Below are 57671 nucleotides of genomic sequence, written 5' to 3'. Positions count from 1 at the left end.
CACCTGCTTTAGACGCTTCTACATGCTCAAGCGCCAGGGCAGTGATGACACCAAATGCACAGGCAAGAAGCGTCCCTAAAATCCATGCGAAATACCACATATTCAGCTCCTTACTTAATACATAGAGTGGGTGTTGCTTTCGATATGTTCTTTAGTGATGCGACCGAACATTTTCCAGTAACACCAGGCGGTGTAGAGCAGGATAATCGGCACGAACACGCAAGCAACGTACGTCATCAGGTTCAACGTCAACTGGCTGGACGTTGCATCCCACATGGTCAGGCTAGCATTCATCATGGTGCTGGATGGCATCACGAATGGGAACATAGCAATACCTGCCGTCAGGATAATGCACGCAAGCGTCAGGGAAGAGAACACGAACGCCATAGCGCCTTTCTCCAGACGAGACATTAACACTGTCAGCAGTGGCAGCAGCACACCCAGAGCAGGGATAGCCCACAGCGCAGGCATATTGTTGAAGTTCACCAGCCATGCGCCAGCCTGACGCGCCACCTCTTTGGTCAACGGGTTAGACGGTGCGGTATGGTTAATGGCGGAGGTCACCACGTAGCCATCAATACCGTACACGACCCACACGCCTGCCAGCGCGAAGCAGACCAGCGTCACCAGCGCCGCCACCTGAGCGGTCGCACGGGAACGCAGGTGCAGTTCACCTACGGTACGCATCTGGAGATAGGTTGCGCCCTGGGTGATGATCATCGCCACGCTCACCACGCCAGCCAGCAGACCAAACGGATTCAGCAGCTGGAAGAAGTTACCGGTGTAGAACAGACGCATATATTCGTCGACGTGGAACGGTACGCCCTGTAACAGGTTACCGAACGCCACACCAATGACCAGCGGTGGAACGAAGCTACCAATGAAGATGCCCCAGTCCCACATGTTACGCCAGCGGGTGTCTTCAATCTTGGAGCGGTAGTCAAAACCTACCGGACGGAAGAATAAAGAGGCCAGCACCAGAATCATCGCCACATAGAAGCCGGAGAACGCAGCCGCGTAAACCATCGGCCAGGCAGCGAACAGCGCGCCGCCTGCGGTGATCAGCCACACCTGGTTACCGTCCCAGTGCGGGGCGATGGAGTTGATCATGATTCGACGCTCGGTGTCATTACGACCGAGGAAACGGGTGAGCATGCCCACGCCCATATCGAAACCATCGGTGACCGCAAAACCAATCAGCAGAACGCCGATCAACAGCCACCAGATAAAACGCAATACTTCATAATCGATCATTTGATGACTCCTGTCTTAGCGTGCCGGCTGAGTAGTCGTAACAGACTGCTCGTAGTGGTAGCGACCGGTTTTCAGGCTGCTTGGGCCAAGGCGCGCGAACTTGAACATCAGGAACAGTTCAGCCACCAGGAACAGGGTATACAGACCGCAAATCAGCAGCATGGAGAAGATCAGGTCGCCTGCGGTCAGGGAGGAGTTCGCCACCGCTGTTGGCAGCACCTCACCGATCGCCCATGGCTGACGGCCATATTCCGCAACAAACCAGCCGGACTCGATAGCAATCCATGGCAGTGGGATACCGTACAGCGCGGTGCGCAGCAGCCATTTTTTCTCACCGATACGGTTACGAATGACTGACCAGAACGAGGCCGCGATGATCAGCAGCATGATAATGCCGCAACCCACCATGATGCGGAACGCGAAGTACAGCGGCGCAACGCGTGGAATAGAGTCTTTGGTTGCCATCTGAATCTGCGCTTCCGTCGCGTCGGAGACGTTCGGGGTATAGCGTTTCAGCAGCAGACCGTAACCGAGGTCTTTCTTCACGTCGTTAAATTGATCGCGAACGGCCTGGTCGGTAGAACCGGCGCGCAGCTGTTCCAGCAGCGAGTAGGCTTTCATCCCGTTACGGATACGCTCTTCATGCTGCACCATCAGATCTTTCAGGCCAGTCACCTGTTTGTCGACGGAGCGCGTGGCGATAATACCCAGAGCGTAAGGAATTTGAATGGCGAAGCGGTTTTCCTGCGCGTCCTGGTCAGGCACGCCGAACAGGGTAAACGCTGCCGGTGCCGGCTGGGTTTCCCATTCAGCTTCAATTGCGGCGAGTTTGGTTTTCTGCACGTCACCCATTTCGTAACCGGATTCATCACCCAGAACAATAACGGACAGAATCGCGGCCATACCGAAGCTTGCTGCGATAGCGAAAGAACGCTTGGCGAACGCGAAGTCACGGCCGCGCAGCATATAGTAGGAGCTGATGCCCAGCACGAACATCGCGCCGCACACATAGCCAGACGCCACGGTGTGCACGAATTTAACCTGGGCAACCGGGTTCAGGACTAGCTCAGCGAAGCTGACCATCTCCATACGCATGGTTTCGAAGTTGAAATCAGATGCGATTGGGTTTTGCATCCAGCCGTTCGCCACCAGGATCCACAGTGCGGACAAGTTGGAGCCTAATGCCACCAGCCAGGTTACCGCCATATGCTGGACTTTACCCAGACGGTCCCAACCGAAGAAGAACAGACCTACAAAGGTGGATTCGAGGAAGAAGGCCATCAGACCTTCAATGGCCAGCGGCGCACCGAAAATATCCCCTACATAGTGGGAATAGTAAGACCAGTTTGTCCCGAACTGGAACTCCATGGTCAGACCGGTTGCCACGCCCAGCGCAAAGTTGATACCAAACAACTTGCCCCAGAACTTGGTCATATCTTTATAAATCTGTTTGCCGGAGAGGACGTAAACCGTTTCCATGATGGCCAGCAGGAACGCCATACCGAGCGTCAGCGGCACAAAAAGGAAGTGGTACATCGCGGTCAAGGCAAACTGTAAGCGCGACAGTTCGACTACGTCTAACATTATGACTCCTTGCTCATCGCATGAAGACTCCGAGAGTGAACCCCGTTAGATAAGGATCCACACGCATGCCCCAATACAAAGTTATCTGCTTCCCTTCTTCGTTGCTTATTCTCTACAGGAGGAAAAAGCAATGATGAAAGGTTACAAATACGTTAAGAAAAAACCAAATTGATCCCGTAAATATAATACGCTGCAAAACCCTTACAATAAACAGGTTTTTATTCGAACAGATTTACGTTTTTCGACGGCGATCAATTTATAGCAAAATTACCACTTTTCGGCCATTTTGATCGGGAACAATTTAACGCCTTTTGGAGCCTTTTTCCAAGGATTAAACATTGATTTAAATCAAAAACAGCCGGCACTGTTAATGATGTTTCTTTGTGACATGGATAGTAAAAACCTTGTTAATAACATGTATATTTAAAGGCATTAATGGTTATAAAAGCCAGAAGATAATATAAACAGTTGTGATTTTTATTAACGCGTGTGAAAAAAGACCTTTTTGCAGGGAGAGAAACATATAATGTTATCCGCTTCACAGTATTTTTCTTTCGTTTTACTACCCGCCTAAAAGATTACATTTCATTCACCTTCGCTAATCTTAAAATTAACACCCTTTAGTGACTATTTGATGAAATAAAGGCCGCAGGGGATGCGGCCTTGATATTGTTCTTGAGATTACCTTTCAATTTTTATGCTGAAGGTCCGTGACTGGCCTGGCCTGAAAGGCCCCGTAATGGCTGAGCCCTCCTCCCCTTGCGCTTTGCACACCTCATTCATGTCCGTTTCGCAACAGGCCTGGACCTCACGGTTCACAGACAAAGCCACGTCACAGGAGCGGGTCTCCGAAGGGTTGTACAGACGAAGAATCATCTCGTCACGATCCTCCGCTTTTTTCAGCGCACTGAGTACACATCCGTTAGGCGCCAGCGTTAGCAGGCTATAGCTACAGGGTGTGGTGAAAGAGGCACGGTTAAGCTTCATCGCATCCCACGGAATTTTGTTATAACAGTGCACTGGCGTTAACCACGACTTCGCCTGCTGCGCAACGCCAGCACTGACGGGCGTACCATTAAAACTGAACAGGCTAAAGCGACAGGTTAACTGACCCCGCATCTGCGAATCAGGCACCGGCATTTTGATCCCGGACGGTCTGCCAGGGCGCAGAAGTAAGTCTTCCTTCCCAAGCAACCCGACGCCGCGAAGCAACGTCAGGGCAAACGTGTTTTGACGCTCACCTGTTACTTCAAATTCGCGCAACCCTTCGGTAAATAGCGCCATCCCGTTACGCCGTTCCTGGAGCACCGCGTAGTTGAGCAGATTCCACACCGGCAGCGGCGCTTCCTTCCATCCCTCCTCCTGCCAGTCTGCCATCGCTTCATCCTGTACAGGGCGCGTCAGCGAACCAAACTGGGTATCGGCTAAGACCGTCTCTGTGGTGAATGGTGTCGGGATCAGCACCCGCACACGGTGGTCATCCGCGTGATTTCCGAGACGTGCCTCGACGTCGATACGTCGGCTGTTATGGCTGAGCGTGACCGTGAGTTCTGCCTCAAGCGTTCCCGTCTGCTGACGCGCAGAACGTTCAGCGAGATCCGCTGGCACCGCCATTCGATGGCGGATCACCGCCCTGCTCTGCCAGGCCTCGTGGATCACCTCAACCTCATGTTCGCCCTGCGCGGAAGAGAGTCTCCACTCTTCCCGTGAAGGCGAGTAGTCGTACTCATCGCCATCATCCGAGCTCTCTTCAATTTCCAGCGCGCGGTCATAGATAAGCCCGGACGCTTTATCGAGCAGACGCAAAGTACCGTCCTCGTTTAACGTTACTTCCCAGAAAGCATTTTCCAGTAACGCCTCCGGCGATTTATTTGGCGTCTGCAGTTTACCGGCCACGTGCGGCTCGATATAGAGCGTGCGGTAACCCATAGATGGCAGGATCTGGGTGAGCTGGATGTCAAACTCCATGAAGGGATCGTAGTTGCCGTAATGCACTATCTGCCGGTCAATCAGCCCGGGGTCTATCTCACGCGTGCTGCGGAGATAATAAGGGATTTCATTTCCCTTTTCGTCCAACAGGCGGAACTGGCTGGCGCGCAGACGTATCGTGGTGTTGATCACTTCCTCACGCGGCCAGGGCGTGAGGTTAAACATCACCAGTTTGTCTTCCTCGCTCTGCGGCATGTTGTCGACAATCTTGCGCATATAGAAGCACGTCAGGTTATCGGCCATGTCTTCCGCCAGCTCAAAGCGTGACATCACCTCGCGATGCACTTTATCGCTGCAGCAGCAGCCGATACTGTCGTGGGCGTGATTCTTGAGGATCTCTTTCCACATTTTTTCCAGCAAGCCGTGGTGATAGTCAAAGCCCAGCGTCCAGGCAAGCGTAGCCAACGGCTCGAGGACGTTGACGATTTTATTCTCTATCCGGGCGTGGGCGATTTTGATGTCCATCCGCGTGGAGCCGATCGTCCGGTGCACCCGCATATATTTACCGTCAATAAATTCCCCTTTCAGCGTCGCCAGTTCATCGCGGTGCGCATCGATATGGTCAAACACCTCCTCGAAGCGGCTCATCACAAACTGACGCTGCGGATAGATTTTGCGCAGCTTATCCATCACCGCAAATATGTTCTGCTGGAGCGGCATCTGATCATGGCCGTTAGGCAGCAAAATTTCTTTCGTCACGGAGGCTTTTTCGAGCACCTCGAAGTAGTTGTCGAGCCGTTTGCGCAGTCCGGCTTCATCCTCCGGTAAGTACTTACCAATCGCGTAGCCCAGCGGCAGTACCTGTGCCGTCACTTCGCTGCCGTCCTGGCTTTGCCAGAGAAATTCGGTTTTATCGGTACCGTGCCGCTCGGAACAGCCGCGCCAGAACATGGTGCGCGTGATGCCAAAACCGTTGTAAATGTGTGGCAGCTGGGAAGACATGCCGAAGGAGTCCGGCAGATAGCCAATTTTCATCGGCTCACCAAAGGCCAGACAGTCGCGCATGCCGTACATCAGATTGCGCACAATCGACTCGCCGGAGACAAGGGTGGTGTCCGTCTGGGTATACCACGGCCCGATAATCAGCTTCCCGGCCGCCACCAGCGCCTTCACGCGTGGCCTGTTTTCCGGTTTCACGGCAAAATAATCTTCCAGCACCGCCGTCTGGCCGTCGAGAACGTAGTATTTATACTCTGCGTCCTGCTCAAGACGGGTGAGGATCTCTTCCATATTATTGACCAGAAGAATACGTGACGCTTCGGTGGTGAAGTACCACTCCCGGTCCCAGTGCATATGTGGCGTGATATGAACGCGAGATACAGCTTTCATCTTCGTTTCCTGTCAGTGCGTGTTTAGGATGGTATGTCTTCAGTCACGTAGGTACCGCTCTTCACGGCCTGGCGTCGCCAGAGCAGTAAAATGAGCGTAGAGATTGCGGCGCCCACCAGCGCGGCGCCAAACCAGCCGGCAGCGGCTATCACGCCGCCCAGCCCGGCATCATGCAGTAAGAAGAGAGAGAAAATGCCCGCGCCCGGGGTGGAGAGCCCAATACCCATCGCTCCGACAATCGCTCCGGTCGCCATTGACCCCAGAACAAATGAGCCGATGACTCGCAACGGATCCTCGATAGCCATCGGAATTGCCCCTTCGGTGATGCCCGCCAGCCCCAGCAGCCAGGTGGATTTGCCGGTCTCAATTTCGAACTGTTTAAACAGATTCGGAGCCAGCATCGTTGATGCCGTCACGGTAAAGGCCGAAACCATTTTGACGGAGGCGAAGATCGCATAAGGCCCGTATACGCCGTTGGCCATCGCGCCCAGACAGAACGCGTAAGAGGCTTTGTTGACCGGACCGCCCAGATCGAACGAGCACATAAAGCCCAGGATCGCCCCCAGCAGCAACGCGTTCGCACCGGAGAGACCATTAAGCCAGGCGGTCAGGGCGTTATTGATCCAGGCCACCGGTTCGCCGATCACAAACAGCATCAGACTGCCTGCGCCCAGTACGCCAATCACCGGATAGAGATAAAAGGTCAGAAAGCCGTTGTAGCGGCTACTCAGCCGGATGTGGTTTTTCACCCAGCGCATCAGGTAGCCCGCAATCAGCCCGCCGACGATGGCCCCCAGAAAGCCGGAGCCGATCATATTGGCGGCAAGGCCCGCCGCAAATCCCGGCGTAAGCGCAGGTTTATCCGCCAGCGAGTAAGCGGTATAGGCCGCCAGAACAGGAACCATCAAAATGCCGAGCATCCCACCGCCCAGTTTGCGGTACATCCACAGCCACGAGTTTTCCTGATCGAACAGGTGCTGCAAGCCCAGGATTTGCGCCAGGAGTACCGACACGGCCAGCACCGTGCCGCCAGCGACAATCAGCGGCACCGCAAAGGAGATACCGCTGAGCAGCGCTTGCTTGAGTTCGGTTTTAACGGACTTTTTCGCGTCCGTGTCGACGTGCGCAGGACGCGCATCGGATACAGGCTGTAGCGCCAGCGCACGCTCAATGAGCGCTTCCGCATGGCGCAAGGGTTCCGCGACGGGCACGGAAATGGCGGGGATCCCCTGAAAACGCTCACGCTCTTTGATCGCCACTTCCGCCGCGAAGATACACGCTTTTGCCTCCTGCAAATGCTGCGCGGTGATGCGCCCCTCAATACCGTTTGCCCCCTGCTTTTCGACCACTACATTGACGCCGAGCTTACGTCCCGCTTTTTCGAGATATTCCGCTGCCATGTAGGTATGGGCGATCCCGGCCGGACAGGCGGTAACGCAGACGATCGTCGGGGCATTCTCTGCGACGGCGGTTTCTTGCGCCTCAGGCGCCGTTTCCAGCGCAGCAAGCACCGCTTCCGCGCTGGTCGCCGTCATCACGTGCGCCCTGAGATCGTCATCCGCCAGGCGGGACGTCAGTTCCGTCAGCACCTGAATATGCGTTGATCCCGCTTGTGCGGGAGGAATGGCGAGCAAAAAAATCAGCTCGACCTCCTCCGGTCCGTCCACGCCTTCCCAGGCCAGCGGCTCGCGCAGTGTTGCCACGGCAAAAGCCGCTTCCTTTACTGCCGCTGATTTACCATGGGGTACGGCCAGCCCCTCGCCCAGCGCCGTCGGGCCAAGCGATTCGCGATGGAAAACCTCTGCCAGAAACGTATCGGCGTCGGCTATTTTGCCCAACGCTACCAGCCGCGTCGCAAGCTGACGGATTGCCTCATCACGGCTGGTAAACTGCGCCTGCACGCAGACAGCACGGGGGTCGGTCAGAGTCGTCAGGTTCATAAGATCCTCACCTATCCAAAGTTATTGTCTGGGGAGGATTGTGACAGACTGGATAATACATTTATGTGATCATTTTCACTAACAATGATATTTGTATTTAATTTGTATTATTTACAAATCAGTCACTGAAGGCATAATTCCCCTAAAAAGGTATTAAAAAGGCGTAACACAATGGGCAATAAACCGATGTACCGGCAGATCGCCGATGCGTTCCGCGAGAAGATTAACGCCGGGGAATTAAAACCCGGAGACGCGCTGCCGACGGAATCCAGCCTTCAGGAGGCATTTAACGTTAGCCGTGTCACCGTGCGGCAGGCTTTGAAGCTGCTCGCCGACGAGCAGATCATCGAAAGCATTCAGGGCAGCGGCTCGTATGTAAAAGAGGAGCGGGTGAATTACGATATTTATCAGCTTACCGGCTTTTACGAAAAACTGGCGGATCGCAACGTTGATACGCACAGCGACGTCAGCGTCTTCGAAGTGGTGAAAGCCGATGAGCGGCTCGCGGCAAAACTGGCGCTCAATCCGGATGATAAGGTCTGGCACGTCAAGCGCGTACGCTTCATCAGGGAAAAGCCGGTGAATCTGGAAGAGACATGGATGCCGCTGGCGATGTTCCCCGACCTCACCTGGGAAGTGATGGAACAGTCGAAATACCATTACATTGAGCAGGTCAAAAAGCTGGTTATCGATCGCAGCGAGCAGGAGCTGGTGCCAGTCATGCCATCGGACGAGGCGATTGCCGCCCTGGCGCTCGATCCGGCAAAACCAATTCTTGAAAAAGTTTCCCGCGGCTTCCTTAAAGACGGCCGGGTATTTGAATACAGTCGCAACGTGTTTAACACCGACGACTATAAATTCACTCTGGTGGCTAAACGCAGACAATAAAAAAAGGCCGCTTTACAGCGGCCAACCATGTCGAAACGGACATTTTTTTATACTTCAACGCGCCCCATTCGGGGAGCAGAGAGGACTTACTTAATGATGGATTTCAGTGCTTCACCGATATCCGCCAGGCTGCGAACGGTTTTCACGCCTGCGGCTTCCAGTGCTGCGAATTTCTCATCAGCCGTACCTTTACCGCCAGCGATAATCGCACCCGCGTGACCCATACGTTTGCCTTTCGGCGCGGTCACACCCGCGATATAACCCACCACCGGCTTGGTCACATGATCTTTGATGTAAGCAGCCGCTTCTTCTTCCGCGCTACCACCGATCTCACCGATCATCACGATCGCTTCGGTCTGTGGATCTTCCTGGAACAGCTTCAGGATGTCGATAAAGTTAGAGCCTGGGATCGGGTCACCGCCGATGCCCACGCAGGTGGACTGGCCGAAGCCGTAATCGGTGGTCTGCTTAACCGCTTCATAGGTCAGGGTACCGGAACGGGACACGATGCCCACTTTGCCCGGTTTGTGAATGTGGCCCGGCATGATGCCGATTTTGCATTCGCCCGGGGTGATAACGCCTGGGCAGTTCGGGCCGATCATGCGCACGCCTGCTTCGTCCAGCTTCACCTTCACGGTCAGCATATCCAGCGTCGGGATGCCTTCGGTGATGGTGATGATCAGCTTAATGCCTGCGTCGATCGCTTCCAGAATAGAGTCTTTGCAGAACGGCGCTGGAACGTAGATCACGGTCGCGGTTGCGCCCGTCGCTTCTACTGCTTCACGCACGGTGTTGAACACCGGCAGGCCCAGGTGCGTGGTGCCGCCTTTACCTGGCGTTACGCCGCCAACCATCTGCGTACCGTAGGCAATCGCCTGTTCGGAGTGGAAAGTCCCCTGGCTACCGGTGAAGCCCTGGCAGATAACCTTGGTATCTTTATTAATTAAAACGGACATTATTTCCCCTCCACTGCGGCAACAACCTGCTGAGCTGCATCCGTCAGACTTTTCGCTGCAATAATATTCAGGCCGCTGTCAGCCAGTTTTTTCGCGCCGAGTTCAGCGTTATTCCCTTCCAGACGTACAACAACCGGAACGTTTACGCCCACTTCTCCTACCGCGCCGATGATACCGTCGGCGATCAGGTCGCAACGTACGATACCGCCGAAGATGTTCACCAGAACCGCTTTTACGTTGCTGTCAGAGAGAATGATTTTGAACGCTTCGGTTACGCGCTCTTTGGTTGCGCCACCGCCCACGTCGAGGAAGTTCGCTGGCTCACCGCCGTGCAGCTTAACGATGTCCATGGTGCCCATTGCCAGGCCCGCACCGTTAACCATGCAGCCGATGTTGCCATCCAGCGCCACGTAGTTCAGCTCCCACTGGGCAGCCTGCGCTTCACGCGGATCTTCCTGAGACTGGTCGCGCATTTCGCGCAGATCCGCCTGGCGGAACAGCGCGTTGCCGTCAGCGCCCAGCTTGCCGTCGAGGCAGATCAGGTCGCCCTGGGTGGTGATCACCAGCGGGTTGATCTCGATCAGCGCCAGATCGCGCTCCAGGAAGATGGTCGCCAGCCCCATGAAGATCTTGGTGAACTGCTGAACCAGCTTGCCTTCCAGACCCAGTTTGAACGCCAGCTCACGTCCCTGGTAAGGCATTGGGCCCGCCAGCGGATCGATTGCCACTTTGTGGATCAGGTGCGGGGTCTCTTCCGCCACTTTTTCGATTTCCACGCCGCCTTCGGTAGATGCCATGAACACCACGCGACGGGAGCTACGGTCTACGACTGCGCCGAGGTACAATTCTTTCGCGATGTCGGTTGCCGCTTCAACCAGGATCTGGTTGACCGGCTGGCCATTCGCATCTGTCTGGTAGGTTACCAGACGCTTGCCGAGCCAATGTTCAGCAAACGCACGGATCTCTTCTTTGCTCTTAACAACCTTCACACCGCCCGCTTTACCACGGCCACCAGCGTGAACCTGACATTTAACTACCCACGGGCCGGAACCGATTTTAGATGCGGCTTCTTCTGCTTCACGCGGGGTAGTACAGGCATAACCCACCGGAGCCGGTAAGCCTGACCTGGCAAACAGCTGTTTGGCCTGATATTCATGTAAGTTCATGTGTTCTATCCATCCTTCAGGGTAATCGTTATCTTCAAACCTGTAGACCGGCGCTACGCTTATCCGGCCTACAGGGCAGGTGATGCTAAATAGTTACTAAACGTCCAGCAGCAGACGCGTTGGATCTTCCAGCAGCTCTTTAATGGCAACCAGGAAGCCTACGGACTCGCGGCCGTCGATCAGGCGGTGATCGTATGAGAGCGCCAGGTACATCATCGGCAGGATCTCAACTTTACCGTCTACCGCCATTGGACGATCTTTAATGGCGTGCATACCCAGGATCGCGCTCTGCGGCGGGTTGATGATCGGGGTAGACATCAGCGAGCCGAACACGCCACCGTTGGTAATGGTGAAGTTACCGCCGGTCAGGTCTTCAACGGTCAGCTTGCCGTCGCGGCCTTTCACGGCCAGCTCTTTGATTTTCTTCTCAATGTCAGCCATACCCAGGGTGTCCACGTCACGCAGAACCGGGGTGACCAGGCCGCGTGGGGTAGAAACCGCCATGCTGACGTCGAAGTAGTTGTGGTAAACCACGTCATCGCCATCGATAGACGCGTTCACTTCCGGGTAGCGTTTCAGCGCTTCAACTACCGCTTTCACGTAGAAGGACATGAAGCCCAGACGGATACCGTGACGTTTTTCAAACGCGTCACCGTACTGCTTGCGCAGGTCCATGATTGGCTTCATGTTGACTTCGTTGAAGGTGGTCAGCATCGCGGTGGAGTTTTTCGCTTCCAGCAGACGCTCGGCCACGCGCTTGCGCAGGCGGGTCATCGGCACGCGTTTTTCGCTACGTGCGCCCAGAGCTGGCTGTGCCGCTGGTGCTGCCGCAGGGGCTTTCGCTTCCGCTTTCGCCTCTGAAGGCGCTTTTGCCAGATGCTTGTCGATATCTTCGCGAGTCAGACGGCCACCCACGCCGGTACCTTTGATGGCTGCCGGATCGAGGCTGTGCTCAGCCAGCAGGCGACGGATCGCCGGGCTGAGCGCGTCATTGGTTTGCTCTTCCAGAGACGCCTGCTGGCGCTGGGCTGGGGTAGACGCTTTCTCTTCAGATTTCGCGCTGGACTCTTTGCCCGCGCTGTTGCCTTCACGCAGGCGACCCAGGATCTGGCGAGAAGTCACGGTCGTACCTTCGTCTTCCAGGACTGCATCCAGAATGCCATCCGCTGAAGCCGGTACTTCCAGTACCACTTTGTCAGTTTCGATTTCTACCAGCACTTCGTCACGGGTTACCGCGTCGCCTGGTTTTTTGTGCCAGGTGGCGACGGTTGCATCTGCTACGGACTCAGGCAGGTCGGGAACAAGAATATCTACGCTACTCATTATGTATCCTTTAATTAATCGACGTTCAGCGCGTCATTGACCAGATCTTGTTGCTGCTTCTGGTGAACGGACATATACCCTACCGCCGGAGAGGCGGAGGCCGGGCGACCTGCATAACGCAGGGCAGACCCAAATGGAATCACTTCACGGAAATGATGCTGGCTGCAATACCATGCGCCCTGGTTGAGCGGCTCTTCCTGGCACCAGACAAAATCATGAACGTGAGCGTACTGTTTCAGTACTTCCTGCATCGCCTGATGCGGGAACGGATAAAGCTGCTCGATACGCACGATGGCGACATCTTTCTGATCGTTCTTACGGCGCTGTTCCAGCAGGTCGTAATAAACCTTACCAGAACACATTACGACACGCTTAACGGCCTGCGGATCCAGCTCGTCAATTTCACCGATGGCTGGCAGGAAGGTGCCGTTAGCCAGTTCATCCAGGCTCGAAACCGCCAGCGGATGACGCAGCAGGGATTTTGGCGACATGACCACCAGCGGACGACGCATACCGCGCAGCGCCTGACGACGCAGCATGTGGTACACCTGAGCCGGGGTGGACGGCACGCAGACCTGCATGTTCTGCTCGGCGCAGAGTTGCAGATAACGCTCCAGACGCGCGGAGGAGTGCTCCGGCCCTTGTCCTTCATAGCCGTGCGGCAGCAACATCACCAGACCACACATACGGCCCCACTTCTGCTCACCGGAGGAGATGAACTGGTCGATGACGACCTGCGCACCGTTGGCGAAGTCACCGAACTGCGCTTCCCAGATAGTCAGGGTGCGGGGTTCTGCGGTGGCGTAGCCGTATTCGAAGGCCAGAACCGCTTCTTCTGACAGCACGGAGTCCCAGACCTTGAACTGGCCCTGACCGTTATGCACGTGCTGAAGCGGAGTATAGGTTGAACCGTTAGACTGGTTGTGAACAACCGCATGACGGTGGAAGAAGGTGCCACGACCCGCATCTTCACCGGACAGACGAACCGGAATACCTTCGTCAACCAGCGTCGCATAGGCCAGCGTTTCCGCGCCGCCCCAGTCGAACAGCTTCTCACCCGCCGCCATGGCCTGGCGGTCGCCATAGATCTTGGCCACGCGGGATTGCATCTCGATCGCTTCCGGCACGGTGCTGATGCGTTTAGCCAGCTCCTGCAAACGCTTCATCTCAACCTTGTTCGGGTAGCTCTCGTCCCACTCGTGGTTGAGGTACGGCGACCAGGTAAAGGAGTGCATGTTCATTGGGCGCAGCTCTTTGACCACGCATTCACCCGCGTCCAGCGCGTCGCGATAAAGATTGACCATTTCGGTCGCATCTTCCAGCGTCGCCACTTTTTCGCTTTCCAGCTTGTCAGCATAGATTTTACGCGGCGTCGGGTGTTTTTTGATTTTCTGGTACATCAGCGGCTGGGTTGCACTTGGCTCATCCGCTTCGTTGTGGCCGTGACGGCGGTAGCAGAAGAGGTCAATGAACACGTCGCGCTTAAAGGTGTTACGGAAGTCCAGCGCCAGACGGGTAACGAAAGCAACGGCTTCCGGGTCATCCGCGTTTACGTGGAAGATTGGCGCCTGAACCATTTTACCGATGTCGGTGCAGTACGGGGTAGAACGCGCATCCAGCGGGTTAGAGGTGGTGAAGCCCACCTGGTTGTTGATTACGATGCGAACGGTACCGCCCACTTCATAACCACGCGCTTTCGACATGTTCAGGGTTTCCTGAACCACGCCCTGCCCTGTGACTGCCGCATCACCGTGAATGGTGATTGGCAGCACTTTATTGCTGCTCGGCTCGTCCAGACGATCCAGACGCGCACGCACGGAACCGATAACCACCGGGCTGACGATTTCCAGGTGCGACGGGTTAAACGCCAGCGCCAGGTGAACCTGACCGCCCTCGGTTTCGATATCCGACGAGAAGCCCATGTGATACTTCACGTCACCGGTGCCGAGGTGCTCTTTATGTTTACCCGCAAATTCGTCGAACAGATCCTGCGGTTTTTTACCCAGCACGTTAACCAGCACGTTCAGACGGCCACGGTGCGCCATGCCCAGCACCACTTCGCGCGTGCCGCTCTTACCGGCATGACGAATCAGCTCTTTCAGCATCGGGACTAACGCATCGCCGCCCTCCAGTGAGAAGCGTTTTGCGCCCGGGAATTTCGCGCCCAGATAGCGCTCAAGGCCTTCGGCTGCCGTCAGTTCGCTCAGGAAACGTTTTTTCTCGTCTGCTGAGAAATTCGCGTGACCCGCCACGGATTCGATACGCTGCTGGATCCAGCGTTTCTCTTCGGTGGAGGTAATGTGCATATATTCCGCGCCGATGGAGCCGCAGTAGGTTTGCTTGAGCGCATCAATCAGATCGCCCAGCTTCATCGTGTCTTTGCCGATGGCAAAGGAACCTACGTTAAAGCTTTCCTGGAAATCGGCCTCGGTCAGATCGTGATAAGCCGGATCGAGATCCGCTACACGTTCCTGCTGCCACAGTCCCAGCGGATCGAGATTAGCATGCTGGTGACCACGGAAGCGATAAGCGTTGATAAGCTGCAGGACTTTTACCTGCTTCGCATTGGTGTCAGGGTCGGAAATCGCAGAAGAGTAACGTGAGGCATCCTTCGCCAGACGACGGAAATAATCACGTGTTTTTGAATGGAATTGATCCGGTTTGACCCCTGTACCAGGCAACTGCTGGAACATGGAACGCCAGTTTGCGTCCACTGAGTCAGGATCGGTTAAGAAGTCTTCATAGAGCTGTTCTATCCAGCTCTGGTTTGAACCAGAGAGGTAAGAAGAGTCCAGCCAGGCTTTCATTGCGCCGTTCTGCATCGTGATCCCTTAAGCATTTTTATGCTTACTTTCGCCGTAGAAACTACCACGCACACCACGTGTACGTGCCGGGGTTCACCTGCGAGCTCTTTTCATTTGGCCCGCGAAGGAACCTTTAGAAACTGTCTAAACTTCAGGGCAGTTTTTAAAGGTTTCTGCAATTTGCCCGGTGGCGCTACGCTTACCGGGCCTACTGTTACGTAGGCCGGATAAGCGCAGCGCCATCCGGCGTTGTTACTTACGCACTGCGCTGCAACAACATCGACTTAATATGGCCGATGGCGCGCGTCGGGTTCAGCCCCTTAGGACACACACTGACGCAGTTCATGATGCTATGGCAGCGGAATACGCTGAAAGCGTCACTTAACCCTTCCAGACGATTCTCGGTTTCGGTATCGCGGCTGTCGATCAGGAAGCGATAGGCAGCCAGCAGACCCGCAGGGCCGATAAATTTATCCGGGTTCCACCAGAATGACGGGCATGACGTTGAACAGCATGCACAGAGAATACACTCGTACAACCCATCGAGCTTTTCACGCTGCTCAGGCGACTGTAAGTGCTCGCGAGCGGGTGGATTCTGCCCATTATTCAATAAGTAAGGCTTAATCTTCTCATATTGTGCATAGAATTGCCCCATGTCCACCACCAAATCACGCACGACCGGCAGGCCAGGCAGAGGACGGATGACAATTTTCTGGCCTGCACGCTGTAGCGCTGAAATTGGCGTGATACAGGCCAGACCGTTTTTGCCGTTCATGTTTACACCGTCAGAGCCACATACCCCTTCACGGCAGGAGCGGCGGAACGACAGCGTAGGATCTTTTTCTTTCAGCTGGATTAAAGCATCCAGCAGCATCATGTCACGACCTTCTTCCGCTTCGAGGGTGTAATCCTGCATACGCGGAGCATCGTCTACATCCGGGTTATAACGATAAACTGAGAATTCGAGTTTCATTATCCTGTCTCCGCATTAGTAAGTACGAATCTTCGGCGGGAACGCCGGACGCAGTTTCGGTTCCATGTTAACGCTACGACGCGTCATGGTTTCCGACTCTGGCAGATACAGGGAATGGCACAGCCAGTTTTCGTCATCACGATCCGGGAAGTCGAAGCGGCTATGGGCGCCACGGCTTTCGGTACGGAAGTTTGCCGACATCGCAGTGGCGAACGCGGTTTCCATCAGGTTATCCAGCTCCAGGCACTCAACGCGCTGGGTGTTGAACTCGCTCGAGGTATCGTCCAGACGGGCATTCTTCAGACGCTCGCGGATCGTTTTCAGCTGCTCCAGCCCTTTGGCCATCGCGTCACCTTCACGGAATACCGAGAAGTTGTGCTGCATACACTCTTGCAGCGCTTTACGGATTTCCACCGGATCTTCGCCGTTACGGTTGCCGTTCCAGCGGTTGAGGCGCTCAAGAGAGGCATCAATCTCGTCGTCGGTCGCATCACGCAACGCGCCCTGCTCGGCAATAGATTCCTGGAGATGCAGCCCCACCGCACGGCCAAATACCACCAGGTCCAGCAGGGAGTTGCCGCCCAGACGGTTTGCGCCGTGCACGGATACGCAGGCAATTTCGCCTACCGCGAACAGACCAGGGATGACCACGTCTTCACCCTGCTCGTTCACGGTCAGCGCCTGACCGGTCACTTTGGTCGGAATACCGCCCATCATGTAGTGACAGGTTGGGATAACCGGAATCGGCTCTTTTACCGGGTCGACGTGGGCGAAGGTGCGGGACAGTTCCAGAATGCCCGGCAGACGGGATTCCAGCACTTCTTTACCCAGATGGTCGAGTTTCAGCTTCGCGTGCGGGCCCCAAGGGCCGTCGCAGCCGCGGCCTTCACGGATTTCGATCATGATGGAACGCGCCACCACGTCACGGCCCGCCAGGTCTTTCGCATTCGGGGCATAACGCTCCATAAAGCGCTCGCCATGTTTGTTCAGCAGATAGCCACCTTCACCACGGCAGCCTTCTGTCACCAGCACGCCCGCACCGGCGATACCGGTTGGGTGGAACTGCCACATCTCCATGTCCTGCACCGGCACGCCAGCGCGGATAGCCATCCCAACGCCGTCACCGGTGTTGATGTGGGCGTTGGTAGTGGACTGATAGATACGGCCTGCGCCGCCGGTGGCCAGCACGGTTGCGCGCGCTTTGAAATAGACCACTTCACCGGTTTCAATGCACAGTGCGGTACAACCCACCACCGCGCCATCGGCGTTTTTCACCAGATCCAACGCATACCACTCGGAGAAGATGGTGGTGTGGTTTTTCAGGTTTTGCTGATAAAGGGTGTGCAGCAAAGCGTGACCGGTACGGTCAGCCGCTGCTGCGGTACGTGCCGCCTGTTCGCCGCCGAAGTTTTTCGACTGGCCGCCAAACGGACGCTGATAGATGGTGCCATTTTCCAAACGGGAGAACGGCAGACCCATGTGGTCCAGCTCCAGAATCGCTTCCGGGCCGGTTTTACACATATATTCGATGGCATCCTGGTCGCCGATGTAGTCGGAACCTTTTACCGTATCGTACATGTGCCATTCCCAGTTATCTTCATGGGAATTACCCAGCGCAACGGTGATACCGCCCTGCGCAGACACAGTGTGGGAACGGGTCGGGAATACTTTAGAGAGCAGCGCACAGGTCTGGCCGATCTGGGAAATTTGCAGTGCGGCGCGCATACCTGCGCCACCCGCACCAATCACAACAGCATCAAATTCTCTGACTGGCAGTTTCATTACACACCCCACACCACAACAAATCCATAAATGACGTAAACCAGCAGAGCAACAACAATAATCAGTTGCAGCGGAAGGCGAATCGCCAGCGGTTTAACGTAATCGGTCAACACCTGCCACATGCCAATCCAGGCATGAATAAGGATGGAGAACAGGGCCAGCAGGGTGAACACTTTGGTGAAGGCCGATCCGAAGAAACCACTCCAGATTTCCCACGTCAGTGTGCCGCTAGTGGCGAAGAAACCGATCATATAGATGATGTAGAGCGTGAGGACGATGGCGGTAGCGCGGACCAGGATGAAGTCATGTACGCCGTTGCGTCCTAATGCGGAGGCGTTGCTTACCATACGAGAACTCCTGCGAGAAGTGAAAGCACGACAGTGATCACAAATGAAATGTTAGCGGTACGTTTACCGGCCTCGAACGTCTCTTCCAGGTAGCCAAAGTCCATCAGCATATGGCGAACGCCGCCAACCACGTGATAGGCCAGTGCGGTCAGAATGCCCCACATGATAAATTTCACGAAGAAGCTGTTCATGATGGCTGAGGCCTGGAGGAATCCTTCAGGGGATGAGAGGCTGGTTCCCAGTAACCACAGCAAGATACCGACCGCCACAAACGTAATCACACCAGAAACACGGTGCAGAATGGACGCTATTGCTGTTACAGGGAATCGGATCGTTTTGAGATCCAGATTGACAGGTCTTTGTTTTTTCACATTTCTTATCATGAATAACGCCCACATGCTGTTCTTATTGTTTCCTTCCTCCGGACTGCGATGCGGGTCAGACAGCGTTCCTTTTCTATAACTGCGCGTCATGCAAAACATTGCTTCCAAATGCTAAAACGACACGTTACAACGCTGGGTGGCTCGGGATTGCAGGGTGTTCCGGAGACCTGGCGGCAGTATAGGCCGTTCACAAAATCATTACAATTAACCTACATACAGTTTGTTGGGTTTTCTCTGGAACAGTGATCGGGGTCACGATAACAACATCTTTTTAATTTTTAATCATCTGATTTGACAAATGTTAAACAATATTGTTACAAACGTCATCAGAAAAGGCATATAATGCGCAAAAGTTATGAGGTCTCTCTTTCACCTGACAAATAGTTATGTAACAGTGTGATGGTATTGACCGAAGTTATCAGGACAGTTATTAGTGATATACAGGTTTGAATAATTCGGACTGCAAAAACGCTGATTTGCTGTTGTTTCACTGATATTTCATTCGTTTACCTGCAAGGCGCCATAGCTCTGTACCCTGGTTTCTCCTCGTGAGCTGAGCGGTAAGCCAAATAACAATCTGGTAACGATGATTAACAGCTGAAAGCAAATCCGGTAAAGCGCAGTCTTAAGCATAAGGCGCTAAGGAGACCGTAAATGGCTGATACAAAGGCAAAACTCACCCTAAATGGTGATGATGCTATTGAACTGGATGTGCTAAAAGGCACGCTCGGTCAGGATGTTATTGATATCCGTACGCTGGGTTCCAAAGGGGTATTCACCTTTGACCCTGGATTCACCTCCACCGCATCTTGCGAATCCAAAATCACCTACATTGACGGTGACGAAGGTATCCTGCTCCATCGCGGCTTCCCCATCGATCAGTTAGCCACCGAATCCAACTATCTGGAAGTGTGCTACATCCTGCTGAACGGCGAAAAACCGACGCAGGCCCAGTACGATGAATTTAAAACCACCGTGACCCGTCACACCATGATCCATGAGCAGATTACCCGTCTGTTCCATGCGTTCCGTCGTGACTCTCATCCGATGGCGGTCATGTGCGGTATTACCGGTGCGCTGGCGGCGTTCTACCACGATTCTCTGGACGTGAATAACCCACGTCACCGTGATATCGCGGCGTTCCGTCTGCTGTCCAAAATGCCTACCATGGCGGCGATGTGTTACAAATACTCTATCGGTCAGCCGTTTGTGTATCCACGCAACGACCTTTCCTACGCAGGTAACTTCCTGCGCATGATGTTCTCCACGCCGTGTGAAGAGTATGAAGTGAACCCGGTGCTGGAACGCGCGATGGACCGTATTCTGATCCTGCACGCTGACCACGAACAGAACGCCTCGACCTCTACCGTCCGTACCGCGGGTTCTTCCGGCGCGAACCCGTTCGCCTGTATCGCTGCGGGTATCGCCTCCCTGTGGGGACCGGCGCACGGCGGCGCGAACGAAGCAGCACTGAAGATGCTGGAAGAGATCAGCTCCGTTGAGCACATTCCTGAGTTCGTGCGCCGCGCGAAAGACAAGAATGACTCCTTCCGTCTGATGGGCTTCGGTCACCGTGTTTACAAAAACTACGACCCTCGCGCGACTGTTATGCGTGAGACCTGCCACGAAGTGCTGAAAGAGCTGGGCACCAAAGATGATCTGCTGGAAGTGGCGATGGAGCTGGAACACATCGCGCTGAACGACCCGTACTTCATCGAGAAGAAACTCTACCCGAACGTCGATTTCTACTCCGGCATTATTCTGAAAGCGATGGGCATTCCGTCTTCCATGTTCACCGTGATCTTCGCCATGGCGCGTACCGTAGGCTGGATTGCGCACTGGAACGAAATGCACAGCGAAGGCATGAAAATCGCCCGTCCTCGTCAGCTGTATACCGGCTACGAGCAGCGTGACTTTAAGTCTGACATTAAGCGCTAAAAAACACGCCCGGCGGCGCTTCGCTTGCCGGGCCTACAAGTGCGAGATGTAGGCCGGGTAAGGCGTAGCCGCCACCCGGCTTTTTTACATCTGGCACCCAGGACACCAGTAAAACGGTCTGGAAGAGATCGTCGCCTTCTCAATCACCCCGCCGCACCGCTCACACTTTTTACCCGCCCGATGAAAGACCTTGAAGCGAAACAACGCCCCGTGATGCTTGTTCTCATCCACCATGCCGCGCGTGTTGTACGACAGCCGTGGAATATCCAGCAACGCGTGCGACAGCGCCTCCAGCTTTTCATCGCTTAGCTGCGACGCTTTGTGCTGCGGCGCCAGCCCGACTTCCCAGAGGATCTCCACCCGCAGGTAGTTTCCCAGCCCCGCCAGAAATGCCTGATCGAGCAACAGCCCGGAAAACTGCCGGTTGCGGAATGTGGGCGATAACAGCCGGGCTTTCACATCGCTTGCCGTCAGGCGCATATCCAGCACGTCCGGCCCAACCCGCTGTAAGAACGGGTGCGTGAGCAACTGCTCCGGCGTTAACATTTCGATATCAGAAGCGCTGTAGAGCAGGATCGCCTTATCCGCCGTTTGTAGCCGCACGCGCAGCACGCGGGTCGTTTGCGGCTGCTCGTCCGCCTTTACCACCCGCCAGACGCCGTAAAGCTGATTGTGGCTATATAACGTCAGGTTATGGGAAAAGTGGGTGAGTAACGCTTTGCCGCGCGTTTCAATGTGGGTCACCGTCTGTCCCACCAGCTGCGATTCAAACGGTTTGAGTTGAGGAAAGGCAAACCAGACGTGTGTCAGAGGTTTGCCCTTTATCGCCGCCTCCAGGCTATCCGCCGCGCGGCGGATCTCCGGACCTTCTGGCATGTTATTGTCCTTTCATGATTATTCTGCGCTGACAACAATGCCCTCTTCCGAGAACGCCGCCCGCAGGCGTCGTGCAAACTGGAGCGCATGCTCGCCGTCACCGTGTAAGCACACCGTATCAGCCTGAACGTTTGCCGTTGTACCCTCCGTTGAGGTTACTCGCCCGAAGCGCACCATCTCCAGCGTCTGCGCCAGCGCTTTACCTTCGTCGGTGATCAGCGCACCGGCCTGCGTACGCGGAACCAGGCTACCGTCCGGCAGGTATCCCCGATCGGCAAACACTTCCTGCCGCGTAATCAGCCCCAGCCGTTCGCCGGCACGGATAAGCTCGCTGCCCGCCAGGCCCACCAGCACCAGACGCGGATTGCAGTCCCGTACCGCGCGAGCAATGGCGTCTGCCAGCGCCGGATCTTTCGCCGCCTGGTTATAGAGCATGCCGTGCGGCTTGACGTGACGCAACACGCCCTTCTCAGCGCGCACTATCGCCTCCAGGGCACCGATCTGGTAGAGCATTTGCGCGTAAACCGTCTCAGGCGGCAGATCCATCGCCGTGCGACCAAAGTTTTCCCGGTCCGGAAAGCTGGGGTGAGCGCCTATCGCCACGCCGTTTTTCATGGCATTGCGCACGCTCGCCAGCATGGTCTGCGCATCGCCGGCATGAAACCCACAGGCGATGTTCACCGAGGAGACCAGCGTCATCAGCGCCGCATCGGCGCTGCTGCCCTCCCCCAGATCGGCGTTTAAATCAATCTTTACCATCGAGCCTCCACGCCAGCTGTTCGAGATAACGCTGCTGATCCTGACGGGCTTTCAGCGCCTCCTCCAGCGAACACTGCACAAAATGAATTGGCTGACCGAGAGGAATTTGCGCCAGATGGTAGCGATCCGCTTCAATAATGCAGGCAATACGCGGATATCCTCCCGTGGTTTGCGCATCGTTCATCAGTACGATAGGCTGGCCGTTGCCCGGCACCTGAATCACCCCCGGCAACAGACCATGGGAAAGCAGCTCCCGGTCAGTCGTGCGGGTCAGCGGCTGGCCCTGAAGCCGGTAACCCATGCGGTTACTCTGCGGGCTGATCTTCCATGGCGAGCGCCAGAAAGACTCTTTTGAGGCCTCATCGAACTCATGATATTCCGGCCCCGGCAGGGCGCGGATCAGGTTCCCCCACAACAGCTGCTTCACGCCCTGCGTGATGGTGAAATGGCGCGCTGATGGCTTAATCGCCAGGCGATCGCCGTCGCGCAGCAGCCGTCCTTCATGTCCGCCCATTCCCGCTTTCTGGTCGGTGCTGGATGAGCCCAGCACCTCCGGCACGTCGATACCTCCCGCCACCGCAAGATAGCTGCGCACGCCGTGCAGAGGACGCTTGAGCGTCAGACGCTGTCCGGCTTTCGCCCGCAGGCGCCAGCCGGTCCACACCGTTTTGCCGTCCAGCGTCGCGTCACAGCCCGCGCCGGTTAAGGCAAACCAGGTTTCCTGACCAAACTCAATCACGCACTGACCCAGCGTAATTTCTAACGCCGCCGTGCTGCCGGCGTTGCCTACCAGCAGGTTGGCAATCTCCAGCGAGGGACGATCAAGCGCACCGCAGTAGCTCACGCCCGACTGACGCAGGCCAAAGCGCCCGGCATCCTGTACCGAGGTGTAAAGCCCTGCGCGAATAAGCGTTAACATATCCCCTCCTTTTGCGGGATAAAGCGCAGGGTATCCCCCGGACGCAGGAGTATGGGCGCGTCCTGGCCAGGTTCAAATAACGGCGTGGATGTGTGCCCGATAAGCTGCCAGCCTCCCGGCGAGGCGAGCGGATAAATTCCCGTCTGTTCGCCACCAATCGCCACGCTGCCCGCCGGTACGCTCAGGCGCGGCTCAGCCCGGCGCGGCGTATGCAACTGGGGCGATAACCCGCCCAGATAGGGGAAACCCGGCTGAAATCCCAAAAACCAGACAACATAGTCGACTGAGCTATGCAGCTCCACAACCTGCTTCTCCGTTAATCCACAGTGTTCGGCCACGACGCCAAGGTCGGGGCCTCCCTTGCCGCCATAGACAACCGGGATCTCAATCGTCCGCGATTCCGGCTCCAGCGCCTCGCTCTCCTCCCACCAGCGTTGCAGGCGCTCAATGGCATCCAGCGCCCCCGTGTGCGGATCACGCAGCACCACGGTGATATTATTCATACCCGGAATAGCTTCAACCACGCCAGGTAGCTCGGGCAGTCGCTGAGCCAGACGCCAGATACGCTTTTGCGTGGCAAGCGTCACCGGAGGCTCAAGCTCCAGAACTACCGCGGTTTCACCCAGAAGATAACAACGCGCTCGCTGCACTTAACTACCTCTCATCAGGCCGGATTAGGGATATCAATAAACGTCACATCCAGATCGGTATTTTCCGTCAGCCACTCGCTGAGGGCGCGGATGCCGCCACGCTCGGTGGCGTGATGGCCTGCCGCGTAAAAATGCAGGCCTTGTTCACGGGCAGAGTGAATGGTCTGCTCAGAAACCTCGCCGGTAATGAAGGCGTCGACACCGAAACGCGCCGCGCTATCAATAAAGCCCTGGCCGCCGCCGGTGCACCATGCCACGCGCTTCACGGTATCCGGCCCGGTGTCGCCGCACCACAGCGGACGACGCCCCAGGCGTGCTTCGATCCACGATGCCAGCTCCAGACCTGGAACCGGCATCGACAGTTCACCCCACGGCACCAGGGGTTCAATTTCGCCCATCACGGTAATCCCCAGCAGCTGCGCAAGCTGAACGTTATTCCCCAGTTCAGGATGCGCATCGAGCGGCAGGTGATAGCCGAACAGGTTGATGTCATTCGCCAGCAGCGTTTTGAGACGGTTGCGCTTCATGCCGCGAATAATCGGTGATTCGTTTTTCCAGAAATAACCGTGATGGACAATCACCGCGTCGGCTTCCTGACGCACCGCCTCATCCAGCAGCGCCTGGCTTGCCGTTACGCCGGTGATGATTTTTTGCACCGTCTCGCGACCCTCCACCTGTAAGCCATTCGGACCGTAGTCGCTAAACGAGGCGGTGTTGAGTTTTTCGTTAATCAGGCGTTCCAGTTCACTGTTTTTCATCATCATTCTCTCAAACTTTTCGGGCGGTTTCGTACGCCGCCAGCGTGGCGACGCGCGCCTGTTTATGGTCGACAATGGGACGGGGATAGTTCAGGGTAACACGCTGTTTATCCGCCCATGCCCAGGGTTCATGAATGGCTTTGGCGGGGACATCCTTAAGTTCAGGCAGCCAGCGACGGATAAACTCGCCGTCGACGTCAAATCGTTGTCCCTGCGTGGTCGGATTAAAGATCCGAAAATAGGGAGCCGCATCCGTGCCGGTGGAGGCCGCCCACTGCCAGCCGCCGTTATTCGCCGCCAGATCGCCATCGATCAGCTGAGAGATAAAATAACGCTCTCCGGTTCGCCAGTCGATAAGCAGATCCTTCACCAGGAAGCTGGCGGTAATCATACGCAGACGGTTATGCATCCACCCGGTTTCATTGAGCTGCCGCATAGCCGCATCAACAATCGGGAAGCCGGTAAGCCCACGCTGCCATGCCTTCAGCAGCTTATCATTCGACTGCCACTGTACCTTATCGGTCCAACGAATGAAGGGGCGATGTTTACATAAATCAGGATGATACGTCATCAGATGGCGATAAAACTCACGCCAGATCAGTTCGTTCAGCCACACTGCGCCCGCCCCCCCGTCTACCGCCTGAGGCTGTTCCGCCAGTAGCCGATGTAAACACTGGCGCGGGGAGAGCGCGCCCAGCGCTAAACAGGCCGACAGGCGGCTGGTGCCTTCAATCGCTGGAAAATCCCGCCGCGCCTCGTAATCCGCCGCCCCCTGCGCGCAGAACTGACGCAACCGGGCGATAGCCGCTTTCTCACTGGCGGGGAATACCGTTTCATCAAACGACTGCTGGGGATAATTCAGCCTGATGTCCTGCAGATCCGTTATCGTTTCCCCTCTTATGGCCGGGGCGGGAACGCATTCTGGCAGCCCCTCTTTCAGGCGTTTGATAAAAGCATTTTTAAACGGCGTGAAAACTTTATACATTTCGTGACTGCCGGTCATCACGCTGCCCGGTGCGAGCATCACGCTGTCATCAAAGCCTTCACAGACCACGCCCGTAAGGTTTTTCTCCAGCTGACGATCCCGCTGCTGCTCGTTAAATTCATACTGGTAGTTGTAAAAAAGACGCGTTACCGCGTGCTGCTTACAGATTGCCTGCACCATCTCAAGCTGTGCGGCAAAATCATGGGCCTCTTTATAGATCAGCGGAATGCCTTTTTCGGCCAGTGAATGTTGCAGGTCATTCAGATACGCGCTGAGTAATGCCGCTTGCCGGGGCGCCATGTCATGCTGCCGCCACTGTTCAGGCGTGGCGATAATCAGGGCCAGCACATTCGCGTCTTTAGCGCGGCAGGCGGCCGCGAGAGCGAAGTTGTCGTGAATGCGTAAATCCGCGCGAAACCAAACCAGATGGGTGGGCATAAAACTCCAGGCAATTGTCCATTATGTCCGTAAGGGCATGCCGTAAAAGGAAAAAGGCACGCATTGAACTACTTTGCCATGAAGTGTAGACGGGATGAAATAAAAAAGGCCGCCCGAGGCGGCCTTAACGCTACTTGTCCTGCGCTATCGGGGTAAAGGCAATAAACACATCCGGTTTATCACTCTTTACAACGAGTGCGCTGGCGACAATGAACGCGATGCATAAATAGCGTTTCACTATGCGGTCCCTGCTGCTAACCGCTCCACCTATCACCACCGGTGATAAATCGGTGGACACAAGCCCGGGTAGGCGGGCTGCTTTACGGCTATGGATACACCTTTCCCAGGACCGATGCCCATTTGCGAGATGGCGGAAAGGGACGTGGCATCATAATTAACACCAACGCCAAAAGTAAGTTATTTCAGTAAAATTAGGAATTTATAAAGGTGAAGTGGATTGCGAACTTTTTAAAGAAGGGTATGATAAAAATCCCGGGTAGGGGCTGCAAGATTACCCAACGGACCGCGAATCCCGAGGGACAAAAAAACCGCCACTTTGCTGTAGGCGGTTTTTTTATGGCTACGATGTCACACCGTATCAGTAGAAATCGCAGGTTGCTTTCTCGGCCTGATCCATCCACACCGGCTTTTCGCTGGTTTTCGCCCAGACGCGGTGCAGATAGCTGTAAAAACGTGCGCGATCTTTCCAGAACAGCATCACCGGCAGGGCCAGCACGCCAGCCACTACGGCGAAAGTGCGACGCATGAACACGATATGAGCCGGATACTCTTTATAAAGATCCATATTTTTCTCCCCTGTAGTTGGCCGGAAACCTTCTCCGGAAAATGTGAAATCTGTGACCTGGTTAAAATAATACCGCTTTGTTTGTAATTTTACTACTCATCCGACCACTTATTTTCATCCATTTCGTGAATATTTACATTCACGCCTGTAATTAAGTTACAAAAAAGTTAACAGTTTACTTAACAATAGTTAAATTGTGGTCTTTCCCATTTTTATACTTTTTTTACACCTGCCCTTCTGATTTTTGCGAAATCTTTGCGCCACAAATCCTACCGTTTGTACAACAACAAAAGTCACCCGGAGGTGGAGTGTGAGTGCAGGTCTGATTGCCGGCATCGTGCTGGTGTTCCTGTTATTGGGTTATCTGATTTATGCCCTGATTAATGCGGAGGCATTCTGATGGCTGCTCAGGCGTTTTTGCTTATTGCCAGCTTTTTACTGCTGCTGTTTGTGCTCGCCAGGCCGCTGGGAACAGCGCTGGCGCGGCTGATAAACAACGTGCCACTGCCGGGTACGCGAAAAATTGAAAACGTGCTCTGGCGCATTTCAGGTATCAGCGACCGCGAAATGAGCTGGGGCCAGTACCTGATGGCGATACTGCTTCTGAATATCGTGGGGCTTATTGCCCTCTTTACGCTGCTCATGCTCCAGGGCAATTTGCCGTTGAATCCGCAGCAGTTACCAGGTTTATCCTGGCATCTGGCGCTGAACACGGCGGTCAGCTTTGTCACCAATACCAACTGGCAGTCTTACGCCGGTGAAACCACGCTCAGCTACTTCAGCCAGATGGCCGGGTTAACCGTGCAAAACTTTCTGTCTGCAGCCAGCGGTATCGCGGTGATCTTCGCCCTGACGCGCGCGTTTGCCCGCCAGAATGTCAGCACGCTCGGCAACGCGTGGGTTGATGTCACGCGCATCACCCTTTGGATCCTGGTGCCTGTTGCGCTGATTATTGCCCTGTTCTTTATACAGCAAGGCACTCTGCAAAACCTGCTGCCTTATACCCCTTACACCTCGCTTGAAGGGGGCAGGGAACTCCTGCCAATGGGGCCAGTGGCGTCGCAGGAAGCAATCAAGATGCTGGGCACCAACGGGGGCGGCTTCTTCAACGCCAACTCATCGCATCCGTTTGAAAACCCAACGGCATTAACCAATTTTGTACAGATGCTGGCGATCTTCCTGATCCCCGCCGCGCTCTGCTTCGCCTTTGGCGATGTGGTTAACGATCGCCGCCAGGGCCGTACGCTGCTGTGGGCCATGTCGTTAATCTTCGTGGTCTGCGTAGCACTGGTGATGTGGGCCGAATGGAACGGCAACAGCCACTTTATGCAGCTGGGGGCTAACAGCAATATCAACCTGGAAGGCAAAGAGAGCCGCTTCGGCATTCTTGCCAGCAGCCTCTATGCGGTGGTCACCACAGCGGCCTCCTGCGGGGCGGTGAACGCCATGCACGACTCTTTCACCGCGCTTGGCGGCATGATCCCGATGTGGCTGATGCAGATTGGCGAGGTGGTCTTCGGTGGGGTCGGTTCGGGGCTGTACGGCATGCTGTTGTTCGTTCTGCTCGCCGTGTTTATCGCCGGGCTGATGATCGGCCGCACGCCGGAATATCTCGGCAAAAAAATCGACGTCCGCGAAATGAAATTAACCGCGCTGGCAATCCTGGTCACCCCCGCCCTTGTGCTGCTCGGTACCGCCCTGGCGCTGATGACCGACGCCGGGCGCAGCGGCATCTTTAACCCGGGCATTCACGGCTTTAGCGAAGTGCTTTACGCCGTTTCGTCTGCCGCAAACAACAACGGCAGCGCCTTTGCAGGGTTAAGTGCCAACTCACCGTTCTGGAACTGTCTGCTGGCGTTCTGCATGTTCTTCGGTCGTTTCGGCGTGATTATTCCCGTCATGGCGATCGCCGGAACACTGGTGAATAAGAAGATCCAGCCGACCACTACCGGTACGTTACCGACTCACGGCGCGCTGTTCGTCGGCCTGCTGATTGGCACCGTTCTGCTGGTAGGTGCCTTGACCTTTATCCCCGCCCTCGCGTTAGGCCCGGTTGCGGAATATCTCTCTTTACGCTGATTTTGCGGAGAATTTGTCATGAGTCGTAAACAACTGGCCCTGCTCGAACCGACGTTAGTTCGTCAGGCCCTCATGGATGCGGTAAAAAAACTGAGCCCGCGAGTGCAGTGGCACAACCCGGTGATGTTTATTGTCTGGACTGGAAGTTTACTCACCACCGCACTGGCGATTGCCATGGGAACGGGACACCTTTCAGGAAATGCAACCTTTACCGGCGCCATCAGCCTGTGGCTGTGGTTTACCGTGCTGTTCGCCAACTTTGCCGAAGCGCTGGCGGAAGGCCGCAGTAAGGCGCAGGCCAACAGTCTGAAAGGGGTCAAAAAAACCGCCTTTGCGCGCAAATTACGCGAACCTAAATACGGCGCGCAGATGGACCACGTTCCGGCGGATGAACTGCGCAAAGGTGACGTGGTGCTGGTGGAAGCCGGGGACATCATCCCCTGCGACGGGGAGGTAATTGAGGGCGGCGCGTCGGTAGACGAAAGCGCTATTACCGGGGAATCCGCGCCCGTGATCCGTGAGTCGGGCGGAGATTTCGCCTCAGTTACTGGCGGAACGCGCATTCTTTCCGACTGGCTGGTGATCCAGTGCAGCGTTAACCCGGGCGAAACCTTTCTCGACCGGATGATCGCCATGGTGGAAGGCGCACAGCGTCGTAAAACGCCGAACGAGATCGCCCTGACCATTCTGCTGGTGGCGCTCACCATTGTCTTCCTGCTGGCAACGGCGACCCTGTGGCCCTTCTCCGCCTACGGCGGTACAGCGGTCAGCATCACCGTACTGATCGCCCTGCTGGTCTGTCTGATCCCCACCACTATCGGCGGCCTGCTTTCCGCGATTGGCGTGGCGGGGATGAGCCGTATGCTGGGCGCGAACGTCATCGCCACCAGCGGACGCGCCGTTGAAGCGGCGGGTGACGTAGACGTACTGCTGCTGGATAAAACCGGGACCATCACCCTGGGTAATCGTCAGGCCTCTGACTTTTTACCCGCGCCGGGCGTGGATGAAAAAACGCTGGCCGACGCGGCACAGCTTTCTTCGCTGGCCGATGAGACGCCGGAAGGTCGCAGTATCGTGATCCTCGCCAAGCAGCGCTTTAACCTGCGCCAGCGCGACGTACAAAGCCTTCACGCCACGTTCGTGCCCTTTACGGCGCAAACCCGCATGAGTGGAATTAACATTCAGGACCGGATGATCCGTAAAGGGTCCGTTGATGCCATTCGCCGTCATATTGAAGCCAATAATGGACATTTCCCTCCGGAAGTCGACCACCTGGTGGAAAGCGTAGCGCGTCAGGGGGCAACCCCGCTGGTGGTGGCGGAAGGTGCAAGCGTTCTGGGGGTTATCGCTCTGAAGGATATCGTTAAAGGCGGTATTAAAGAGCGTTTCGCCCAGATGCGTAAGATGGGCATTAAAACGGTGATGATCACCGGGGATAACCGTCTGACTGCGGCGGCCATTGCCGCCGAAGCGGGCGTGGATGATTTCCTTTCCGAAGCGACACCGGAAGCGAAGCTGGCACTCATTCGCCAGTATCAGGCGGAAGGTCGTCTGGTGGCGATGACCGGCGACGGCACCAACGACGCCCCGGCGCTGGCGCAGGCCGACGTGGCGGTGGCGATGAACTCCGGTACCCAGGCGGCAAAAGAGGCGGGCAACATGGTGGATCTCGACTCGAACCCGACCAAGCTGATCGAAGTGGTGCATATCGGGAAGCAGATGCTGATGACGCGCGGCTCGCTGACCACGTTCAGTATCGCCAACGACGTGGCGAAGTATTTCGCCATAATCCCGGCGGCCTTTGCGGCAACCTATCCGCAGCTGAATGCCCTGAACGTAATGCACCTGCACTCTCCAGCCTCGGCCATTTTGAGCGCGGTGATCTTCAACGCGCTGATTATTGTCTTTCTTATTCCTCTGGCGCTGAAAGGGGTGAGCTATAAGCCATTGACGGCCGCCGCCATGCTGCGCCGTAACCTTTGGATTTACGGTCTGGGTGGGCTGGTGGTGCCCTTTATTGGAATCAAGGTTATCGACATGTTGTTAACGCTGTTCGGGCTGGTTTAAAAGGTGAATCTCATGACGATGTTACGTCCCGCTATACTGTTGTTTATTCTGCTGTCTCTGATTACCGGCGGGCTTTACCCGCTGATGACAACCGCGCTGGGCCAGTGGTGGTTTGAGGACCAGGCCAACGGCTCGCTGATTATCCAGAACGGTGAAAACCGTGGCTCGCGTCTGATTGGGCAAAACTTTACGGACCCGCGCTACTTCCAGGGACGCCCTTCCGCCACTGCGGAAAGCCCGTATAATCCAATGGCCTCCGGCGGCAGCAATCTGGCTGGCAGTAATCCTGACCTGGACAAAGCCGTTGCTGAACGCGTTGCCGCCCTGCGCGCCGCGAATCCGCAGGCCAGCCGTGAGGTGCCGGTTGAGCTGGTCACCGCCTCCGCGAGCGGGCTGGATTACAGCCTGACGCCGGACGCAGCGGCGTGGCAGATCCCACGCGTGGCCGCCGCCCGTCAGCTGACCGTCGAGCAGGTGAGCCAGCTGGTTGCAGAACATACGCAAAAGCCGCTGGTCAGCTTCATCGGCATGCCGGTAGTGAACATTGTTGAGCTGAATCTGGCGCTGGATGCGCTAAGGAAGAATTAAATGACCGATGAGCCCATGCGCCCGGATCCGGACAGGCTGCTTGAACAAACGGCTGAAGCCCACCGCGGCAAGCTGAAAATTTTCTTCGGCGCCTGCGCGGGCGTCGGGAAAACCTTCGCCATGCTGACGGAAGCCCAGCGGCTTCGGGCGCAGGGGCTTGATATTCTCATCGGCGTGGTGGAAACCCACGGTCGCAAAGAGACGGCGGCGCTGCTGACGGGGCTGGCGACGCAGCCGCCCCAGCGTATCAGCCATCGCGGTCGGCTGGTGACGGAGTTCGATCTTGATGCCGCCCTCGCCCGCCGCCCCGCGCTGATCCTGATGGACGAACTGGCGCACAGCAACGCGCCTGGCTCACGCCACCCGAAGCGCTGGCAGGATGTTGAGGAGCTGCTTGAAGCCGGCATCGACGTCTTCACCACGGTGAATGTTCAGCATCTGGAAAGCCTGAACGACGTGGTGAGCGGCGTAACCGGTATCCAGGTTCGGGAAACCGTCCCCGATCCGTTTTTTGATTCTGCCGATGAAGTCGTACTGGTTGACCTGCCGCCGGACGATCTGCGCCAGCGCCTGCACGAAGGCAAGGTGTATATTGCCGGCCAGGCCGAACGCGCCATCGAACATTTTTTCCGCAAAGGAAACCTGATTGCCCTGCGCGAGCTGGCCCTGCGCCGCACCGCCGATCGCGTAGATGACCAGATGCGCGCCTGGCGGGACCTGCAGGGGCGGGAGCGCGTCTGGCACACGCGTGACGCCATTCTGTTATGCATTGGTCACGGCAGCGGCAATGAAAAACTGGTCCGCACCGCCGCCCGGCTTGCGGCGAAGTTTGGCAGCGTCTGGCACGCGGTGTATGTCGAAACGCCACAGCTTCACGGCCTGCCGGAAAATCAGCGTCGCGCCATTTTGAGTGCGCTGCGGCTGGCGCAGGAGCTGGGTGCCGAAACCGCAACCCTGTCCGATCCGCAGGAAGATAAAGCCATTCTGCGCTACGCGCGCGAGCATAACCTGGGCAAGATTGTCATTGGACGTCGCCAGCATCGCCGCTGGTTTAGCCGCGAATCTTTTGCCGACAGGCTGGCCCGCCGCGCGCCGGATCTGGATTTAGTCATCGTCGCGCTGGATGACAAGCCCGCCCCCCTGCCCGGCCGTACGCCGGACGCACGCACCTTTGGCGATAAATGGCGCGTCCAGATCCGGGGCTGCCTCGTGGCCGTGGTCCTTTGCGCCCTGATTACGGTGATTGCCAGCCAGTGGCTAATCGCCTTCGATGCCGCCAATCTGGTCATGATTTATCTGCTGGGCGTCGTTGTGGTCGCGCTCTTTTATGGCCGCTGGCCGTCGGTGCTGGCAACGGTGATCAACGTCATCAGTTTCGACCTCTTTTTTATCGCTCCGCGCGGGACGCTTGCTGTCTCGGACGTGCAGTACATTCTGACCTTTGCCGTGATGCTTACCGTCGGGCTGGTGATCGGGAATCTGACGGCAGGCGTGCGCTACCAGGCACGCATTGCCCGCTATCGCGAGCAGCGCACCCGCCATCTGTATGAGATGTCAAAATCGCTGGCGGTCGGTCGCACGCAGCAGGATATCGTCCAGACCAGTGAGCAGTTTATCCGTTCGACCTTTCATGCCAGTAACCTGATTTTGCTCCCCGACGAGCAGGGGCGCCTTCGCCCGCTGACCTCCCCTTCGGGGATGACGCCCTGGGATGAAGCGATTGCCCGCTGGAGCTTTGATAAGGGTTTACCTGCCGGTGCCGGCACCGACACTCTGCCCGGGGTGCCTTACCAGATCCTGCCGCTGCGCAGCGCGGATAAAAATCACGGGCTGGTCATCGTCGAGCCGTCTAACCTGCGTCAGCTGATGATCCCCGAGCAGCAGCGCCTGCTGGAAACCTTCACCCTGCTGGTCGCCAGCGCCCTTGAACGGCTGGCGCTCACCGCCAGCGAAGAGCAGGCACGGCTGGCAAGCGAGCGCGAAAGTATTCGCAATTCGCTGCTGGCAGCGCTGTCTCACGATTTGCGCACCCCGCTTACCGTGCTGTTTGGCCAGTCCGAAATTCTGACGCTGGATCTGGCGGCGGAAGGATCAAAACATGCGATGCAGGCCAGCGAAATTCGTCAGCACGTGCTAAATACCACGCGTCTGGTGAACAACCTGCTGGACATGGCGCGCATTCAGTCCGGCGGGTTTAACCTCAAAAAAGAGTGGCTCACCCTTGAGGAGGTTGTCGGCAGTGCGCTGAAGATGCTGGAGCCGGGTCTCGGCGGGCGCCATATCGAGCTGGACATGCCGGAACCCCTGACGTTAATCCATGTGGATGGCCCGCTGTTTGAGCGCGTGCTGATTAATCTGCTGGAAAATGCCGCTAAATACGCCGGGACAAAGGCCCGGCTGGGGATTGCTGCCAGGGTGGATAAACGTGTGCTGCGGCTCGATGTCTGGGATACCGGGCCGGGTATTCCGGCCGGCCAGGAGCGCGCCATATTCGAAAAATTTGCGCGCGGTAATAAGGAATCTGCCATTCCGGGCGTCGGGCTGGGGCTGGCGATCTGCCAGGCGATTGTTGACGTGCATGGCGGCACCATTTCCGCAGAGAACCGCCCGGAAGGTGGGGCACGCTTTTGTGTTACACTTCCTCTTGAAACCCCACCAGAACTTGATGAATTACCAGAGGATTTGTGATTAACGTTCTGATTGTTGAAGATGAGCTCGCTATCAGCCGATTTCTGCGTACCGCGCTGGAAGGCGACGGTTTGCGCGTTCATGAAGCCGGTACGCTTCAACGGGGGTTAATTGAAGCCGCCACCCGCAAGCCAGATCTGGTGATCCTGGATCTGGGACTCCCGGATGGCGATGGCATCGATTTTATTCGTGAGGTGCGTCAGTGGAGCCAGATGCCCATTCTGGTGCTCTCTGCCCGCACCGAAGAGACGGATAAAATCGCCGCGCTGGATGCCGGAGCGGATGATTATCTGATAAAACCGTTTGGCATTGGCGAGTTACAGGCCCGGCTTCGTGTGGCGCTGCGTCGACACAGTGCCACCACTCCTTCTGAACCGGTGTACGTCTTTGGCGATATCCGCGTCGATCTTGCCGCCCGCCGCATCGTGCGAGGGGAAGAAGAGATCCACCTTACGCCTATCGAGTTTCGTCTGCTGGCCGTGTTGCTCAGTAACCACGGAAAAGTGTTAACGCAGCGACAGCTGTTAAGCCAGGTCTGGGGACCGAATGCTGTCGAACATAGTCACTATTTACGCATTTATATGGGACACCTTCGCCAGAAACTTGAAGCCGATCCCGCGCGTCCTCGTCATTTATTAACAGAAACCGGTATCGGATATCGATTTATGATCTGAATAAGTATTCACTTTAATTTTAAATAAAGAACACACCAGCCTGAATATAGCCATGAAAATAACGACGAGATTATTTTCATGCCTATATTCGCCCTCACTAAACATAATTAGAACACCAATTTAACACCAAACCAACAAAACAGCATTTTGATCTGCGTTATTCACTCATAACGACTAATTATTTCTGAAATGATCGGTTATTGGTGATCTATTTCACAGTTAATCCCTTTTTCCTGGATAAAATGACCGTGCTTTCAATTACTGAAAGGAAAATGAACATGGAAAACAATAATCGTTTAATGCCCCATATAAGGCGGACAACACATATCATGATGTTTGCCCACCGAAACTGTTTTGACTTTCATCTCTTTAACGCCCGGTAGTCCTTCGACTTCTGGCGCATCTGCTTACAGGTTATCCTGAAAAACGCTATTTTACAGGCTGTTGCCTGTGAACACCTGCGCTCATTCCTTGTGATTCAGATTCTCCGCAACCGGGCGGACTGAATTCTACTCAGCAAAAAAGCAATTAACTGATTTCGTATCAGCGGACACGCTTTGCTTTTTTTTCCGGAAAAAATCGATTTCTTTACCGCAAGAAGTCGAGGGACCCATATTGCCTGAAATAAAGAGATAAAGATGAAAACGTTAAAAATTGCCGTCAGCCGTGCCTGCCCTGAATGCTTTACCACTTCGCGCGAGATCGTGGATATCACCGCATCAGATTATATTGATGTGGCAGCCGTGGTTCTGGCCGTCAGTGATATTTTCAATGGCGCCATAGAAGAAATAGAAGCCACGGGATTCGGTATTCCGGTGTTTATTGCCACGCATAAAGAAGAAAGGGTTCCGGCTGAATTTTTGTCGCGTATTCACGGCGTTTTTGAGTACTCCGACACCAGCAATGCGTACTACGGACGCCAGCTTGAAGCGGCTGCGCAGAAGTACGAAACCCAGCTCCGTCCGCCGTTCTTCCGCGCGCTGGTCGATTACGTCCAGCAGGGGAACAGCGCGTTTGACTGCCCCGGACATCAGGGAGGCCAGTTCTTCCGCCGCCATCCGGCCGGAAACCAGTTTGTCGATTTCTTTGGCGAAACGCTTTTCCGCGCCGATCTGTGCAATGCCGACGTGGCAATGGGCGATCTGCTGATCCATGAAGGTGCGCCATGCATCGCCCAACAGCATGCGGCAAAAGTCTTTAATGCGGATAAAACCTACTTCGTGCTGAACGGCACCTCCTCTTCCAATAAGGTGGTGCTCAATGCCCTGCTCACGCCAGGCGATCTGGTGCTGTTCGATCGCAATAACCATAAATCTAATCACCACGGAGCACTGTTACAGGCGGGAGCGACGCCGGTGTATCTGGAAACAGCCCGCAACCCGTACGGGTTTATCGGCGGTATTGACGCACACTGTTTCGACGAGAGTTACCTGCGGGAACTGGTGTCAGAGGTCGCGCCTGGCCGCGCGCGGGATGAACGTCCCTTCCGTCTGGCGGTGATCCAGCTGGGCACCTACGACGGTACCATTTATAACGCCCGTCAGGTGGTGGATAAGATTGGTCACCTGTGCGATTACATCCTGTTTGACTCCGCCTGGGTGGGTTACGAGCAGTTTATCCCGATGATGGCCGACTGCTCGCCGTTGCTGCTGGAGCTGAACGAAAACGATCCGGGCATTCTGGTTACCCAGTCGGTGCATAAGCAGCAAGCGGGCTTCTCGCAAACCTCGCAAATCCATAAGAAGGACAGCCACATAAAAGGCCAGCCGCGCTATGTTCCGCATAAGCGCCTCAACAACGCCTTTATGATGCACGCCTCCACCAGCCCGTTTTATCCGCTGTTTGCCGCCCTGGATATCAACGCCCGCATGCACGAGGGGCAAAGTGGGCGCAACATGTGGATGGACTGCGTGGTGACGGGTATCGAAGCGCGAAAACTGATCCTTCAGAACTGTCAGTTTATTCGCCCGTTCGTGCCGGAGACGGTGGATGGCCGTCCGTGGGAAAGCTGGGATACGGCGGAGATCGCCACCGATCTGCGCTTCTTCCATTTCGTTCCGGGCGAACGCTGGCACGCCTTTGAGGGATATGCCGAGCATCAGTATTTTATTGATCCCTGCAAACTGCTGCTGACCACGCCAGGCATCAACGCCCGCACCGGCGAGTATGATGATTTCGGCGTGCCCGCCACCATCCTCGCCAACTTCCTGCGTGAAAACGGCATCGTGCCGGAAAAATGCGACCTCAATTCCATTCTGTTCCTGCTCACCCCGGCGGAGGACATGGGCAAATTGCAGCAGCTCGTCGCCCAGCTGGTGCGCTTCGAAAAACTGCTCCAGAGCGATGTGCCGCTGAAAGAGGTTCTGCCCTCTCTTTATAAGCAACATCCGGAACGTTATGCGGATTATTCCCTGCGTCAGATTTGTCAGGAGATGCACGACCTCTACGCCCGCCATAACGTGAAGCAGTTGCAGAAAGAGATGTTCCGCAAGTCTCACTTCCCGCGCGTCATGATGAACCCGCAGGAGGCGAACTATGCCTATCTGCGCGGTGAGGTCGAGCTGGTGTCACTGCGCGACGCGGAAGGCCGTATCGCCGCGGAAGGCGCGCTGCCTTACCCACCGGGGGTGTTGTGCGTGGTTCCGGGGGAAGTCTGGGGCGGTTCCGTGCTGCGCTATTTCGCCGCGCTGGAAGACGGGATCAATCTGCTGCCGGGCTTTGCGCCGGAGTTACAGGGGGTTTACGTCGAGGAGTGTGACGGGCGCAAACAGGTACGCTGCTACGTCATTAAACAACCCGCCGCTCAGCCGTCTCTGCTGAAAGGAGAAAAATTATGAGTAAGTCCAACAAGATGGGCGTGGTACAACTCACTATCCTCACCATGGTGAATATGATGGGGTCCGGGATCATCATGCTGCCCACCAAGCTCGCTGAAGTGGGGACGATTTCGATTATCTCCTGGCTGGTAACGGCAGTCGGCTCAATGGCGCTGGCGTGGGCGTTTGCCAAGTGCGGGATGTTCAGCCGTAAGTCTGGCGGCATGGGCGGCTATGCCGAATATGCGTTTGGCAAGTCGGGCAACTTTATGGCCAACTACACCTACGGCGTGTCGCTGCTGATCGCCAACGTGGCGATTGCCATCTCCGCTGTCGGTTACGGTACGGAGCTGTTTGGCGCGACGCTGACCCCGGTGCAGATTGGGCTGGCGACCATCGGCGTGCTGTGGATCTGCACCGTCGCCAACTTTGGCGGCGCGCGCATCACCGGACAACTCAGCAGCATCACCGTCTGGGGCGTGATCATTCCGGTAGTCGGTCTGTGCATCATCGGCTGGTTCTGGTTTAGCCCGACGTTGTACGCCAATTCCTGGAACCCGCACCACGTGCCGTTCTTTACCGCCGTGGGATCGTCCATTGCCATGACGCTATGGGCTTTCCTCGGTCTCGAGTCAGCCTGTGCGAATGCGGAAGTGGTGGAAAACCCGGAAAAGAACGTGCCGATCGCGGTACTCGGCGGGACGCTGGGGGCGGCGGTGATCTATATCGTCTCAACCAACGTGATTGCGGGAATTGTGCCCAACATGGATCTCGCCAACTCCACGGCGCCGTTCGGGCTGGCGTTTGCGCAGATGTTTACGCCAGAGGTAGGGAAAGTGATCATGGGACTGATGGTGATGTCCTGCTGCGGCTCGCTGCTGGGCTGGCAGTTCACCATCGCCCAGGTATTCAAATCCTCCGCTGACGAAGGTTATTTCCCGAAAATCTTCTCCCGCGTCACCAAAGCGGATGCGCCGGTACAGGGTATGCTGGCGATTGTGATTTTCCAGAGCGGTTTGTCGCTGATGACCATCAGCCCGTCACTGAACAGCCAGTTTAATGTACTGGTCAACCTGGCGGTGGTGACGAACATCATTCCGTACATTCTGTCGATGGCGGCACTGGTGATTATTCAGAAGGTGGCGAAGGTGGATCCGCGCAAAGCCCGGGCGGCCAATATCGTGGCGCTGATTGGGGCGATTTACAGCTTCTATGCGCTCTACTCGTCCGGTCAGGAGGCGATGCTGTATGGCGCGATGGTGACCTTTATGGGCTGGACGCTGTACGGTCTGGTGTCACCACGGTTTGAACTGAAGAATAAGCATAGTTAAAAAAGAAGCCCGGTGGCGCTAACGCTTACCGGGCCTACGAGATCAATGTTTTCTCCCTCTCCCTGTGGGAGAGGGCCGGGGTGAGGGCATCAGCCCGCACCAGACACCACTTACGCGTTTTTCAGCACTTCGCTGACAATCTCTACCGCTTCTTTCTCAATCTGCTGGCGGTGCTCAGCGCCGAGGAAGCTTTCGCAATAGATTTTGTACGCATCTTCCGTACCGGATGGACGCGCGGCGAACCAGCCATTTTCGGTCATCACTTTCAGCCCGCCGATGGATGCGCCGTTACCCGGTGCCGCCGTCAGACGCGCGGTGATCGGGTCACCTGCCAGGGTGCTTGCGCTGACCATCTCCGGAGAGAGTTTGGACAGAGCGGCTTTCTGAGCAGAGGTCGCGCCAGCCTGAATACGGTTATAGCTTGGCGCACCAAAGCGTGCCGCCAGGTCGTTGTAATGTTCCTGCGGGTTCTTACCGGTAACCGCGGTGATTTCCGCCGCCAGCAGGCACATGATGATGCCGTCTTTATCGGTTGACCATGGGGTGCCGTCGAAGCGCAGGAAGGATGCCCCCGCGCTCTCTTCACCACCAAAGCCGAAGCTGCCGTCGTGCAGACCGTCAACAAACCACTTGAAGCCCACCGGCACTTCCACCAGCTTGCGGCCCAGCGCATCGACCACACGGTCAATCATGGCGGAAGAGACCAGCGTTTTACCCACCGCAACCTCTTTGCCCCACTGCGGACGATGCTGGAAGAGATAATTGATCGCAACAGCCAGGTAGTGGTTAGGGTTCATCAGCCCAGCCGGGGTGACGATACCGTGGCGGTCGTAGTCCGGGTCGTTGGCAAACGCCAGGTCGAACTTGTCGCGCAGCGCCAGCAGGCCAGCCATTGCGCATTCGGAGGAGCAGTCCATACGGATCGCGCCGTCTTTGTCCAGGTGCATAAAGCGGAAGGTCTGATCGACGTGATCGTTCACGATGGTCAGATCCAGCTTGTAGTGCTCGGCAATGCGTTTCCAGTATTCAATACCGGAGCCGCCCAGCGGATCCACGCCCAGCTTCAGACCGGCTTTCTGGATAGCGGCCATATCGACGATATCCGCCAGCCCTTCCACGAACGGCTGCACCAGATCCTGCTCTTTCACGTGGCCGGACGCCATGGCTTCATCCAGCGAGATGCGCTTCACGCCGTTCAGACCGTTAGCCAGTAACGCGTTGGCGCGATCTTCCACCACTTTCGTGACGTTGGTATCCGCCGGGCCACCGTTAGGTGGGTTGTACTTGATGCCGCCATCTTCCGGTGGGTTGTGGGACGGGGTGATCACAATACCGTCCGCCTGCGCGCCACCTTTTTTGTTATGTACCAGAATAGCGTTAGAAACCGCAGGCGTTGGCGTGAAACCGTTGTTCTCCTGAACAATCACGTCTACGCCGTTTGCCGCCAGTACTTCCAGCACGGAGATAAAGGCAGGTTCAGACAGGGCGTGGGTATCTTTCCCAACATAGCACGGACCGGTGACGCCATTTTTGGCGCGCTCTTCCGCGATGGCCTGAGCAATGGCCAGAATGTGCGGTTCGTTAAAGCTATGGCGCGCCGCGCTGCCGCGGTGGCCAGATGTACCAAACTTCACTGCGTGTTCTGCGTTGCCCACCACCGGCTTCAGCACGTAGTACTGCGCGGTCAGTTGAGCGACGTTAATCAAATCGCGTTGTTGTGCAGGTTGTCCTGCACGGCTGTGATTTGCCATTGCCTGGTCCTTCTGATGCAAGGGTTAAATTGTACCGCAAACCTTTTCGATCAATTCCGCCGGGAACTGCATGGACTGCATGATATGTTCGATCATGCTGCACTTGCGGCCCGTATTGGTATTGGTGATCACCCAGTATGGCGTACCGGGAACATGTTTGGGTTTGGTTTGGTTGCCATTTTGCAGCAGGGTCTGCTCGTCACCTGCGAAGTAAACGCGCGTGCGACCGTGCAGCGACTCTGTCGCTTCTGCAAATGCGTTGTTATCCAGTGAATAAAGTGTAGACAGCACCAGCATAAAGCGGTTAACCGCCTTTCTCTGCTCTGCATATTCATCGGACAGCAGCAGCTCGCGCATCGCGCGCACTTTGTCTTTTGCCGGTATGACGGCAGGTTTTACTTGTGCAACAACGCTCGGCTGAGACACAACATCTTTAGTGACAGGAGTGGGCTGTGAGGCGGCGGAAATTTTAAGCATGCGCCGTAAAATGTCGGACGCGCTCTCCCCAATATGCCGCGTCTGGCTGGCAATATACTGATAGAGTTCGTCATCAACTTCGATTGTTTTCATCTTAATCCAGTGCGATATCTTATCTGAATACAAGTCGTTGAGATTATAAGGTCTAATCCCAACAGCGGATAGCGTCAAACCAGGTTGGCGGCAAAAGTCAGATTAAACTGGATCCTTGCCCCCGGGCGGCAGAATGGTCAACATGATACCCTAACCTGACAAACCTAAAAAAAGAACTTTGCCATGAAATTGAATACCCGAGCGCAAACTGCACAATCGCCGAACAATAATTCTCCCATCGTACTGGTTCACGGCCTGTTTGGTAGTCTGGATAACCTGGGCGTGCTGGCGCGCGATTTAGTGACCGATCACGAGATCCTCCAGGTTGATATGCGCAATCACGGTCTTTCAGGACGCTCGGAGGAGATGACCTACGCAGCCATGGCGCAGGATCTGCGGGACACCCTCGATGCGAATAATATTCAGAAAGCGACGCTCATCGGGCATTCAATGGGCGGTAAAGCGGTGATGGCGCTTACAGCGCTGGCCCCTGAGCGAATTTCCGGTCTGGTGGTCATTGACGTTGCGCCCGTCAATTACGACGTTCGCCGTCACGATGAGATTTTCGCTGCGATCAATGCTGTGACAGAGTCAGGCGTCTCCACACGCCAGCAGGCGGCAGCCGTTATGCGCGAGCATCTCGATGAAGAAGGCGTGGTCCAGTTCCTGCTGAAATCCTTTGTTGACGGACAATGGCGCTTTAACGTCCCGGTACTGTGGGATCAGTATTCGCATATTGTGGGGTGGGAAAATGTCCCCGCCTGGCCGCACCCTACCCTCTTTATTCGCGGCGGCAACTCCCCTTACGTTACTGACGCGTACCGTGACACGCTGCTGGCGCAATTTCCGCAGGCTCGCGCTCACGTCATCGCCGGTGCCGGGCACTGGGTACACGCGGAAAAACCGGATGCCGTCCTGCGCGCCATTCGCCGCTATCTTACTGATACAGCGAATTGATTAAAAAGCCAGCGACCGGAAGACGACGGGCTTCCAGTCGTTGGCGTGTGGATTTGGGTGATGTATGATGGCGCGCTTATCGCCCGGGCATTAGCAGGGCGGCGTGTTTCCCCCGAAGTCTCAGAATCATGGCCAAAGAACAAACGGACCGTACGACACTAGATCTGTTCGCGAATGAGCGTCGACCGGGACGACCGAAAACGAATCCGCTTTCGCGCGATGAACAGCTGCGTATCAATAAACGCAACCAGCTTAAACGCGATAAATATCGTGGGCTTAAGCGTGTCGAACTGAAGCTGAATGCCGATGCCGTCGATGCGCTTAACGAGTTAGCTGACGCGCGCAACATCAGCCGCAGCGAACTGATCGAAGAGATGCTGATCGCCCAGCTTGAGACGTTACGCGGCAAGGCGTGAGTCAGAAAATCCTCAATATTACCTTTTTCATGTAGCACAGAGTGCAGTCCTGCGTGATAGCTGTTTCCGCAGGGTTGCCTGTTCTGCTATTATTGCCCTTATCCGTGGACAATTTGCGCCACCATACCATTAAGTTTCAAGAGGTTATTTTACTCATGGCAATCATCGGCATTTTCTTTGGCAGTGATACCGGCAATACTGAAAATATCGCAAAAAACATTCAAAAACAGCTCGGTAAAGACGTTGCTGATGTGCATGACATCGCCAAGAGCAGCAAAGAAGATCTCGAGGGCTATGACATCCTGCTGCTGGGCATCCCCACCTGGTACTACGGTGAAGCACAGTGTGACTGGGACGATTTCTTCCCGACGCTGGAAGAAGTCGACTTCAACGGCAAGCTGGTTGCCCTGTTTGGCTGTGGCGATCAGGAAGACTATGCTGAGTATTTCTGTGATGCGCTGGGCACTATTCGCGACATCATTGAGCCACGCGGTGCGGCGATCGTCGGTCACTGGCCAACGGCGGGTTACCATTTCGAAGCGTCCAAAGGTCTGGCAGATGACGATCACTTCGTTGGCCTAGCCATTGATGAAGACCGTCAGCCAGAGCTGACCGCTGAGCGTGTAGAAAAATGGGTTAAGCAGGTTCGTGAAGAGCTGAACCTGGACGATATCCTTAACGCCTGATATCTCTGCGGCGCAACTCCGGTTGCGCCCGTTTTCCAGGTAAAACCGATTAAATTAATTGCTACAAACTTTTAACTTTTTCGCCCAGACCTGTACAATATCCCCCTGGTAAAAAGTGGGTGCCATCGAACAAGTTTGTTGGTGATACCACGTTTTTATAAGCATACTTTGCTTGAGACTTGCAGTTTTCATTTAGCCATGGCAGTTCTATAATGAGACGCATTATCCCAAGTGCATTTTCTGTCACTTCTTCTTTTGAAGTGAATCGTTTAGCAACAGGACAGATTCCGCATGACTGACAACAATACCGCATTAAAGAAAGCTGGCCTGAAAGTAACGCTTCCTCGGTTAAAAATCCTTGAAGTGCTTCAGGGGCCAGACAATCACCATGTCAGTGCGGAAGACCTTTATAAGCGTCTTATCGATATGGGTGAAGAAATTGGGCTGGCAACCGTCTATCGTGTGCTGAACCAGTTTGATGACGCGGGCATTGTTACTCGTCATAATTTCGAAGGCGGTAAATCCGTGTTCGAGCTGACTCAGCAGCATCACCACGATCACCTGATCTGCCTCGATTGCGGCAAGGTCATTGAATTTAGCGATGATTCCATTGAATCACGCCAGCGTGAAATCGCCGCCCGTCATGGCATCCGCCTGACCAACCACAGCCTGTACCTGTACGGTCACTGCGCTGAAGGTGATTGCCGCGAAAATGAACATGCGCACGACGCAAAATAAGTCAGTGTTCATACTCTGAGCCAGCCGTGAGGTTGGCTTTTTTTTGCCTGGAAAAAGCCCGGTAAGCGCAGCGCCACCGGGCGTAAAGCAACTTATTTATTGTTATTGCGAATCTCGTCCCAAATCTTATCGCAACGCTTCGCCACTTCCTGATCGTTACCGGTTTTACGCGCCTGAATACAGGCCTGGTAATCCATCACGCGAACGTTTTCCTGCGTGGCGAATTGCTCATGGGCTTTGTCTTTTTTCAGCACGTTCAGCACGCTTTGACAGGCTTCAATCTTCTCAGGTGAACCTTGTGCGGTATTGATGCACGCGCTGTAGGCCTCTTTAAGACGGGAGTCTTCTTTCGGCGCCTGATCCTGCGCGCACGCCACCAGCCCTAATGCCAGCAGCGCAACGATTACCCTTTTTTTCATCATGTTCAGTCTCCATAACGGCGGGACACAGCCCGCCGCAGCATTCATCAGAAGATGGTAAATGGCGCAATGACCATAAATTTCACGTCGCGCTCATCCTGGAAGATGTTGCCGTAACCGCCCGCGTAGCTCGGGATATCGGAGTGGTTGTCATACTGGGTGAAGTGCAGTTTGAACATCGTGCCTTTCGCACGGCCCTCCTGCAGGGTATAAATCGCATCCAGACTGTATGAAGACTCTTTCAGACGGTAGTTCGGATCGTAGTAGGCGTCTGGCGTAGCCATATCCGCTGGCTTCGCGTCCCAGGCGTACGCGTAGGACGCGCCCACTGCCCAGCCAGGCAGGTTCCAGTTCTTCAGGTCATACATTGCGCCGAAGAAGACTGCCTTTTCGCCGTCGGCGTTGAAGTCAGAGCGGTTATCCCACCAGATATCCAGACGACCGTTGGAAGAGGCGTAGGTTGGCGTCATACGTTGCAGGAAATAGCCCTGCTGCCCTTCTGCCTTGACCCATGTACCCTCCAGACGCAAATCGACCTGACCCACCTTGTAGCCGAAGGTTAGCGCCTGTAACCACGCGGTGCCGTCATAAATATCATTTACGCTGCCATCGCTGACCTTGTCGCGCGTACCGTAGAACTGATAGCTGGTGCTCAGCGGGCTACCTGCGATATCAAATTTGTAGCTGGCTTTAGCAAAGTACTGATCGATATACCCTTCAGCCTGACCAAAAGCCGCTTCCAGCACCAGATCGTTTTTGAAGTCGTACTTCGCCCCCAGCGAGTGGAGATAATCAACTTTGGTTTTTTTATCGTTTTGATAGAACTTGTCCATCTCAATGTGCCACGGCGCTTTGTACTCGTTGGTCCACATATAGGAGAAGCTCAACGCCCCCGCATCGCCGTAGTCAAAATTAGCACCGGCTTCCGCGCCCTGATAGGTACCTGGCATAAAGCTCCAGTGCGGCGCTAACAGCGTCTGACCGGTTGGCTGGATATAACCACCACGCGCCCAGACCGGGCCATATTTGAATTTTGCAGCCGCTTTATACAGGCTGATTCCGCTTTTATCGCCGGACCAGTCTTCGTCGTAAGCTTTATTGCTGGAGGAGAACGCAATTTCGTTCGGATGGCCGCTGTCGCCATTTTCGGCCATTTCAATTGCGGTGAACGCTGCAATATCGATCCCGAACATATCGGCGGCATATCCCGACTGGAAATCCAGGTTGGCGTTCCAGGTCGAGTGAGAAAGGTTAGTTTTGTATTTATCTTCAGTGACGTCTTTACGGTCACGCTCACGTTGCCAGTAATAAATACCGCCCGTAAGGGTGGAATCTTCAATGAAACCTGCTGCTTTTGCCTCTGGCGCAACCACCAGGCCCGACATTGCTGTCACACCGGCGATAGCCAGCGCCAGCGCACTACGTTTGCCACTGAACGTACGCATAGATTATTCCTCTTTGACGAATTAAAACGCCTTAAACGGCGAAAAACAGAAAAGACCAAATGGTCAGGGGTAGTCAGAAATACCCTCGAATTAACTACCGTCTTTAGGTTATTTTTCGCGACGCGAATTATCAATGCTTTTAATCAGGCAAAAGTCAGGATTATGACGAAGAGCACATATTTCGTAGTGCTTTGTAACATTTACCGGGAAGCGAGTACTGGCGGGGGAATACGCTAATTTTCAGTAAGTAACATTGAGATTGAGAATATATTTTTCAGCGTTTCTGTTTTTGGAAAACAACAAACTTTTTTTAAATAAAATAAGTAGCACCACATTGACCTGGAATGTTGGCTTTAAAAGATTATCCCGATGCTTAACGACATGATCGTTAAATAAAAAAACGCCGCATTACGCGGCGTTTGTTTCTCATTGACCAGAGCAGCGTTATTATTCGCCGATCTTAGTCCAGGTATCACGCAGACCCACGGTACGGTTAAATACCGGTTTTTCTGCCGTGCTGTAACGACTGTCCAGGCAGAAATAACCCTCACGTTCGAACTGGAACGCTTTACCGGCTTCAGCGACTTTCAGAGACGGCTCGGCATACCCCTGCTTGATAATCAGCGACTCAGGGTTAATAACCGCCAGGAAGTCTTCCGCTGCGCCTGGGTTAGGCACGCTGAACAGACGGTCGTAGAGACGGATCTCAACCGGCAGCGCATGCTGCGCGCTCACCCAGTGGATTACACCTTTCACTTTACGGCCATCCGCCGGATCTTTGCTCAGCGTTTCTGCGTCGTACGTACAGAAGATGGTCGTGATGTTACCTTCCGCATCTTTCTCTACGCGCTCGGCTTTGATTACATAGGCGTTACGCAGACGTACTTCTTTGCCCAGCACCAGACGCTTGTACTGCTTGTTCGCTTCTTCGCGGAAGTCGGCACGATCGATCCAGATTTCACCGCTGAACGGCACGTCGCGGGTGCCCATTTCCGGTTTGTTCGGATGGTTAGGCATAGAGACCAGTTCGCTCCCGCCCTGCGGATAGTTTTCGATAACCAGTTTCACTGGATCGATCACCGCCATCGCGCGCGGCGCGTTTTCGTTCAGGTCTTCACGAATGCAGGATTCCAGAGACGCCATTTCGATGGTGTTGTCCTGCTTGGTGACGCCGATACGTTTGCAGAACTCACGAATGGAGGCGGAGGTGTAGCCACGACGACGCAGGCCAGAGATGGTCGGCATACGTGGGTCGTCCCAGCCTTCAACGTGCTTGTCAGTGACCAGCAGGTTCAGCTTACGCTTGGACATCACGGTGTATTCCAGGTTCAGACGAGAGAACTCGTACTGACGCGGATGCACAGGAATGGTGATGTTATCCAGCACCCAGTCGTACAGACGACGGTTGTCCTGGAATTCCAGCGTGCACAGAGAGTGCGTAATGCCTTCCAGCGCATCGCTGATGCAGTGGGTGAAGTCGTACATCGGGTAGATGCACCACTTGTTACCGGTCTGGTGGTGTTCTGCGAACTTAATGCGGTACAGCACCGGATCGCGCATCACGATGAACGGAGACGCCATATCGATTTTGGCACGCAGACACGCTTTACCTTCTTCAAAGCCACCGGCACGCATTTTTTCAAACAGCGCCAGGTTCTCTTCCACGCTACGATCGCGGAACGGACTGTTCTTACCGGGCTGAGTCAGCGTACCGCGGTATTCACGGATTTCGTCAGCAGAGAGCTCGTCGACGTATGCCAGACCCTTGTTAATCAGTTCAACCGCATAGGCATACAGCTGATCGAAATAGTCTGAGGAATAGCAGATATCACCAGACCAGTTGAAGCCCAGCCATTGCACGTCGTTTTTAATCGACTCAACGTATTCGATGTCTTCTTTTACAGGGTTGGTGTCATCGAAACGCAGGTTGCACTGCCCCTGGTAGTCTTGCGCAATACCAAAGTTCAGGCAGATCGATTTAGCGTGACCAATGTGCAGGTAGCCATTTGGCTCCGGCGGGAAACGCGTGTGGACTGTGGTGTGCTTACCACTGGCCAGATCTTCATCGATGATCTGACGAATAAAGTTACTCGGGCGGGCTTCTGCCTCACTCATCGTGGATTCCTCAAAGCGTAAACAACGTATAACGGCATATGATCTTATAAGCCGGACGTAGTGACAACCCTTAAAACGTCCCGGAAGAAAATAATGGGGGCAATTGCTGCAAAAAAAAGCGGCGGAGGATATCCCCCGCCGCTAAAGGCATAACTCTACTCAGGAGCGATTACTTGCCTTTAATCTCATACAGTGGCGTTTGGCCTGCAACTACCTGCCCCTGCGCCTGGATCACCAGACCGCTGAAGTCGTCGATGTTGCTGCACACTACCGGGCTTATCATGGAGCGCGCGTTGGCGTTCAGGAACTCCAGATCCATTTCCAGAATCGGCTGGCCTGCCGCCACTTCAGCGCCCTCTTCCACCAGGCGAGTAAAGCCCTGACCGTTCAGCGCAACGGTATCGATACCCATATGGACAACGATCTCCGCGCCTTTTTCCGTTTCCAGGCAGAACGCGTGGTTGGTGTTGAAGATTTTCACGATAGTACCGGCTGCCGGAGAGACCACGGTTTTGTCCGTTGGTTTCACCGCCACGCCATCACCAACCGCTTTGCTGGCGAACGCTTCGTCAGGCACCTGCTCAAGCGCAACAACGTCACCTGTCACCGGAGAAACCAGCGCAGCGATGGTCACCGCATTTGGCACAGCCTGCGGTTTTGCAACCGGCGTGTCAGCCACTGGCGCGTTATCCGTTGAGGCGGCAGCGACCGGCCCACGGGCAACCACTTTTTTCATTTCATCGCCGATAGATTCGGCTTTCGCACCCACGATAACCTGGATGGTTTGTTTGTTCAGCTTCACCACACCAGACGCACCAAGGCGTTTGCACATTGCATCGCTCACGCGCGCGGAGTCGCCCACGGTCAGACGCAGACGGGTAATACAGGCATCGATCGCTTTCAGGTTGTCGGTGCCACCCACAGCGGCAATATAGCTGGTTGCCAGCTGGGTTAAACCCTCTTCGGTATTGCTGTTGGCTTCACTGGTCACAACATCATCTTTCGTATCTTCGCGGCCCGGCGTCTTCAGGTTAAACATACGAATAACTGCGCTGAACAGAACGAAGTAGATAACGAAGAAGATCAGGCCCATCACCACCAGCATCCAGACGTTGCTGCTTGCCGCCGGCAGGTTGTACATCAACACATAGTCGATAGCGCCTGCGGAGAAGGAGAAGCCTGCATGGATACCCAGAAGGGTGGCAACGAACAGGCTGATACCGGTCAGGATCGCGTGCATCAGATACAGCAGCGGAGCCAGGAACATGAACAGGAATTCCAGTGGCTCGGTCACGCCGGTCAGGAAGGCGGTGATCGCAACGGACAGCAGCATCCCGCCAACCATTGGGCGACGCGCTTTCGGCGCAGCCAGGTACATTGCCAGCGCGGCGCCAGGCAGACCAAACATCATGATTGGGAAGAAGCCGGACATGAACATGCCCGCGGTGCCGTCACCTGCGTAGAAGCGGTTAATATCACCGTGGAATACCGCGCCAGCCGCGTTGGTGAACTCACCAATCTGGAACCAGGCGATGGTGTTCAGTACCTGATGCAGACCGGTTGGGATCAGCAGACGGTTAATGAAACCGAAGATGCCCGCGCCCATTGCGCCCGCAGACACGATCCACTCGCCACCCGCATGGATAGCATGCTGAACCGGTGGCCAAACGTAGCCAAAGATGGCGGCGAGGATCAGACAGAAAAAGCCCGTCGCAATCGGCACAAAACGTTTACCGCCGAAGAAGCTCAAGAAGTCAGGCAGTTTGATACCCGCCCAGCGGTTGTACACGGCGCCACCGACCAGACCGGTAATGATACCCGCCAGTACACCCATGTTGATTTCCGGGTTGATGGTTACCATCGCTTTCGTGAGGATGAAGTAACCTACCGCCCCTGCCAGTGCCGCAGCACCGGCGCTGTCTTTTGACCAGCTTGACGCCACGCCGATGGCGAAAATCAGCGCAAGGTTGTCAAAAATGGCGCCGCCTGCCTGGGCAATAAACGGCACATTAAGAAGATCGGGTTGCCCGAATCGCAGCAGCAATGCTGCAACCGGTAGCACGGCGATAGGGAGCTGCAAAGCCCTACCGAGGCGCTGGAAAAAACCTAAAATATTCATCCTATTCCCCCTACGAGACCCTTTGTTAAGACTCGCGCATAAACTATGTTTTTATTGTGTCACGAACGATAGATACTGTTGATGATTCACTGGCAGTGTGAGTGTGTGAAAAATTAATTCGTATCGCAAATTAAACACCTATTTTTTGTGATTATTGTCACCAAATATCGTATTAAACCCTCCCTTTCACTGGCTAACCACGAAAACTTATTTTATCATTCAAAAAATCAAGACGGATTGATCCAGCCTGAAAGGTTCCAGGTTACGCTTAGTTCAGGTTGCACTAATCATCCGCCCACTTTTACTTAAACTTTAGAGGTGAATAATGAGACTGATTCCCCTGGCAACAGCTGAACAAGTCGGAAAATGGGCTGCTCGTCATATCGTTAACCGCATCAACGCGTTCAAACCAACAGCCGATCGTCCTTTCGTACTCGGCCTTCCAACCGGTGGTACTCCCCTGACCGCGTATAAGGCTTTGGTTGAAATGCACAAAGCGGGCCAGGTGAGCTTTAAACATGTTGTGACCTTCAACATGGACGAATATGTCGGCCTGCCAAAGGAACATCCGGAAAGTTACCACAGCTTTATGCACCGTAATTTCTTCGATCACGTTGATATTCCGGCTGAAAACATTAACCTGCTGAATGGAAACGCGCCTGATATTGACGCAGAATGCCGTCAGTATGAAGAAAAAATCCGTTCCTACGGTAAAATCCACCTGTTTATGGGCGGCGTAGGCAACGATGGTCATATCGCGTTCAACGAACCGGCATCTTCACTGGCTTCCCGTACCCGTATTAAAACGTTGACCCATGACACGCGTGTGGCTAACTCCCGCTTCTTTGACGGCGACGTCAATCAGGTGCCTAAATACGCGCTGACCGTGGGTGTGGGTACACTGCTGGATGCCGAAGAAGTGATGATTCTGGTGCTGGGCGCAGTGAAAGCGCAGGCGCTTCAGGCTGCCGTTGAAGGCAACGTGAACCATATGTGGACGATCAGCTGCTTACAGTTGCATCCAAAAGCGGTTGTCGTGTGTGACGAACCGTCCACCATGGAGCTGAAAGTGAAAACGCTTAAATACTTCAACGAGCTGGAAGCTGAGAACATTAAAGGTCTGTAATTGAATAACCGCCTCTTTTATCAGGGGCGGTCGCTTTTTTAACCGGGGGTCGTTATGTACGCTTTAACCCACGGTCGGATTTATACCGGCCATGAAATTCTGGATGACCATGCGATTGTAATCGCCAATGGCCTGATTGAACGTGTTTGCCCGCTGGCGGAACTGCCGCCGGAGATCGAACAACGTTCCCTCAATGGAGCAGTAATCTCCCCCGGTTTCATCGACGTACAGCTTAACGGCTGCGGCGGTGTCCAGTTTAACGATACCGCAGAGGCGGTAACGGTTGAAACGCTGGAAATCATGCAAAAAGCCAACGAGAAATCGGGCTGCACCAGCTATCTGCCAACGCTGATTACCAGCAGCGATGACCTGATGAAACAGGGTATCCGCGTCATGCGCGAATACCTGGCAAAACATCCGAATCAGGCGCTGGGTCTGCACCTGGAAGGACCATGGCTGAATATGGTCAAGAAAGGCACCCATAACCCGAACTACGTGCGCAAACCGGATGCCGAGCTGGTGGATTACATGTGCGCCAATGCCGATGTGATCACCAAAGTGACGCTGGCACCGGAAATGACCGGCACGGACGTTATCAGCAAACTGGCCGCCGCCGGGATTGTGGTATCTGCGGGCCATTCGAACGCGACGCTGAAAGAGGCGAAGGCCGGTTTCCGCGCAGGTATTACATTTGCCACACACCTTTATAACGCGATGCCGTATATTACCGGTCGCGAACCGGGACTGGTTGGCGCAATTCTGGATGAACCAGACGTCTACTGCGGCATTATCGCCGACGGCTTGCATGTCGATTACACCAACATCCGCAACGCCAAGCGCCTTAAAGGCGACAAGCTCTGCCTGGTCACGGATGCAACCGCTCCGGCAGGAGCGAATATTGACCAGTTCATTTTTGCTGGTAAAACAATATACTACCGGAATGGACTGTGTGTGGATGAGAACGGCACGCTGAGCGGTTCTTCTCTGACGATGATCGAAGGGGTACGTAACCTCGTTGAACATTGCGGCATTGCGCTTGAGGAAGTGCTGCGCATGGCCACGCTTTATCCGGCGCGCGCTATTGGCGTCGATAAACAGCTCGGCGGTATTGCGCCAGGTATGGTTGCAAACCTGACGGCGTTCACACACGATTATAAAATTATTAAGACCATCGTTAATGGTAACGAGGTCGTCACTGAGTAAGTAAAAGTATGACACCAGGCGGACAAGCTCAAATCGGTAATGTCGATCTCGTTAAACAACTTAACAGCGCGGCAGTTTATCGCCTGATTGACCAGCACGGGCCAATCTCACGCATTCAGATAGCCGAACAAAGCCAGCTTGCTCCCGCCAGCGTGACAAAAATTACACGTCAGCTTATTGAGCGCGGCCTGATCAAAGAAGTGGATCAGCAGGCCTCCACCGGCGGCCGCCGCGCGATTTCCATCGTCACTGAAACCCGCAATTTTCAGGCCATTGGCGTTCGCTTAGGCCGTCATGACACCACGCTTACGCTCTACGATCTGAGCAGCAAGGCCATTGCCGAAGAGCACTACCCCCTTCCTGAGCGCACACAGGAGACGCTCGAACACGCGTTACTGAATACCATCGCGCAGTTTATCGAAAGCTGTCAGCGCAAGATCCGTGAACTCATCGCCATCTCGGTGATTTTACCCGGTCTGGTTGACCCGGAAAGCGGCGTTATTCGCTACATGCCGCACATTAAGGTAGAGAACTGGGGGCTGGTTGAGGCGCTGGAAAAGCGCTTCAAGCTGACCTGCTTTGTTGGTCACGATATCCGCTCGCTGGCGCTGGCGGAGCACTACTTTGGTGCGAGCCAGGACTGCGAAGACTCTATTCTGGTGCGCGTTCACCGTGGTACAGGTGCGGGTATCATCTCGAATGGCCGCATTTTTATTGGTCGTAACGGTAACGTAGGCGAGATCGGTCATATCCAGGTGGAACCGCTTGGCGAGCGCTGCCACTGCGGTAACTTTGGCTGTCTTGAAACCGTTGCCGCCAATGCCGCCATTGAACATCGCGTCCGCCACCTGCTGGAGCAGGGTTATCAGAGCCGCGTCACGCTGGGCGACTGTAAGATCGGTGCCATCTGCAAAGCGGCAAACAAAGGCGATGCGCTGGCCTGCGAAGTGATCGAACAGGTAGGACGCCACCTGGGTAAGACCATCGCCATTGCCATCAACCTGTTTAATCCGCAAAAAGTGGTGATCGCCGGCGAGATCGTTGAAGCCGAAAAAGTATTACTGCCTGCCATTGAAGGCTGCATCAATACCCAGGCGCTGAAGGCATTTCGCCAGAATTTGCCGGTGGTGCGATCTACGCTCGATCACCGCTCGGCAATTGGCGCATTCGCCCTGGTAAAACGTGCCATGCTCAACGGGATCCTGCTGCAACATTTGCTGGAATCCTGATCGGACCTTATAGTAACGCCTTCTTTTTTTGATGTCGGATTGTCCATGACCATTAAGAATGTAATTTGTGATATCGACGGCGTGCTGATGCACGACAACGTTGCCGTGCCGGGTGCTGCGGAGTTTCTTCACCGCATCATCGACAAAGGAATGCCACTGGTTCTTCTCACGAACTACCCTTCACAGACTGGTCAGGATCTGGCAAATCGCTTTGCTACCGCGGGTGTCAACGTCCCGGACAGCGTGTTTTATACCTCTGCGATGGCGACCGCGGATTTCCTGAAGCGTCAGGAAGGCAAAAAAGCCTACGTGGTTGGCGAAGGCGCGCTGATCCACGAGCTGTATAAAGCGGGCTTCACCATCACCGACGTGAATCCGGACTTTGTCATCGTGGGCGAAACGCGCTCCTTTAACTGGGAGATGATGCATAAAGCAGCCTACTTTGTCGCCAATGGTGCACGTTTTATCGCCACTAACCCGGATACGCATGGTCGTGGTTTTTATCCCGCCTGCGGTGCGCTGTGCGCCGGTATCGAAAAAATCTCAGGCCGTAAGCCGTTTGTTGTCGGCAAACCGAGCCCGTGGATCATCCGCGCTGCACTGAATACGATGCAGGCACACTCAGAAGAAACCGTCATTGTTGGCGACAACCTGCGCACCGATATTTTGGCCGGCTTCCAGGCCGGGCTTGAAACCATCCTGGTGCTTTCTGGCGTTTCACAGCTTGATGACATTGATACGATGCCGTTCCGGCCAAGCTGGATTTACCCCTCTGTCGACGAAATCGACGTTATTTGATTCAGAACCACGCCCCAGGGCGTGGTTTTTCATTTCTGCTGCCTGAAAATATCACTTCATCTAACGAAATCAGCTCTTCATTGAGAAATCATCAATAGAATGGCTTAATGCATACTCTTTTTTTAAGATTCGGCAATTGCCATTGCACTTTTTACGTTTTCATCGGTAAAACGCTTGCGCCCCCTCCCCTTTTTGCGGCATTTTCATAAGCAAGCAACATCACAACGCAACAGGGTTAACGGAGAAGGTTATGTGTTCTATTTTTGGCGTACTGGATATTAAAACTGACGCGGGCGAACTGCGTAAAAAAGCACTCGAATTGTCCCGCCTGATGCGCCATCGCGGTCCGGACTGGTCAGGCGTTTACGCCAGCGATAAAGCGATTCTGGCTCACGAACGTCTTTCCATTGTTGATGTCAACGCTGGCGCACAGCCGCTGTATAACGAGAAAAAAACGCACGCGCTGGCTGTTAACGGTGAAATTTACAACCATCAGGCGCTGCGCGCTGAGTACGGCGATCGCTACGCGTTTCAGACCGGCTCAGACTGCGAAGTGATCCTGGCGCTGTATCAGGAGAAAGGCCCGGAGTTCCTCGACGACCTGCAAGGTATGTTCGCCTTCGCGCTGTACGACAGCGAAAAAGACGCTTACCTGATTGGCCGCGACCATATTGGTATTATCCCGCTGTACATGGGACACGATGAACACGGTAACTTCTACGTTGCCTCAGAGATGAAAGCCCTGGTACCGGTGTGCCGCACCATCAAAGAGTTCCCGGCAGGTAGCTACCTGTGGAGTAAAGACGGCGAGATCCGCCCGTACTACCAGCGCGACTGGTTTGATTATGAAGCGGTGAAAGACAACGTGACGGATAAAGCCGAACTGCGTCAGGCCCTGGAAGAGTCAGTGAAAAGCCACCTGATGTCAGACGTACCTTATGGCGTACTGCTCTCCGGCGGTCTGGACTCCTCCGTGATCTCCGCGATTACCAAGAAATTCGCCGCACGTCGCGTGGAAGATCAGGAGCGCTCTGAAGCCTGGTGGCCGCAGCTGCACTCCTTTGCCGTGGGTCTGGAAGGGGCACCTGACCTGAAAGCCGCCCAGGAAGTGGCGAACCATCTCGGCACGGTGCACCATGAAATTCACTTCACCGTACAGGAAGGTCTGGATGCGATCCGCGATGTGATCTATCACATTGAAACCTATGATGTGACCACCATTCGCGCCTCCACGCCGATGTATTTGATGTCGCGGAAGATCAAAGCGATGGGCATCAAGATGGTGCTCTCCGGCGAAGGTTCTGACGAAGTGTTTGGCGGTTACCTCTATTTCCACAAAGCGCCAAACGCCAAAGAGCTGCATGAAGAAACGGTGCGTAAGCTACAGGCGCTGCACATGTTTGACTGCGCGCGCGCCAACAAAGCGATGTCCGCCTGGGGTGTGGAAGCCCGCGTGCCGTTCCTCGATAAGAAATTCCTCGATGTGGCGATGCGCATCAACCCGCAGGACAAAATGTGCGGCAACGGCAAAATGGAGAAACATATCCTGCGTGAATGTTTTGAATCCTACCTGCCGGCGAGCGTGGCGTGGCGTCAGAAAGAGCAGTTCTCCGATGGCGTGGGTTACAGCTGGATCGACACCCTGAAAGAGGTGGCGGCAAAACAGGTTTCTGATCAACAACTGGAAACTGCGAGCTTCCGCTTCCCGTACAACACGCCAGCCTCGAAAGAAGCGTATTTGTACCGTGAGATCTTTGAGGAGCTGTTCCCGGTTCCAAGTGCAGCCGAGTGCGTACCGGGTGGTCCATCGGTCGCCTGCTCTTCTGCTAAAGCCATTGAATGGGATGAATCCTTCAAAGCCATGAACGATCCGTCAGGACGCGCAGTGGGCGTTCACCAGTCTGCCTATAAATAATGTTCAGAGTATCATCAGGCCCTCCGGGGCCTGATTTTTTTGCCTCTCTTTTCCCCGCATAAAATCGATTAATAACCAATAATTGTCGAATATTCGGCCTCGCTGTTCGCAACCTAACCAAACAGTCACATTCCGGCTATTTTCATTGAAAAAGGTGTTGACGCTGCAAGGGTCTATACGCATAATGCGCCCCGCAACGCCGATAAGGTAACGCGAAAAAAAGATGGCTACGTAGCTCAGTTGGTTAGAGCACATCACTCATAATGATGGGGTCACAGGTTCGAATCCCGTCGTAGCCACCATCTTTTTTGCGGGAGTGGCGAAATTGGTAGACGCACCAGATTTAGGTTCTGGCGCCGCAAGGTGTGCGAGTTCAAGTCTCGCCTCCCGCACCATTCCCAGGTAAGCGTTGCACGGATGGGGTATCGCCAAGCGGTAAGGCACCGGTTTTTGATACCGGCATTCCCTGGTTCGAATCCAGGTACCCCAGCCATATTTCTTCGATCATGCGGTTCTCCGCGGTATTGGGGTATCGCCAAGCGGTAAGGCACCGGTTTTTGATACCGGCATTCCCTGGTTCGAATCCAGGTACCCCAGCCATCGAAGATTGCAGTACTGGCTACGTAGCTCAGTTGGTTAGAGCACATCACTCATAATGATGGGGTCACAGGTTCGAATCCCGTCGTAGCCACCATATTTATGTTATCGAATACGATTCGGTAAACTGAACATTGTTGGGGTATCGCCAAGCGGTAAGGCACCGGATTCTGATTCCGGCATTCCGAGGTTCGAATCCTCGTACCCCAGCCACTTTAAAGTCGTTAAGCAGTTTGTTTAACGCAATTGGGGTGTCGCCAAGCGGTAAGGCTCTGGTTTCTGATACCAGCATTCCGGGGTTCGAATCCCTGCACCCCAGCCACTTAAAACAAACAAGCCCGCTCTGCGGGCTTTTTTGTTTTTGTTGCTCAGAATAGTGCGGCCTGATGCCCTCACCCTAACCCTCTCCCACGGGGCTGAGGGATCCCCAGTAATTTTTTTATGCAGAAGCAATAAAGTTGCTTTCTAAATGACTGAGGGCTGTCAGCGATGCCCTGG

General features: G+C 55.0%; 46 protein-coding genes and 7 tRNA genes (1 of these 53 running past the window's edge). 27 read left to right on the top strand and 26 right to left on the bottom strand.

Going from position 1 to position 57671, the window contains the following annotated elements:
* The 5 genes from cydX to mngA form a co-directional block, all read right to left on the bottom strand.
* Window positions 1-100, bottom strand: partial view of a cytochrome bd-I oxidase subunit CydX gene (cydX, locus tag ACNQ0T_RS18105; RefSeq protein WP_014169181.1) — the 5' portion only. 14 nt of this gene lie to the left of the window's left edge; only the first 100 of its 114 coding nucleotides appear in the window; the start codon lies at window positions 98-100; its stop codon lies beyond the left edge, outside the window.
* Between the two features lie 14 nt (window positions 101-114).
* Window positions 115-1254, bottom strand: coding sequence for a cytochrome d ubiquinol oxidase subunit II (gene cydB, locus ACNQ0T_RS18100; RefSeq protein WP_022647469.1), 1140 nt, complete (start codon window positions 1252-1254; stop codon window positions 115-117).
* Window positions 1255-1269: 15 nt separating this feature from the next.
* A complete protein-coding gene (cydA, locus tag ACNQ0T_RS18095; protein WP_023299615.1) occupies window positions 1270-2838 on the bottom strand; it encodes a cytochrome ubiquinol oxidase subunit I in 1569 nt (522 codons plus the stop codon).
* Window positions 2839-3519: 681 nt separating this feature from the next.
* Entirely contained in the window at window positions 3520-6156 is a 2637-nt protein-coding gene (gene mngB / locus ACNQ0T_RS18090; RefSeq protein ID WP_417930287.1) for a mannosylglycerate hydrolase, read from the bottom strand.
* Between the two features lie 23 nt (window positions 6157-6179).
* Window positions 6180-8096, bottom strand: coding sequence for a PTS 2-O-a-mannosyl-D-glycerate transporter subunit IIABC (mngA, locus tag ACNQ0T_RS18085; RefSeq protein ID WP_023299613.1), 1917 nt, complete (start codon window positions 8094-8096; stop codon window positions 6180-6182).
* A 171-nt stretch (window positions 8097-8267) separates the two neighbouring features.
* Here mngA and ACNQ0T_RS18080 point away from each other — a divergent pair, with 171 nt between their 5' ends.
* The gene (locus ACNQ0T_RS18080; RefSeq protein ID WP_022647465.1) at window positions 8268-8984 is read left to right on the top strand and encodes a GntR family transcriptional regulator; all 717 of its coding nucleotides are present in this window, start codon (window positions 8268-8270) and stop codon (window positions 8982-8984) included.
* An 86-nt stretch (window positions 8985-9070) separates the two neighbouring features.
* Here the strand turns inward: ACNQ0T_RS18080 and sucD are convergent, their stop codons facing one another.
* From sucD to sdhC, 8 genes are all read right to left on the bottom strand, one after another.
* Window positions 9071-9940 (bottom strand): succinate--CoA ligase subunit alpha, encoded by an 870-nt coding sequence (gene sucD / locus ACNQ0T_RS18075; RefSeq protein WP_006809578.1) that lies wholly within the window; start codon window positions 9938-9940, stop codon window positions 9071-9073.
* Entirely contained in the window at window positions 9940-11106 is a 1167-nt protein-coding gene (gene sucC / locus ACNQ0T_RS18070; RefSeq protein WP_022647464.1) for an ADP-forming succinate--CoA ligase subunit beta, read from the bottom strand. Before sucC ends, sucD begins: the two co-directional genes overlap by 1 nt.
* A gap of 96 nt (window positions 11107-11202) precedes the next feature.
* Window positions 11203-12429, bottom strand: a complete 1227-nt coding sequence (gene odhB, locus ACNQ0T_RS18065; RefSeq protein ID WP_023299612.1) for a 2-oxoglutarate dehydrogenase complex dihydrolipoyllysine-residue succinyltransferase — start codon at window positions 12427-12429, stop codon at window positions 11203-11205.
* Between the two features lie 14 nt (window positions 12430-12443).
* Window positions 12444-15251 (bottom strand): 2-oxoglutarate dehydrogenase E1 component, encoded by a 2808-nt coding sequence (sucA, locus tag ACNQ0T_RS18060; RefSeq protein ID WP_022647462.1) that lies wholly within the window; start codon window positions 15249-15251, stop codon window positions 12444-12446.
* 238 nt (window positions 15252-15489) lie between these two features.
* Entirely contained in the window at window positions 15490-16206 is a 717-nt protein-coding gene (locus ACNQ0T_RS18055; RefSeq protein ID WP_022647461.1) for a succinate dehydrogenase iron-sulfur subunit, read from the bottom strand.
* 15 nt (window positions 16207-16221) lie between these two features.
* Entirely contained in the window at window positions 16222-17988 is a 1767-nt protein-coding gene (gene sdhA / locus ACNQ0T_RS18050; protein ID WP_417930286.1) for a succinate dehydrogenase flavoprotein subunit, read from the bottom strand.
* Complete coding sequence (gene sdhD, locus ACNQ0T_RS18045) at window positions 17988-18335, bottom strand: succinate dehydrogenase membrane anchor subunit (RefSeq protein ID WP_003858621.1); 348 nt, start codon at window positions 18333-18335, stop codon at window positions 17988-17990. The genes sdhA and sdhD overlap by 1 nt, the downstream gene beginning before the upstream one ends.
* Window positions 18329-18733 carry a succinate dehydrogenase cytochrome b556 subunit gene (sdhC, locus tag ACNQ0T_RS18040; RefSeq protein WP_026080740.1) on the bottom strand — a complete coding sequence of 135 codons (405 nt, stop codon included), beginning with the start codon at window positions 18731-18733 and terminating at the stop codon, window positions 18329-18331. The genes sdhD and sdhC overlap by 7 nt, the downstream gene beginning before the upstream one ends.
* Before the next feature lie 639 nt (window positions 18734-19372).
* On the opposite strand from sdhC, the gene ACNQ0T_RS18035 reads away from it, so the two are divergent.
* Window positions 19373-20656: a citrate synthase gene (locus ACNQ0T_RS18035; protein ID WP_006809584.1), complete on the top strand. Its 1284-nt coding sequence runs from the start codon at window positions 19373-19375 to the stop codon at window positions 20654-20656.
* Window positions 20657-20740: 84 nt separating this feature from the next.
* On the opposite strand, the gene nei is transcribed toward ACNQ0T_RS18035, so the two are convergent.
* The 7 genes from nei to ACNQ0T_RS18000 form a co-directional block, all read right to left on the bottom strand.
* The gene (nei, locus tag ACNQ0T_RS18030) at window positions 20741-21532 is read right to left on the bottom strand and encodes an endonuclease VIII (protein ID WP_023305704.1); all 792 of its coding nucleotides are present in this window, start codon (window positions 21530-21532) and stop codon (window positions 20741-20743) included.
* Window positions 21533-21550: 18 nt separating this feature from the next.
* On the bottom strand, window positions 21551-22291 hold the full coding sequence (gene pxpA, locus ACNQ0T_RS18025; RefSeq protein ID WP_023305703.1) for a 5-oxoprolinase subunit PxpA: 741 nt from the start codon (window positions 22289-22291) through the stop codon (window positions 21551-21553).
* Window positions 22278-23210: a 5-oxoprolinase subunit PxpC gene (gene pxpC, locus ACNQ0T_RS18020; RefSeq protein WP_063150782.1), complete on the bottom strand. Its 933-nt coding sequence runs from the start codon at window positions 23208-23210 to the stop codon at window positions 22278-22280. The genes pxpA and pxpC overlap by 14 nt, the downstream gene beginning before the upstream one ends.
* Window positions 23204-23860 carry a 5-oxoprolinase subunit PxpB gene (pxpB, locus tag ACNQ0T_RS18015; protein ID WP_022647457.1) on the bottom strand — a complete coding sequence of 219 codons (657 nt, stop codon included), beginning with the start codon at window positions 23858-23860 and terminating at the stop codon, window positions 23204-23206. The genes pxpC and pxpB overlap by 7 nt, the downstream gene beginning before the upstream one ends.
* A 14-nt stretch (window positions 23861-23874) precedes the next feature.
* Window positions 23875-24618, bottom strand: coding sequence for a type 2 GTP cyclohydrolase I (locus ACNQ0T_RS18010; RefSeq protein WP_417930301.1), 744 nt, complete (start codon window positions 24616-24618; stop codon window positions 23875-23877).
* Window positions 24619-24628: 10 nt separating this feature from the next.
* Window positions 24629-26041 carry a deoxyribodipyrimidine photo-lyase gene (phrB, locus tag ACNQ0T_RS18005; RefSeq protein WP_417930285.1) on the bottom strand — a complete coding sequence of 471 codons (1413 nt, stop codon included), beginning with the start codon at window positions 26039-26041 and terminating at the stop codon, window positions 24629-24631.
* A gap of 598 nt (window positions 26042-26639) precedes the next feature.
* Window positions 26640-26846, bottom strand: coding sequence for a YbfA family protein (locus ACNQ0T_RS18000; RefSeq protein ID WP_014069366.1), 207 nt, complete (start codon window positions 26844-26846; stop codon window positions 26640-26642).
* 310 nt (window positions 26847-27156) lie between these two features.
* Here ACNQ0T_RS18000 and kdpF point away from each other — a divergent pair, with 310 nt between their 5' ends.
* The 9 genes from kdpF (at window position 27157) to potE (ending at window position 39089) form a co-directional block, all read left to right on the top strand.
* Window positions 27157-27246 carry a K(+)-transporting ATPase subunit F gene (kdpF, locus tag ACNQ0T_RS17995; protein WP_003858638.1) on the top strand — a complete coding sequence of 30 codons (90 nt, stop codon included), beginning with the start codon at window positions 27157-27159 and terminating at the stop codon, window positions 27244-27246.
* On the top strand, window positions 27246-28925 hold the full coding sequence (kdpA, locus tag ACNQ0T_RS17990) for a potassium-transporting ATPase subunit KdpA (protein WP_045621782.1): 1680 nt from the start codon (window positions 27246-27248) through the stop codon (window positions 28923-28925). The genes kdpF and kdpA overlap by 1 nt, the downstream gene beginning before the upstream one ends.
* Before the next feature lie 18 nt (window positions 28926-28943).
* Entirely contained in the window at window positions 28944-30992 is a 2049-nt protein-coding gene (gene kdpB, locus ACNQ0T_RS17985; RefSeq protein ID WP_023305699.1) for a potassium-transporting ATPase subunit KdpB, read from the top strand.
* 12 nt (window positions 30993-31004) lie between these two features.
* A complete protein-coding gene (gene kdpC, locus ACNQ0T_RS17980; protein WP_022647452.1) occupies window positions 31005-31580 on the top strand; it encodes a potassium-transporting ATPase subunit KdpC in 576 nt (191 codons plus the stop codon).
* Window positions 31581-34268, top strand: coding sequence for a two-component system sensor histidine kinase KdpD (gene kdpD, locus ACNQ0T_RS17975; protein WP_038415691.1), 2688 nt, complete (start codon window positions 31581-31583; stop codon window positions 34266-34268).
* Window positions 34265-34942 (top strand): two-component system response regulator KdpE, encoded by a 678-nt coding sequence (kdpE, locus tag ACNQ0T_RS17970; RefSeq protein ID WP_022647450.1) that lies wholly within the window; start codon window positions 34265-34267, stop codon window positions 34940-34942. Before kdpD ends, kdpE begins: the two co-directional genes overlap by 4 nt.
* A 278-nt stretch (window positions 34943-35220) precedes the next feature.
* The gene (gene speFL / locus ACNQ0T_RS17965; protein ID WP_003858645.1) at window positions 35221-35325 is read left to right on the top strand and encodes a leader peptide SpeFL; all 105 of its coding nucleotides are present in this window, start codon (window positions 35221-35223) and stop codon (window positions 35323-35325) included.
* Between the two features lie 255 nt (window positions 35326-35580).
* A complete protein-coding gene (speF, locus tag ACNQ0T_RS17960; protein ID WP_022647449.1) occupies window positions 35581-37779 on the top strand; it encodes an ornithine decarboxylase SpeF in 2199 nt (732 codons plus the stop codon).
* A complete protein-coding gene (gene potE, locus ACNQ0T_RS17955; RefSeq protein WP_022647448.1) occupies window positions 37776-39089 on the top strand; it encodes a putrescine-ornithine antiporter in 1314 nt (437 codons plus the stop codon). Before speF ends, potE begins: the two co-directional genes overlap by 4 nt.
* A gap of 110 nt (window positions 39090-39199) precedes the next feature.
* Here potE and pgm read toward each other — a convergent pair whose 3' ends face one another.
* Together pgm and seqA are read right to left on the bottom strand one after the other, a co-directional pair.
* Window positions 39200-40840 (bottom strand): phosphoglucomutase (alpha-D-glucose-1,6-bisphosphate-dependent), encoded by a 1641-nt coding sequence (gene pgm, locus ACNQ0T_RS17950; protein WP_023305695.1) that lies wholly within the window; start codon window positions 40838-40840, stop codon window positions 39200-39202.
* Between the two features lie 24 nt (window positions 40841-40864).
* Entirely contained in the window at window positions 40865-41410 is a 546-nt protein-coding gene (gene seqA, locus ACNQ0T_RS17945) for a replication initiation negative regulator SeqA (protein ID WP_417930284.1), read from the bottom strand.
* A gap of 183 nt (window positions 41411-41593) precedes the next feature.
* Here seqA and ybfF point away from each other — a divergent pair, with 183 nt between their 5' ends.
* The 4 genes from ybfF (at window position 41594) to fur (ending at window position 44207) form a co-directional block, all read left to right on the top strand.
* Entirely contained in the window at window positions 41594-42367 is a 774-nt protein-coding gene (gene ybfF, locus ACNQ0T_RS17940) for an esterase (protein ID WP_022647446.1), read from the top strand.
* 128 nt (window positions 42368-42495) lie between these two features.
* Window positions 42496-42783 carry a LexA regulated protein gene (ybfE, locus tag ACNQ0T_RS17935; RefSeq protein WP_417930283.1) on the top strand — a complete coding sequence of 96 codons (288 nt, stop codon included), beginning with the start codon at window positions 42496-42498 and terminating at the stop codon, window positions 42781-42783.
* Window positions 42784-42938: 155 nt separating this feature from the next.
* Window positions 42939-43469 carry a flavodoxin FldA gene (gene fldA / locus ACNQ0T_RS17930; RefSeq protein ID WP_003858653.1) on the top strand — a complete coding sequence of 177 codons (531 nt, stop codon included), beginning with the start codon at window positions 42939-42941 and terminating at the stop codon, window positions 43467-43469.
* A gap of 291 nt (window positions 43470-43760) precedes the next feature.
* A complete protein-coding gene (fur, locus tag ACNQ0T_RS17925; RefSeq protein WP_003858655.1) occupies window positions 43761-44207 on the top strand; it encodes a ferric iron uptake transcriptional regulator in 447 nt (148 codons plus the stop codon).
* 92 nt (window positions 44208-44299) lie between these two features.
* Here the strand turns inward: fur and chiQ are convergent, their stop codons facing one another.
* The 4 genes from chiQ to nagE all read right to left on the bottom strand — a co-directional run bounded on the left by chiQ (window position 44300) and on the right by nagE (window position 50305).
* Window positions 44300-44626: a ChiQ/YbfN family lipoprotein gene (gene chiQ, locus ACNQ0T_RS17920; protein WP_038417002.1), complete on the bottom strand. Its 327-nt coding sequence runs from the start codon at window positions 44624-44626 to the stop codon at window positions 44300-44302.
* A gap of 47 nt (window positions 44627-44673) precedes the next feature.
* Window positions 44674-46071, bottom strand: a complete 1398-nt coding sequence (chiP, locus tag ACNQ0T_RS17915; protein WP_017694280.1) for a chitoporin ChiP — start codon at window positions 46069-46071, stop codon at window positions 44674-44676.
* A 447-nt stretch (window positions 46072-46518) separates the two neighbouring features.
* The gene (glnS, locus tag ACNQ0T_RS17910; protein ID WP_058645949.1) at window positions 46519-48186 is read right to left on the bottom strand and encodes a glutamine--tRNA ligase; all 1668 of its coding nucleotides are present in this window, start codon (window positions 48184-48186) and stop codon (window positions 46519-46521) included.
* Between the two features lie 169 nt (window positions 48187-48355).
* Window positions 48356-50305: a PTS N-acetyl glucosamine transporter subunit IIABC gene (gene nagE, locus ACNQ0T_RS17905; RefSeq protein ID WP_063149445.1), complete on the bottom strand. Its 1950-nt coding sequence runs from the start codon at window positions 50303-50305 to the stop codon at window positions 48356-48358.
* Between the two features lie 325 nt (window positions 50306-50630).
* On the opposite strand from nagE, the gene nagB reads away from it, so the two are divergent.
* The 12 genes from nagB to ACNQ0T_RS17845 all read left to right on the top strand — a co-directional run bounded on the left by nagB (window position 50631) and on the right by ACNQ0T_RS17845 (window position 57495).
* The gene (gene nagB / locus ACNQ0T_RS17900) at window positions 50631-51431 is read left to right on the top strand and encodes a glucosamine-6-phosphate deaminase (protein ID WP_003858663.1); all 801 of its coding nucleotides are present in this window, start codon (window positions 50631-50633) and stop codon (window positions 51429-51431) included.
* 54 nt (window positions 51432-51485) lie between these two features.
* The gene (gene nagA, locus ACNQ0T_RS17895; RefSeq protein WP_003858664.1) at window positions 51486-52634 is read left to right on the top strand and encodes an N-acetylglucosamine-6-phosphate deacetylase; all 1149 of its coding nucleotides are present in this window, start codon (window positions 51486-51488) and stop codon (window positions 52632-52634) included.
* 8 nt (window positions 52635-52642) lie between these two features.
* The gene (gene nagC / locus ACNQ0T_RS17890) at window positions 52643-53863 is read left to right on the top strand and encodes a DNA-binding transcriptional regulator NagC (protein ID WP_022647442.1); all 1221 of its coding nucleotides are present in this window, start codon (window positions 52643-52645) and stop codon (window positions 53861-53863) included.
* A gap of 45 nt (window positions 53864-53908) precedes the next feature.
* Complete coding sequence (gene nagD, locus ACNQ0T_RS17885; RefSeq protein WP_003858667.1) at window positions 53909-54661, top strand: ribonucleotide monophosphatase NagD; 753 nt, start codon at window positions 53909-53911, stop codon at window positions 54659-54661.
* Window positions 54662-54911: 250 nt separating this feature from the next.
* Window positions 54912-56576, top strand: coding sequence for an asparagine synthase B (gene asnB, locus ACNQ0T_RS17880; protein ID WP_015571128.1), 1665 nt, complete (start codon window positions 54912-54914; stop codon window positions 56574-56576).
* Window positions 56577-56801: 225 nt separating this feature from the next.
* Window positions 56802-56878 (top strand) — tRNA-Met (locus tag ACNQ0T_RS17875).
* An 8-nt stretch (window positions 56879-56886) separates the two neighbouring features.
* Window positions 56887-56971, top strand: a tRNA-Leu gene (locus tag ACNQ0T_RS17870).
* 23 nt (window positions 56972-56994) lie between these two features.
* Window positions 56995-57069, top strand: a tRNA-Gln gene (locus tag ACNQ0T_RS17865).
* Window positions 57070-57101: 32 nt separating this feature from the next.
* Window positions 57102-57176: transfer RNA gene (locus ACNQ0T_RS17860), tRNA-Gln, on the top strand.
* A 17-nt stretch (window positions 57177-57193) separates the two neighbouring features.
* Window positions 57194-57270: transfer RNA gene (locus tag ACNQ0T_RS17855), tRNA-Met, on the top strand.
* Window positions 57271-57311: 41 nt separating this feature from the next.
* Window positions 57312-57386, top strand: a tRNA-Gln gene (locus ACNQ0T_RS17850).
* 34 nt (window positions 57387-57420) lie between these two features.
* Window positions 57421-57495, top strand: a tRNA-Gln gene (locus ACNQ0T_RS17845).
* Window positions 57496-57671: the final 176 nt, after the last annotated feature.

The organism is Enterobacter cloacae complex sp.6700776, from assembly GCF_048284255.1.
Taxonomy (GTDB): domain Bacteria; phylum Pseudomonadota; class Gammaproteobacteria; order Enterobacterales; family Enterobacteriaceae; genus Enterobacter; species Enterobacter intestinihominis.
This window is presented reverse-complemented; position numbering and strand designations above follow the sequence as displayed.

Coding starts and splice junctions, on each gene's coding strand:
- cydB (WP_022647469.1), bottom strand. CDS start 1,254: ATGATCGATTATGAAGTATTGCGTTTTATCTGGTGGCTGTTGATCGGC.
- cydA (WP_023299615.1), bottom strand. CDS start 2,838: ATGTTAGACGTAGTCGAACTGTCGCGCTTACAGTTTGCCTTGACCGCG.
- mngB (WP_417930287.1), bottom strand. CDS start 6,156: ATGAAAGCTGTATCTCGCGTTCATATCACGCCACATATGCACTGGGAC.
- mngA (WP_023299613.1), bottom strand. CDS start 8,096: ATGAACCTGACGACTCTGACCGACCCCCGTGCTGTCTGCGTGCAGGCG.
- ACNQ0T_RS18080 (WP_022647465.1), top strand. CDS start 8,268: ATGGGCAATAAACCGATGTACCGGCAGATCGCCGATGCGTTCCGCGAG.
- sucD (WP_006809578.1), bottom strand. CDS start 9,940: ATGTCCGTTTTAATTAATAAAGATACCAAGGTTATCTGCCAGGGCTTC.
- sucC (WP_022647464.1), bottom strand. CDS start 11,106: ATGAACTTACATGAATATCAGGCCAAACAGCTGTTTGCCAGGTCAGGC.
- odhB (WP_023299612.1), bottom strand. CDS start 12,429: ATGAGTAGCGTAGATATTCTTGTTCCCGACCTGCCTGAGTCCGTAGCA.
- sucA (WP_022647462.1), bottom strand. CDS start 15,251: ATGCAGAACGGCGCAATGAAAGCCTGGCTGGACTCTTCTTACCTCTCT.
- ACNQ0T_RS18055 (WP_022647461.1), bottom strand. CDS start 16,206: ATGAAACTCGAATTCTCAGTTTATCGTTATAACCCGGATGTAGACGAT.
- sdhA (WP_417930286.1), bottom strand. CDS start 17,988: ATGAAACTGCCAGTCAGAGAATTTGATGCTGTTGTGATTGGTGCGGGT.
- sdhD (WP_003858621.1), bottom strand. CDS start 18,335: ATGGTAAGCAACGCCTCCGCATTAGGACGCAACGGCGTACATGACTTC.
- sdhC (WP_026080740.1), bottom strand. CDS start 18,733: ATGTGGGCGTTATTCATGATAAGAAATGTGAAAAAACAAAGACCTGTC.
- ACNQ0T_RS18035 (WP_006809584.1), top strand. CDS start 19,373: ATGGCTGATACAAAGGCAAAACTCACCCTAAATGGTGATGATGCTATT.
- nei (WP_023305704.1), bottom strand. CDS start 21,532: ATGCCAGAAGGTCCGGAGATCCGCCGCGCGGCGGATAGCCTGGAGGCG.
- pxpA (WP_023305703.1), bottom strand. CDS start 22,291: ATGGTAAAGATTGATTTAAACGCCGATCTGGGGGAGGGCAGCAGCGCC.
- pxpC (WP_063150782.1), bottom strand. CDS start 23,210: ATGTTAACGCTTATTCGCGCAGGGCTTTACACCTCGGTACAGGATGCC.
- ACNQ0T_RS18010 (WP_417930301.1), bottom strand. CDS start 24,618: ATGAAAAACAGTGAACTGGAACGCCTGATTAACGAAAAACTCAACACC.
- phrB (WP_417930285.1), bottom strand. CDS start 26,041: ATGCCCACCCATCTGGTTTGGTTTCGCGCGGATTTACGCATTCACGAC.
- ACNQ0T_RS18000 (WP_014069366.1), bottom strand. CDS start 26,846: ATGGATCTTTATAAAGAGTATCCGGCTCATATCGTGTTCATGCGTCGC.
- kdpA (WP_045621782.1), top strand. CDS start 27,246: ATGGCTGCTCAGGCGTTTTTGCTTATTGCCAGCTTTTTACTGCTGCTG.
- kdpB (WP_023305699.1), top strand. CDS start 28,944: ATGAGTCGTAAACAACTGGCCCTGCTCGAACCGACGTTAGTTCGTCAG.
- kdpC (WP_022647452.1), top strand. CDS start 31,005: ATGACGATGTTACGTCCCGCTATACTGTTGTTTATTCTGCTGTCTCTG.
- kdpD (WP_038415691.1), top strand. CDS start 31,581: ATGACCGATGAGCCCATGCGCCCGGATCCGGACAGGCTGCTTGAACAA.
- speFL (WP_003858645.1), top strand. CDS start 35,221: ATGGAAAACAATAATCGTTTAATGCCCCATATAAGGCGGACAACACAT.
- speF (WP_022647449.1), top strand. CDS start 35,581: ATGAAAACGTTAAAAATTGCCGTCAGCCGTGCCTGCCCTGAATGCTTT.
- potE (WP_022647448.1), top strand. CDS start 37,776: ATGAGTAAGTCCAACAAGATGGGCGTGGTACAACTCACTATCCTCACC.
- pgm (WP_023305695.1), bottom strand. CDS start 40,840: ATGGCAAATCACAGCCGTGCAGGACAACCTGCACAACAACGCGATTTG.
- seqA (WP_417930284.1), bottom strand. CDS start 41,410: ATGAAAACAATCGAAGTTGATGACGAACTCTATCAGTATATTGCCAGC.
- ybfF (WP_022647446.1), top strand. CDS start 41,594: ATGAAATTGAATACCCGAGCGCAAACTGCACAATCGCCGAACAATAAT.
- ybfE (WP_417930283.1), top strand. CDS start 42,496: ATGGCCAAAGAACAAACGGACCGTACGACACTAGATCTGTTCGCGAAT.
- fldA (WP_003858653.1), top strand. CDS start 42,939: ATGGCAATCATCGGCATTTTCTTTGGCAGTGATACCGGCAATACTGAA.
- fur (WP_003858655.1), top strand. CDS start 43,761: ATGACTGACAACAATACCGCATTAAAGAAAGCTGGCCTGAAAGTAACG.
- chiQ (WP_038417002.1), bottom strand. CDS start 44,626: ATGAAAAAAAGGGTAATCGTTGCGCTGCTGGCATTAGGGCTGGTGGCG.
- chiP (WP_017694280.1), bottom strand. CDS start 46,071: ATGCGTACGTTCAGTGGCAAACGTAGTGCGCTGGCGCTGGCTATCGCC.
- glnS (WP_058645949.1), bottom strand. CDS start 48,186: ATGAGTGAGGCAGAAGCCCGCCCGAGTAACTTTATTCGTCAGATCATC.
- nagE (WP_063149445.1), bottom strand. CDS start 50,305: ATGAATATTTTAGGTTTTTTCCAGCGCCTCGGTAGGGCTTTGCAGCTC.
- nagB (WP_003858663.1), top strand. CDS start 50,631: ATGAGACTGATTCCCCTGGCAACAGCTGAACAAGTCGGAAAATGGGCT.
- nagA (WP_003858664.1), top strand. CDS start 51,486: ATGTACGCTTTAACCCACGGTCGGATTTATACCGGCCATGAAATTCTG.
- nagC (WP_022647442.1), top strand. CDS start 52,643: ATGACACCAGGCGGACAAGCTCAAATCGGTAATGTCGATCTCGTTAAA.
- nagD (WP_003858667.1), top strand. CDS start 53,909: ATGACCATTAAGAATGTAATTTGTGATATCGACGGCGTGCTGATGCAC.
- asnB (WP_015571128.1), top strand. CDS start 54,912: ATGTGTTCTATTTTTGGCGTACTGGATATTAAAACTGACGCGGGCGAA.